Origin of the sequence: Nocardia sp. NPDC101769 (assembly GCF_044766925.1) — a bacterium.
In the GTDB taxonomy this organism is placed as follows: Bacteria; Actinomycetota; Actinomycetes; order Mycobacteriales; family Mycobacteriaceae; genus Nocardia.
This window is the reverse complement of the sequence record NZ_JBIWMX010000007.1, coordinates 226,495-281,331: the sequence shown is the minus strand read 5'-3', so window position 1 is coordinate 281,331 and position 54,837 is coordinate 226,495. Positions and strand designations below refer to the sequence as shown.

Sequence of the window (54,837 nt, the reverse complement as noted above, 5' to 3'; positions counted from 1 at the left end):
CTGATCAAGGCCAGGCCGGACCGGGAGGTCGCCTCGAGTCCGGGGTCGATCATCCCGGCCCCGACCCACGCGGTCGGCGCACCCACCGAATCCGGGCTGTTCCCGGGCGAACTCGCGCCCCCGCCGCCGGGCACAACCGCGTTCTCCTCCTGGTGGGACAACCACTGGCGCATGATGCTCCAGTGGGCCGCGCAGGCGATGCCGAAGGCGTAGCGGCTTCCCCCTACTCGACATTCTCGCCGGAATCCCGGCCCGAATCAGGGCCGGGATTCCGGGTTTTCGCGTTGAGGCCCGGTTGCCGGCGCTCGGGTCTGCCGGGATTCGCGGTCAGACCGACAGGTCGCGGCGCAGCTTGGCGACGTGCCCGGTGGCCTTCACGTTGTACTGCGCGACCTCGATCTTCCCGTTCTCGTCGACCAGGAAGGTGGAGCGGATGACGCCGGTGACCTTCTTGCCGTACATCATCTTCTCGCCGAACGCGCCGTAGGCGGACAGCACCTCCTTGTCCGGATCGGACAGCAGCGGGAAGGTGAGCTGCTCGGTGTCGCGGAACTTGGCGAGCTTGGCCGGCTTGTCGGGGGAGATGCCGACGACCTCGAGGCCGGCGCCTTCGAGATCGGCCAGGTTGTCGCGGAAGTCGCAGGCCTGCTTGGTGCAACCGGGCGTGCTCGCGGCCGGGTAGAAGTAGACGATCACCTTGCGCCCGCGGTAGTCCGACAGCGAGACGTCCTTGCCGTCGGCGTCGGGCAGGGTGAAGGCGGGCGCGGTGTCGCCGGGACTGAGTCGGTGATTCTCGGTCATGCCGCCACGCTAGTCGACGGGCTCGAGCCGGTGTTGGCGATACACTCCTGGGCAGGTCGGCTCGCATGCGCCTGCGTCGCGCGAGTGGCCCGGAGACGACAGTGCCGCCTTCCAGCGCGGCTTCCAGACAGGAGTGTGACGTGGCGAGAGATACCGAGGCGATCGAGCGGGAGATCGAGGCCGCACGCAACCGGCTCGCGAGCACCCTCGATGAACTCGCGGTCCGCACCGATCCGCAGCGGCTGGCCGACAATGCCAAGCGGTCGGTCATGGCGAAGCTGAACGAGCCCAAGATCAAGTACAGCCTCATGGGCGCCGGCGCCCTGCTCGCGACTCTGGTCGTGGTGAAGATCTTCCGCCGCTGAGCCGCGCCGACTCTCGAATGTGGCCCGGTCCCACAAGGCCGGGCCACATTTTTGTCGCGGAGCGGGCGTGGCAAAAACCCCGAGGCCCGGCCCTTCCGGACCGGGCCTCGGGGTTGCTCGAGACGGCTGAGCCGCGCAGCGATGAATCAGACGGTGGGGCAAGCCATTCCGGTGCCGTCCGGGTCCAGGTGCGGGCTGTAGCCGGGCTGGCCGCGGAACAGCGGCGCCACGCCGGCCGCGCGGGCCTGGTCGCAGTTCTCGTAGACGGGTCCGCCGGCCGAACCGGTTTGGGACAGGCCCGCCGAGCCGGTCGCGGCGGAGCCGGTGTCGATGGCGGAGGAACCGGTGCCGGAGGAACCGGTGGGGACGTCGGCGAGGGCGACGGTCTGGGCTGCGATGGTCGTCAGTCCCGCGACGCTGGCGGTGACGAGAAGCCGGCGAACGTTCATGTATTCCTCAATGTCGGCGCGATAGGGGGGTGGCAACTGGCCCGGTTCGGCGCGGATGTGCCACCGCCGCCGCGGGCGGTTGCGGCGCGGTGACCGGTCCGGGCTCGGCGTCGAGTTTTCTGGCGGAACGTTGCATTGTCAACCGGATGGGCTATTCATCCAGGTGAATTAGGGGATTTACCCCGAATGCCGGAACCTCTTCTGCCGGTGGGTGTCTCATTCGTCCCGGTCGGAAATGCGCTCGCGCATTGACGATTTCCGCCAGAACTACGCAAATTGGACGGTCAGTACTGTACGGCAGGACACTGCCCGATGACCGCGCGGATTCGCCGTGAAGTTCCTGAGTATCTTCTTGGTGTCCGTGTCAACTATTCGTCGATACTATGGATGCCATGACGCGCTGGCTGACCGATGCGGAACAGACGACCTGGCAGTTCTACATTCGCATGCGGCAACGCCTGGACGCCGCCCTCGCCGCCGGGCTGGCCCAGGACGGACTGTCGACCTCCGACTACGAGGTGCTGGTCGCGCTGTCCGCGGCCGGTGGGCAGCTGCGTGCCAAGGAACTCGGCGCGGAGATCTGCTGGGACAAGAGCCGCCTGTCCAAGCACCTGTCGCGGATGGCGACCCGCGGCCTGGTCGATCGCTGCCAGGCCGTCGACGACGCCCGCGGCCGGGAGGTGCGGCTGACCGATGCCGGGCGCCGGGCGCTGGAGGCCGCCGCCCCCAATCACGTCGAGCTGGTGCGGCGGCTGTTCATCGACGAGATGACCGCCGTGGAGGCGGCCGCGGTGCGCTCGCTGGCGGAACGGGTCGTCGCCGAGGTCGAGCGCACCGACGTGGAGGGAATCGCCTAACCCTCGGGCTGCTCGAACTGGGCGCGCTTCCAATCGCCGAACGGTTCGTCGCGCTCGCGCACGGCCTCGCGGAAACCGGCGGTGGCCGACCGCAATTGGAAGGCATAACCCTCGCGGGTGTGCCGCGAGATGCCGTCGAACACGGTGCTGACCATGCCGGAGTTCGCCACGCCCTGATTGAGTAGCGCGCTGTTGAGCGCCAGCTTCGCCATCACCAGCTGATTGATCGGCACCCGCGAAATGCGTTCCAGCAGTTCCTCGGTGCGTTCGTCGAGCTCGGCGGCCGGCGGGGCCTCGATGGCCAGGCCCCACTCCAGCGCCTGCTTGCCGCTGAGGCTGTCACCGGTGAACAGCAGTCGCTTGGCGCGCTGGTCGCCGACCCGGTGCGCCCACATGCCGGCGGCCGGAATGCCCCAGGTCCGGGTGGGTGGGTAGCCGAAGCGGGCGTCCTCGGCGCAGATGATCTGATCGGCGAACAGCGCGATATCGGTGCCGCCGGCGATGGCGAAGCCGTGCACCTTGGCGACGGTCGGCTTATTGGCGTGCAGCAGGCTGGCGAAGCCGCGGTTGAAGCGGGACATCATGGCATAGTCGACCATGGGATCCCAAGTGCCCCGGGGATCGTGATTGCGCGCCTGCACGACCGGATCGAGCACCGTGCCCTCGGTCGGCTGGGCACCCTCGGCCGGGGCACCGGTGCTGGCCTCGTGATTGTTCTCGGCGAAGATCGACAGGTCGTAGCCGCCGCAGAAGCCCTTGCCGCGCCCGCTCACCACGATGACGTGCACGCGCGGATCCAGGTCGGCCCGCTCGACGGCGGCGGCCAGCTCGATGGGGGTGTCGGCGGTGATGGCATTGCCGCGTTCGGGCCGGTTGAAGGTGATGCGGGCGATGCGGCCGGTCACCTCGTAGGTCAGCGTGCGGCCGGTGTATTCGTTCACCGGTTCGGGGCGGCCCGCGAACAGCGAGTCGTCACCGCCGGTCAGATCGTCGCGCCAGGCAGCCGGGCGGGTGCCGGAGTGGTTCTCGTAGTCGGGGGACACTCAAGCAGTGAACCTCGGTTCATTTCTTGCTGTCAAGGGCTTCCGCGTTCCTACTCCCAGGGTTTGACCGGCGGTTTCACCCAGAGGATCTTCTCGTCCAGTCGCTCCCGGCGGGCCTGCGGATGCCCGGGATTGCGCTCGGCCCAGGCATCCTTCTCGCCGAGCAGCCCGGCCACCACCTGCCAGGTCTCATCGGTGCTGGGCGGATTGGTGTCGGCCGCGCGCGCCAGCTTGCGCCGTTGCGCGGCAGGCAGTTCCAGCAGTTCGGGTCCGCTGATGCCGCGCGCCCAGAGATAGGCCGCCAGGCGCCGGGCCTTCTCCTCCCGACTGCGGCTGGCGTGATCGGAGTGTGCGTAGTCGGCCATGTCATCCTCGAACTCCGCGCAACCCCGCAGGTCGCGGGCCATGTCTCCTCGACCCTACCGGAGCGCCGGGGCCGGCTCGCCGGAGCGCTCCGCCGGGGCGGAGGGCGCACCCGCCGTGTCCTCGAATCTCCGCGAGTCGCAGAGCTTTTGCGGTTACCGTGGTCGCATGCCGGATGCCGTGCGTATCGATGGTCTGGTCATTGCCCGCGCCACCCCGGCGGAATGGGCCACCGTGGTGGAGTGGGCCGCCGCCGAGGGCTGGAACCCGGGGCAGCGTGATGTCAACGCCTTCTTCGCGCAGGATCCCGACGGGTTCCTGCTCGGACGGGTGAACGGGGAGCCCGCCACCGCGGTCTCGGTCGTCAACTACGGCGACGACTACGCGTTCCTGGGCTTCTATCTGGTGCGCCCGGACCTGCGCGGGCGCGGGTTCGGCCTGGCCACCTGGGAAGCCGGGCTGAAGCACGCGGGGGAGCGGGTCGTCGGGCTCGACGGAGTTCCCGCGCAGCAGGACAACTATCGGCGCAGCGGATTCGAACTCGCCTACAACAGTGCGCGATTCGTGGGCGTACCGCGCCTACCGCTGCCGGATGACACGGTCACCGCGCTCGCGCCGGCGGATTTCACGGCGCTGCAACCGTACGACTCGGCGTGCTATCCCGCGGATCGGCCGGTATTCCTCAGCGCCTGGCTCGCCGAGCCGGGGCATCGGACCTTTGCCCGCATTGTCGACGGCACGGTCACCGGCTTTGCCATCCTGCGTCCGGCCCGGGATTCGCTGCGCGTGGGCCCACTGTTCGCCGACACCCCCGGCGACGCGCATCAGCTGCTGGCCGCGCTCGCCGCCCACGCGGCGGGTATGCCGCTGGCGGTGGATGTCCCGCTCGACAACGAGCCCGCGGTGCGGTTGATGGAGGCGGCCGGGTTGACCCCGAGCTTCGAGACCGCGCGCATGTACACCGGGCCCGTCCGCGCGTATCACCGGGAGCTGGTCTACGGAGTGACCTCCCTCGAACTCGGCTGAGCGATAGTGGAATTCGTCACCAGGCCGACGGGCGCACCCGACCGGGTGTGACAACCCGCGCGAGGGCATTGCGCAGTTCGGCCGTCGCTGCGGGTCCCAGCGTCGCGGCCCATCGTTCGGTGAAGCGGGCGGCGGCGGCGTCGGCGGCACGGGTGCACGCCCATCCGCGCTCGGTGAGCGTCACGAGTTTGGCGCGCGCGTCGTGCGGATGCGGATTGCGTTGCGCGTAGCCCTTTTTGACGAGCTCCTCGACCAGCTGGCTGGCGGCCTGCTTGGTCACCCCCAGATGGTCGGCGATCTCGCCGACCGTCGCGCCGTTCGGCGCCATGCGCACGAAGGCGAAGCCGTGGGTGGGCCGGATGTCGGTGAATCCGGCCGCGACGCACCCGTCATTGATGGCGTCGGTGACCTCCGCGGCGGCCGCGAGCAGTAGCAGCGGCAGGTCCTGTGCGTATCCGGGCATGTCTGGAATCTTGGCACTTGACAAAGAAGTCAACAAGCTTGACTATATAGTCAAGTAGATTGACCAAAGGAGATGGCAATGCCCGTAATCCACGCCGCCGACGCCCAGTCCCACGAAATGCACGGCGCCCGCTTCACCCCGCTGGTCCGCCCCAGTACCGGTAGCAGTGAACTGTGCCTGTGGCGGTTGGAGATCGCGCCCGGCACCCAGGGTGTCCCGCACCGCGTGCACCGCGAGGAGGCGTTCGTCCTGCTCGCGGGCTCGATCACGCTGACCATCGATGGCGAGGCCGCGCGGCTGACGCCCGGTGACGCGGCGGTAGCGCCGGCCGGATCTGCCATCCGCCTGGACAATCCGGATGACCAGACTGCCGAGGTGCTCGTCAACGCGCCCGTTGGTTTCACCGGCGAGCTGCTCGACGGCACCGTCGTCAACCCGCCGTGGGTGAACTGATCACCCGCTGATTGGGACGTGGGTCTTCCCTCCCGTTTCTGTAACGTGTTCTAATTCGGGAGCTCATCAACCGGCAGGGGAGACACCATGGCTGCGTTCTTCACCCACGAGAACGGTCGCTTCACGGCGACTCGCATGGCGGTCAGCGCCTGGTCCTCGGGGCAACTCGCGGGCACAGCCGTCTGCGGCCTGCTGGCCCACGAACTCGAAACGCACCGCCCCGGACCCGATTTCGTGCCCGCGCGCTTCACGGTCGATCTGTTCAGTCCGGTCCTGAACGAGCCCATCGAACTGCGCAGCTCGATCGTCCGCGACGGCAATCGAATCCGCGTGGCCGACGCCGCCATCATCCAGCACGATCGTGTGCGTGCGCGCGCTACCGTGCAATTCCTGGTCGCCACCGTCGAGCCGCCAGGCCGGATCTGGCAGCCCGCCCGGGACCTCCCCGCCCCCGCGGCCCGGCTCGACGGCCCCGAGGGCAGCCCGCCGCTGTTCAAGTCCGGATCCTTCGACTGGACCCACGATTTCGCCTCCGGCGTCAATCCGCACCGGAAGGCGGCCTGGAACAACGTCCCGTCCCTCGTCGAGGGCGTGGCCATCACCCCGTTCGAACGGGCGGCCTTCGTGAGCGACTCCACCAACCTCGTCTGCAACTGGGGTACCGAGGGCGTCGGCTATATCAACACCGACGTCACCATGACGCTGTCCCGCCTTCCTGAGGGTGTGGAGCTGGGTCTGCAGGCGCGAGACCACGTCTCCTCGAACGGCATTGCCGTCTCCACGGCGACTCTGTACGACCGCAGTGGCGAGCTGGGCGTCTGCACCATCACCGCACTGTCCAATGCGCGCCGCCAGGTCGATATGGCCGCATTCGCCGAAGCTCAGGCTTTCCCGGCCTCCGCCAACTGACCGGCCCGGGTCGATGTGCGTTGGCGCACATCAGCGCCCGAAATGGGCCAACCGACTCCGGTCGCGGCGGTCGGCGGCATCGTGGGTGCGGGCGCCGGCGCGGCCGGAGCAAACCTGGTCTGATCGACTCGGCTCCAAAGGAATACGGCTCAGGCCCGGCAATCCGCCGGGCCCGAGCCGGTTTTCACGCGGTGCTCGGGGGCGGCTGCCGGTGATCGAGGCAGCTGCGGACGAAGTCCTGCACGACCGGATCGGCGTCCGCCCCGGGCCGCCAGGCGACACCGGCCCGGCTCGGGCTCACGCCGCTGACCGGGCGGTAGACGATGCCGGGACGCGTGTAGAAGCGCGCCGCGGATTCGGGCGCGAGGGCGATCCCGTCACCGTTGGCGATGCAGATCAGCCAATCGTCGGGGTGTTCGGTGACCGCGCCGATCCGCACCGGATGCCCTTCGCGCTCGTCGGCTGCCAGCCAATAGTCGTGCCACGCACCGGTTTCCGGCGGGGCCGCGACGAACGGCTCGTCCCACAGTTCACGGAACGGGATCACATCGCGGGTGGCGAGCGGGTGCGAGGCGGGTAGCGCGACCCAACGCGGCTCGGTCAGCAGCAACTCCACCCGGAACCGCTCCTGACCGGGAAAGGGCAACCGCAGCAACGCGACATCGACCTCCCCGGCGGCCAGCCCCGCAGTCGGGTTCGACCAGGCCGCCTGGCGCATCTCGATACGCCACTCGGGCCGGCGGCGGACGAAATCGGCGATGATGAGCTGGGTGGCCTCGTTGGCCCCGCCTGCGATGAACCCGACTCGCAGTACGCGCGCCGCCGCGCTCGCGGCGCGCATCGTCTCGGTGAGTGCCCGATCCCAGCTGGTCAGTACCTCCGGTGCCCATTGCGCGAGCGCCCGCCCCGGTTCCGTCAGTGCCATACCGGATTTCGACCGAGTGAACAGCCGCACCCCGAGCCGGTTCTCCAACTGCTTGATCTGTTTCGTCAGCGCCGGCTGCGACACGAACAACCCCTCCGCCGCGCGGGTCAGATTCCCTTCCCGCGCCACGGCCGCGAAATACCGCAGCAGCCGCGTCTCCACATCCATGCCTTCAGGTTATCGATGCAGGTATTGGACGTGGAAAGTCACGGTCGGCCAGCATCGTTGGGTGTTCATCGCCTACCTGTTCTGCACCCTCGTCGCGATCGCGCTCAATGGCGGCATGGCCGTCGCCGACTTCGCCCGAGCAAAGTTCGTCCTGGCCAACTCGGCCGAGGTGAACTTCCCCGCGTCCTGGATCCCTCTCGCCGGCGCCTCCAAAGCCGCCGGAGCCCTCGGCCTCCTCCTCGGCCTCCTGGGCGCCCGCGCTCTCGGCATCGCCGCTGCCCTCGGCCTGGTCCTCTACTTCATCGCCGCAATCGTCGTCCACATCCGCGCCCGGGTGTTCCACAACATCGCTTTCCCCGCAATGTACTTCGCCTTCGCCACAGCATCCCTGACCTTCGCCCTCGCCCGGTAACGCCATCCCCGATTCCAGCGTTGCACGCAGCCGGCTTCCGAGTCGGGTTCGAACGCCTGCGCGGCCGCGGCGGGCCGGTTCGCTCAGACGTCGGCGTGGTTTTCAGCGAGGCGGTTCGGTTCGTGCAGTAGTTCGCGGGTCAGGAGAGTGGCGCCCGCGACGGCGCCCGGCATGAGGAATACCGCGACCAGCGGCACCAGAAAGGCCGGCCCGATTGCAGTCGACCCGGTTGAGCGTTCATTCATCCGTCGGGATGCCGAGGCGGGCGAGTTCGGTCCGGACGGCGGCGATGATGTCGGGGAGGGCGGCGGCGACCGGGGTGGAGAGGCCGACGCCGAGGTCGAGGCGGTGAGCTTCGACCGCGATGACGACGAGTTCGGCGGGGACCCTGCCGAGTGCGCGGCCCAGAGGGAGGGCGTCGGGGATGCCCATGGCGTGGGAGCTGGCGGCGTGGGTGAGGCCGCGCAGGGCATCGACGGTGGTACGCCAGATGCGGCCGGGGGTGGAAGGTTCACAGAGGACGGCATCGACCACGATCGCGAGCTCCGCGTCGGCCCAGAGATCCACCAGACCCGTCGGCTCGCCGTCGCTCAATGTCACGAGAACGCCGGGCAGGCCCAGCTTTTCGAGTTCCCCGGCCACCGCGGGGCCGATGCCGTCATCGTGCCGGTACTCGTTGCCGACACCGATGACGACGGCCCGCGGCCCGCTCATCGGCGCACCACGTCGAGCTCGAGGAAGTGGGCCGAGCACGAGATGCACGGATCGTAGTTGCGGATGGTGCGTTCGCACAGGGTGGTCAGCGCCGCATCGTCCAGGTCGAGATGCTCGGACACCACGCGGCGTAGATCGTCCTCGATGGCAGCCTGGTTCTGGGAGGTCGGCGGAATGATGGTGGCCGCCCGGATCGAACCCGCGTCGTCGATTTCGTAGCGGTGATAGAGCAATCCGCGCGGGGCCTCGCTGATACCGTGGCCGACGCCCGGCTGTGGGGCGCAGGGCGCCGCGGGCTGCGCGGGCGGCTCGTAGTCGGCAATGAGACGCAGCGCCTCATCGATGGCATACACCACTTCGACGGCGCGAACCACGATGCTGCGGAACGGGTTACGGCACTCCGCGCCCAGCCCGGCGGTAGCGGCGACCTCGCGGGCGAGTGAGGAAAGACTCCGTGAGTTGAGGCTGTACCGGGCCAGGGGACCGGTCAGATAGCGTCGCCCGTCCAATCGCGCATGCAGGGCGGTGGAATGCGGAACCTGTTCCTCGACCACGTGCTCGCCGAATTCGCTTGCGGGGAAGTCGAGTCCGGTGCTGGTCGACACCGTGCCGTCCTCGATGGCGTAACGGCCCGGTGCGGTGGCCGCGAGCAGATCGTGGTCGAGCTCCAGCTCCGGGAAGTCGAATTGCGCCACCCGGCACGCTGTTTCGATCGCGTAGTCCTGGGCCCGGCGCAGCTGTTCGGCGACCGGTTCCAGATCGGCGTGGCGGGGCACCGAGTAGAAACCGCCGACCCGGACATTGATCGGGTGGATGGGACGGCCGCCGATCAGTTCGAGCAGCGCATTGCCCGCCTTCTTGATGGCCAGCCCGTGCTCGATCGATTCGCGATGGTCGGCGGCCAGGGCGATCGCGTCCGGGTAGCCGAGGAAGTCGGGCAGGTGCAGCAGGTGAATGTGAAGGGAATGACTCGAGATCCACTCGCCGCAATACAGCAGCCGGCGCAGCGCGGTCAGCTGCGGATCCAGTGCGATGCCGCATATCTGCTCGAGTGCGTTGCAGGCGCTGGTCTGATACGCCACCGGGCAGATGCCGCAGATCCGGGCAGTGATATCGGGCGGCTCGGTGTACGCCCGGCCGCGCAGAAAGGCCTCGAAGAAGCGCGGCGGTTCGTAGATATTGAGCTCTGCCCGCTCCACCCGGCCGTTCTCGACGACAACCCGCAGCGCGCCCTCGCCCTCCACGCGCGCCAGCGAGCTGACCCGCAATTGCCTACTGCGATGGCTCATCCTGGCTCCTGTCGGCGAAGGCCGGCGCGGCGACCGCGACTGTGCTGAACACTCGGTCGATATCGACGGTATCCATGCCGTTGATCCTCAGGGTCGGCGGCAGCGCACCGATATTGGGCCGTTCCATCGGGCCGAAGCAGCCGTAGCAGCCGCGATGATAGGACGGGCACAGGGCGAGGCGCTGCCCAGCGGGATAGTGCACCGCGCGCCCGGCCCGGGCCAGCGTTTCCAGCTTCGGGCGGTCGAGTGCTGCCAGCGAGGCGAACGTGGACAGCTCCTCAGCGGTGACCATCGTCGCCTCCTCGCGCAGTTCGACGAGCCGGCGTGTCGAGTTCGTCGAGGACGATCGCGTTGTCGCGCACCGTCGGGCCGATGACCCGATATCCGTTCTCCCGCAACACCACGACGAGCCGGTCGAGCCCGTCGCGGTCGATCGTCACGGTGTCGCCGAGGGGCAAGGGAGCCTCCGTTCCCGCGCGTCGTTCGATTCCGGTCCGGCCGGTGCGGCGCGGCCGTGACCAGCGCCGAAGGTCCTCGCTGCGGGGCCGGAGTGCCCGAGTCGGCGGGGCAGTGGCGAGATCGTTGCCGGTACCGCGCCGACCAGGACCTGGTCAGCCCCGGCTGTCCGCATCGGTGTGGGAGGCGGGTACATGCTGCATCGACGAGTACCGTGCCGCGGCGATCTCCTCCTGGGCGCGCAGTTCGGCGCTGGTCCGCACATATGCATCGGGGCCTGGGAAGGTCAAGGCCCGATGCCCGGTGTCGGCCCAGTGCACGAGGTACGGCGGTGCGCCGTCCGTGCCGTGCACCTCTTCGATGAGACCGCGACGGACCACGCCTCCGACCGCGCGTCCTTCGACGATCAGCCAGTCCCCTGGTTGTGCTCGCATCGAACGACCTCCTTACACGTCGGCCGGAAACTCGTGTCTCGAATCTCTATCGTGGTAAGGGCATGCGATCCCTGGGTAGGGCCGGAAGTCCCTGCACAGGACCTGTCCAACCGCATGATCACCACCACGCGACCACGAAATCGGCCAGTAGCGCACCCGTGCCCAACCGAAGCGATACCCGGCCTCCGGGTCGCTCACGGCTCCACCTCGCTGGCGCTCGGTTCCGCCGTGCGCGTCGGCGCGCTGTGTCGATGGTTCGCTCGCAAGCTCGCTCACGCCGATCCCTCCGGCTCGGCCGTAGTAGTGGGCAACCGGGTGGTGAACCAGTCCCGCGCGAGCTCCGCGGCCTTGCGCAGGGTGCCCGGTTCCTCGAACAGATGGGTCGCGCCGGGCACCTCGGCCAGCACGGTCTCACATGACATTGCCTTGGCCGCCTGGCGATTCAGATCCATGACCAGGTGGTCGTGACCGCCCACGATCAGCAGAGTCGGCGCCCGTACCGCCGACAGTGCGCGGCCGGTCAGATCGGGTCGCCCGCCGCGAGACACCACCGCCCGCACGTGCACGCTCGGATCGGCGGCGGCGCGCAGGGCAGCGGCGGCGCCGGTACTCGCCCCGAAATACCCGATCGGCAGCCCCTCCGCGTGTTCCTGTCCGCTCAACCAGTCGGTGACCGCCACCAGTCGCCCGGCCAGCAGGTCGATGTCGAACACATTGGCGCGGTTGACTTCCTCGGCCGTGGTGAGCAGGTCGAACAGCAGCGTGCCGAGTCGGGCCTGCTGCAGTACCTCGGCGACGTGGCGGTTGCGCGGGCTGTGGCGGCTGCTGCCGCTACCGTGCGCGAACACCACCACACCGATCGGATGCTCTGGAATGGTGAGATGCCCCGACAGCATGGCTTTCCCGGCCCGCACACACACCTCGTCGTCGCGCAGCGGCGGATCCGCGGCCGGTCCCGGCTGTGGCCGCGGATCCCGGGCGGCGGCGCGAGCCAGCAGCTCGATGACTTCGTGGTCGGTGGTCTGCTCGAAGTGGTGATACCACTGGCCGACCGCGTAGAAGAACGACGGTTGCTCGAGGCAGAGCACCTCGTCGGCTTCTCGCCGCAGCCTGAGTAGTGCATCCTGGGCCGCGACCGGCACCGCCACCACGACCCGCGCGGCGCCCTGCGCCCGGGCGACCTGGCAGGCGGCCCGGGCGGTCGCGCCGGTCGCGACGCCGTCGTCGACGATCACCGCGATGCGGCCTTGCAACGGGATGCGTGGGCGACCGGCCCGGAAGCGAGCGGCGCGACGGTTCAATTCCGCGCGTTCGCGCTGCTCCACCCGCGCCATCTCCGCACCGGACAGGTCCGCTCGCTCCACCACGATGTTGTTGATCACGCGCACGCCGTCTTCGCCGAGAGCACCGAAGGCGAGCTCGGGCTGATGCGGGACGCCCAGTTTGCGCACCACGATGACATCCAGCGGCGCTTGCAGCCGCCAGGCCACCTCGAACGCGACCGGGATGCCCCCGCGCGGCAGCCCCAGCACGACGACATCCGTATCAGGCTGCGTTCGCAGCCGTTCTGCGAGCCGACGGCCCGCCTCGGCACGATCCTCGAAGTACATCGAAACCTCCTTAAGGCAGGCACTTCCAGCCTCACAGCCACCGGCTGCCACCGGCAGATCCGGTTGTCGCCGGTCGGGAGAGTCGTTGGTCCCACGACGACCTCGGAGACATCGGGTTGCTGATAACCGGGGTGCGGTTCCGGCGAACCGTCCGTGCCGCCGTGCTGCGACTCTCCGGAGAGCCCGACGTCGAGCAAGCCGAGACCACCCTCAACCCCGCCCTGCTGTACCCGAGCCCCGAAAACGGTTGCCGCTCTACGCATCGGCACACGGTGCCGGACCGTCGCTCCCGCGGCGATACCGATCTGGTGCACGCAGGAATCGACGACCTCACTGATCCCGGCCTTGGCCCCGGTACAGCCGGCGACATCAAGTCGAGAGGATCCCCGTCGCAGCCGGGGTCAGGGATCCAGCAGGGTGTCTTTCGCGCGCTGGAATTCCAGGTCGGTGAGCAGACCCTCGCGGTGCATAGCGGCGAGGCGTTCGAGTTGGTCGAGCCTTTCGGCTTGCGAGCCCTCGCTGATCGTTGTGGTCCTGCGCACCGGGCGGTACCAGGGAACGGCCAGCTGGTTGCGGGTCGGGTCGGAACGGCGGTAGACGGCGCGGACCGGGAGATACAGCCATGACATACCTGCCCTGACCCGGCGGGTGTGGTCGAAGCCGTCGGAGTCGGTGAAGGTCATCAGTGCCGTGCCGTGGTTGTCCACGGTCTCGAACCGAGTCAGGCGGGCCGGGACCGACGGATGGCCGAGCAGGCGGGCCACCGTCCCGGTCATGGCCAGGTCGTAGAGCAGGCCCAGGGCGGCGACGCCGACACCGACCCAGCCGATGACCGTCCAGATGGTGATGGCCGTGGCGTCCCGCTCGAGCGGTATCGCGCCTTCGGCGATCGCCGCGTGCCAGCCGCTCACGAAGGCGAAGCCACACAGGGCGAGTGCGCTGCCGAATCCGGCCATGCGCAGGATCAGCCAGGAGGAACCGACGAGGGCCACATCGGCGGCAATGCCGCCGATGAGGTACCGGATCCGAAAGTCGTTGGTGCCACAGCCTTCGCTGTCGCAGTTCCAGGGGATGTCATGGGCTACATACATACTTTGCCGAAGCAGTAGCCATGTGACGGTACCGAGCAGGACGGAAAGGATGAGCAGGGCGACACCCGCGGGGCGCCGACCCGACCCGGCGGTGTCGGACACGCCTCGATTATCCGGTGGGATGGCCGTTTTCGCAGGACAGCCCCGGATATCGGAGGTCATGGACCCCGTTCCGAGCGCGGCTGTGGATGTAAGGAAGGGTCACGATGAATCGCGCTCCGCCGACGGTGTCGTGGCATCGTGCAACACGGTCAGGCCGGCCGTGAGCGCCGAACCGCCTGCGGTCCAGCTGATCCCCGCGGGTTGGGTGGTCAGCACCACGATCGTGAAGCGCAGCAGGTGGTCGGATCCGGTGCCGACGAGGCCGCTGGTGTTCATGGTCGTCGAGGTATCGAGCGCCATCCAGCCCTGCTTGATCGCCCGGGGTGCGCGGGGAAAAGCGTCTGGGATGCCGAAGTATTGGTCGGTGCCGTCGGCGGCGATACGGCTGGCGTTGCGCAATCCGTTCATGATGACCTCGCGGGCCGGTGCGGGGACCGCAGTGCTCAGGTAGCGGTAGACGCTGACGACGTCCCTTGGCGTGGTGAGGGTTTCGCCCCATTCGGAGGGGTCGTTCGGTGGCCGGGTACCGGTGAGCCCGATCAAATCGATCATCCGGCTCACAATCGCGGTGCCGCCGTTGTCGCACCACAGTTGATCGGCGATGTCGTCGTCGCTGGCGGACAGCATTCGGTCGAGCATGGTCGAGGTGGCCGAATCCGCTTGCCAGACTTGTCTGTGCAGTGCGTCGATTGCAATCAGCAGTTTGACCACCGACGCGGTGTAGAACTGCTGATCGGTGTCGAGTTCGGCGAGCGTGGCGCCGGTGGCGGTGTCGATGACGTCGATGCCGACCTCGGTGCCGGGGGAGGCGTCCTGGATCGCGGACCGCATCCGCTCGGCCAGTTCCGTCGGCGGTAGGGCGGGTCGGGCCGGGCTCACGGGCGCGGCCGACGCGTCGAGGGGGGCCGCTTGGATCACGGCGAAGGCGAGCAGGCCGGTTGCGGCGCCCAGCCGCCACGGTCGGAATGAGCTTTCGCGGCGCACGACCGCGCCGGCGGGGGTTTTCCGCATCGGTAAGACTTTCGAGATTCGAAATCGGGATTCTTGTGCCGCAGGGCAGCGCGCAGGGAAGAGTCGAATCGGACTCTGCTGGCCGGCCTACCCGTGGCTGGGTGCCGGATGGCGTTGCCCTGATTCGGAAGGACTTGGATACGGACCATCGGTGGAAGTCATGGCCGTCGTCCTCACCTCCTCGGGGCCTGGGCCTGGTATGGCTGCACGGGGCACACGAGGAGTTGTCGGCGGCCCGATGCCACCGACGCGCACCCCTCTCGTCAGAGCTTCGGCACTGCACGACGTATCCCTTTGGGCGGGAAGCCACCTGGGGTTACCCCTTAATCCGGGGAAACCTGTCCTGATCCTGGGCGTCTCTCGACGTCGTCGGATCAGTGGCCTGTGTTCATACAGGAGCCTCGCCTAGCGAGGTGCTGATTGCGGCCGTCAGCTTGTCATCACTCGATGGCCGGAGTCAACCGGGCCCGGTGTGACAACGGTTACCAGGGGCAAGTGTTCGAGGCTGCGGCTATAGTCGGTGCTGCACCTCGTTAGGTGAGGCTCCTTTTCGAACACAGGCCACTGATCTCACGACGTCGAGAGACGCCCAAGCTCAGGACAGATCTTCCCGGATTAAGGGCTGATCCCAAGTGGCTTCCCGCCGGATCTCCGGCAGGGATACGTCGTTCAGTGCCGAAGCTCAACGTGTGGGGTTGCGCGCGACATCTGAAGTCTTTCGCGCAGACACTCCTTCGTGCGTTCCCTGAGACCTGTTGAGTCCGTAGGTAGGTGTGACGAATGAAGAACCTGATGACATGCGTTCCGGTGGCCGGAGGCGGCACCGAGCGGACCGCGGTGGAGAATCTGCTGCTCACTCGTGGCGTACTGCTCGCGAACAATATTCGGTTCCTGCTGATCAGGACGGCGGACGGCGAGCCCGCGCTGGCACTGGGCGAGCAGTTCCGGGGACTGGTCGCCCCGTTGTTGCGGGCCGACGGGGGCCCGGGCTCCATTGATGTCGAATTCTGGGAGTTCGGCGACGAGGAGGTGCGCTGCCCTCGCCCGAATGCGTTGACCCGCACCAGCTTTCCGGCCGCAGACCTGGAACTTGCGCAGATCCAGCGGTACGGCAGCGACTGGGTGTCCCTGGAGGGGATGTTCGAACCGCATGCGGGCGACATCGGATTCCCCATCGACATCGTGTTCTCCTGGGTCGACGGCAATGACCCGGCACTGGCCGCGCGCCGCGCCGCCGCCGCGGTCGGCGTCAGCCTCGGCGAGGGCGACGCCGCTCCGGCGCGCACCCGCCAGATCGATGAGCTGCGTTTCGCGTTGCGGTCGGTGCACGAATACGCGCCGTGGGTGCACCGGATCTTCATCGCCACAGACTCGACTCCGCCCAACTGGCTCGCCGACGATCCGAAGGTGACGATTGTCCGTGCGGCGGAACACTTCTCGGACCCGAACAGTCTGCCGACCTTCAACTCGCACGCCATCGAGACGCAGCTGCAGCACATTCCCGGGCTGAGCGAGCATTTCATCTACGCCAACGACGACATGTTCTTCGGCCGTCCCGTCGCGCCGGAGATGTTCTTCACCTCCGGGGGCATCAGCCGGTTCATCGAATCCGATCTCCGGATCGGCACCGGACCGAATACCGAGCAGCGCAGCGGATTCGAGAACGGAGCGCGGGTGAACCGGGCGCTGCTGCGGCATCGATTCGGGCACGTGATCACCCGCCACCTGGAACACGCGCCCACACCGCTGCGCCGCAGCGTACTACTGGAAATGGAGCGGGAGTTCGCCGAGGACTTCGCCAGGACACAGGCCAGCCCTTTCCGCTCGGCCACCGACATCTCCGTGACCAACTCCCTCTACCACTACTACGCCCTGCTGACCGGCCGGGCGGTCCGGCACGAAACCGCTTGGGTGCGCTACGTCGACACCACGACCTTCGACGGTCTCGACCAGCTCGGAATCCTGTCGGTTCGCCGCGACGCCGACTTCTTCTGCCTCAACGACAGCAGCTTCCCCGAGGTCGAGGAATCTCACCGCGCGTCGCGAGTGCGGTGCTTCCTCGAGCACTACTTCCCCCGGCCCGCACCGTGGGAGCGCACCGCCGCCCTGATGCCCGAACGGGCCGAGTCGGACACCGTCGCCGCATAGCCGACACGGTGGGTTCTGGACCGGATTGCGCTGTGTCGCAACCGATCCGGGATTTCGTATGCCCAATTCGAGTTATCCAATTCTCATGAGGAGAGCTAGTTCCAATGGGGCAGTCGGCTGCGGTATCCCGCATCGTCGATCGACTACCGATCATTTCGATCGGCGGTACCGGGTCTTTCGGGGGTCGGCGGGTGTTGATCGTGGAAAGCAAGAACGCCGATCTGGCGGAACTGAGCCGGGCGCTGGCATGGAAGGGCAGCTCCCGGAGAGCCGAAACCGGTGCGCGGGCTGCGGATTCGCACGAACCCGCGGATGTTGTGCTGCTCGATATCGACCGGAGGGACAGGGGCGGGCTGAATGTGGTGCGCTCGATCCGGGAGCTCAGCACCGTTCCGATCGTCGTGGCTACGGCTCGGGAGTCCGAACTCGACCCCGTGCTCACGCTGGAGGCGGGCGCCGATGACTATGTGGTGAAGCCGTATCACATCGGTGAGCTGATGGCTCGGATCGAGGCGGCCATCCGGAGCAGCGAGCTGTCCGCGCGCTCGACCGGTGCCATCGAGTACGGCCCGCTGCACATCGATGACGCATCGAGGCAGGTCAGACTCTACGAGAGGCGAATCGAGCTGACCTTCAAGGAATTCGACCTGCTGTATCTGCTGGCCTCGAACGCGGGCGCGGTGGTGCCACGTGAGCGGATCATGCAGGAGATCTGGGACAACTCCTGGTCGCGTAGGACGGTCGACACCCATGTCTGCACCATTCGAAGCAAGCTGGGGTCCAGTGACTGGGTCCTCAATGTCCGGGGTGTCGGATATCGCATGGGCATTGCGTGAGGATCGCGCCCGGTCTCCGGGTCGAGCGGTCAACTCCATGCGACGCGCCAGCTGAGGGCAGCTGGCGCGCGGGCACCCTATTCCGGTGCAGCTGTGATCTTTTCGACCCATTTCACGTAGCCGTCGATCGCCCACTCGACGGGTGTTGCGATGATCTCCGGCCCACCGGCCCATGGGTGCAGCTCGAGGATTCGCCCAGCGAGCTTGTCCCTGACCGCTGCTGCCGTCTTCAGTGTCACTCGCCATTCCTGGCCCTCGCCGAGCTGGTCCAGATGCCAGAACACCGACATCGCTGGTCCGGTCACCTCAGCGCCGGCGGCGAGACGTTCGGCCACCACCGTGCGAGCGATATTCTGTGCGTCTTCCTCGGTTGGCGTCGTCGTGGTTACCGACCACACTCGTGCCTCTGTCATATCCGCAACCCTATTGGGGCATCGGAATTCGTGACGGATGTCCGGCACCGCGTGCGCGACTCGCGTACAGCGGATCCGAGCTGCCGTAGACGATCGTTCGACGTTGTTGGACTTGGTCACATTTACCCCCCGCAGGCACCGCGAAATCCCCCAGCCGGCACCCGACGGGCCAGCTGTAGGTGTGAGGGTCGACATAATGTGGTGGCGGGCGGGTGTGGGCGTCGTTATGGTGTTTGCTGCGACGCGGGGAAGCCCCTGGATCTATAGCTGGGGGCCGAGTTGAGTTCCTCCGCGTCGTCCAAACACCGTGTGGGCCTTCGACCACCTGGGTCGGGGGCTTGATTCATGTTCGGGCTCGGGCGATGAGCCCTGGACGACCTCGAGCGCACCGTTCGCGGCCGAGAACTAATGTCCCTGCACGACGACGTTTTCCGCCTGTGGTCCCTTCGCGCCCTGCACCACGTCGTACTCGACGCGGTCGTTCTCCTGCAGCGATTTATAGCCGGTGGACTGGATCGCGCTGAAGTGGACGAATACGTCCGGTCCACCCTCGTCCTGCGTGATGAACCCGAAGCCTTTGTCGGCGTTGAAAAACTTCACAGTGCCAGTTGCCATTGGTGCCGGTCCCTTCAGATCGGACGAGCGGACCGCTAGAGCCTACCGGCCAACGCGTCTCCGCGCTGGCGGGACACGGCGGACCAGGACCCTTCGGATCGTCGCAGACCGCCGTAGACGGGAACGTATCGCTGTCCGGTGTCGTCCTCCTGACCGCGTCGCCGGCCACCCTCCACGACCGCACCGGCCTCCCTGGGCGTCTGCACCATCACCGCCCTGGCCAACGCCCACCGCGTGGTCGGCCTGGGGGCCTTCGCCGAAAGGCACGCCTTCCGCGCCTCCACGAACTGAACCGGGGATAACGATTCGGTCGTTTGACCTATTGGTTGCCAGGTCATCTCGTACCGTCTGTGGCTATTCGCCCGAGCCCGACCGCGAGGACCTATATCGTGAATCTGAAGCACTGCCTGTCCACTGTTGCGATCGTCGCCGCCGGGACCCTCGTCAGCATCGCCCCCGCCACCGCCGACGCCGGCACGAAGTATGTGGCGCTGGGGGATTCGTATGCGGCGGGAGTCGGGATCTCCAACATCCTCGACAAGACCTGCTCACGCTCCGATCGCAACTACGCCCACCTGTTCGCGGCGGCACGCGGTTACAGCCTCACCGATGTCACGTGTGGCGGCGCGACGACCGACTCGGTGACCAGCACCCAGCTCTCCGCCGTCACCGCCGACACCAATCTGGTCACTCTGGGCGTCGGCGGCAATGACATCGGCTTCACCGACATCGTGAAGGACTGCGTGACGGCGGGAACCCTCGGCACGGGTTCCGGGACGGGCAGCGCCGTACTGCAGAATGTCGGAACGGGAATCGCCAGCGGTAGTGCCGAGGCGCTGCTGGGGTGCAAGAACAAGTACGACGCCTCGATGCCGACCCGGCTGTCGCAGGCCTCGGCCAAGGTCGCGAAACTGGTGTCCGATATCAAGACCCGAGCCCCGCAGGCGCGGGTCGTCCTGGTCGGTTACCCGCACATCCTGCCCGATAACGCGGCCCTGTGCGCCGGGCGGCAGCCGGTGCTGCCCGCCGATGTCGACTGGGCGCGTGACACCGTCGTCGGCGGATTGAACACCATGCTGCGTTCCCAGGCCGGCACCGAGTACTTCAGCACCTACGAGATCTACAACGGTCACGATGTCTGCGAGGCGATCCCGGACCGCTGGGTCAACGGCACCTCGGTCGACAATGGCGAAGGCGCGCAATTCCATCCGAATCAGTACGGGCACGCGGCCACCGCGCAGCAGATGGCAGCCACGCTCTGATGCCACACGCGTTCGGCCGGGTGTGATCAGCCCGGCCGTCACCGACCTGCCTTCGCCGGACTTCCCTCATCCTCGCCGTCGCCCGGTAGGGGATCCGTTGGTGTGCAACCCATTCCGCCGTTCGATCGGCATTCGGATGATCTCGGAGACCAATTGGCCCGCGGGGCCGGAGAGTTTGCGGGGTGGCCGCCAGGCGGCGCGCAGGGTGCGGGGGAGGTCGAGGCCCTCGACGGGGACGGCGACGAGTTCGCCACGGTCGAGTTGATCCGCGACCGCGAGGGTGCTGACCACGGCGGGGCCGACGCCGCTCGAGACGCTCGTGCGGATGGCGGCGGCGCTGCCCATTTCGAGAAGCGGTTCGGCGCGCGGGAATTCGGCGAGGGCGACATCGACGGTGCTGCGGGTGCCGGAACCGGGTTCGCGGACCAGCAGTGGAGTCGCGGCCAGTTCCGCGATGGTGAGCGCACGCCGGCGCCGGGTCCATGGATGGGTGGGGTGGACGACCACGATCAGGCGATCGTGGGCGACCGTCGCGCTGTGCAAACGGTCGGGAACCGACGGGCTCTCGACGAACCCGAGATCGCACTCCCCGGCCACCAGCCGGTCGAAAACCTGTCGCGAATTCCGCACCTGCAGTTGGACTTTGATGTCCGGGTGGGAACGATGGAAGTCGCCGAGCCAGGCCGGGAGCAGGCATTCGGCGACGGTCATGCTGGCGGTGATCCTGAGTTCGGCGTCGCGATCGGTGCGCAGCGCCGCGGCGGCGTCGAGCAGCCGATCCACGTCCGCCAGAACTTCCCGGGCCCAGTGCACGACTACTGTGCCGGCTGCTGTCAGCGTCGACCCGCGCGGGCTCCGCTCGATCAGGGCCAGCCCGACGCGCTGCTCCCACTGCCGCACCGCCCGGCTGGCGTTCGGCTGCGCCATCCCCACCGCCCGGGCCGCAGCGCCCAGGCTGCCGTGATCGTCGACGGCAACCAGTAATTCGAGCAGACCCAGGTCAGGGCGAGCATCAGCCATGTATGAATCATATGAGAATCCGTCATCCCATATCACCCTGATATGTGGTGATGCCAATGTGACGGCTTCCGGCCGACGCCGGCCACCGGCAATCTGGGAACCATGGCCCACCCGGACTCCCCGCCCTCTCCAGGGCCCGCGGACGGTTTCGCCGAGCCGCCTGCCACACAGTTCCCCGGTCGCGCCCGCACCGCGGCTGTCGCCGACATGCGAGAGTGCTGGCCCGGACTCGCATTGACGGCGGTGGTCGTGGTGCTGGTGATGCTGATCGGCCGGTGGCTACCGACCGTCAGTCCGTTGCTGATCGCGATCGTGATCGGTGCCGTGCTGGCGAATATCGTTGCGCTGCCGCAACTCTTGCAGCCCGGTCTGCAGTTCTCGGCCAAGCGGCTGCTGCGGGTCGGCGTCGCGCTGCTCGGTCTGCAGCTGACCTTCAGTGACATTCTCGGATTGGGACCGGCCGCCATCGTGGTGGTGATCGCGATCGTCGCGCTCGGTATCGGCGGCACCATGCTGATGGGCCGCATGTTGGGGCTCAGCTGGACCCAGCGGTTGCTGATCGCCTGCGGCTTCTCCATCTGTGGCGCTGCCGCGGCGGCCGCGGTCGACGGCGTGATCGACGCCGAGGACGAGGAGCTGGTGACCACGATCGCGCTGGTCGTGGTATTCGGCACCCTGCTGATCGGCGTAATCCCGATGGCGTCGAACATGTTCGGGCTGGATTCGCGTACCAGCGGCATGTGGGCCGGCGGCGCGGTCCACGAGGTGGCTCAGGTCGTCGCGACCGGCGGTGCGATCGGCGGCGCCGCGCTCACCGTCGCTGTCGTCGTCAAACTCGCTCGCGTGGTGCTGCTGGCCCCGGTGCTGGCGATCGTCGGCTGGCAGGCGCGCCGCCGGGACCCCGCCGGCGCCGGAACTCGCAACGCCCCACTGATCCCACTGTTCGTGATCGCATTCCTGGTCTGCGCGGCCATCCGCACCACCGGCCTCCTGCCCACCGCGATCCTCGCGCCCGCGAAACTCGTGCAGACCGGCCTGCTCACCGCCGCCATGTTCGCCCTCGGCACAGGCGTCCGCATCACCGCCCTCCGCCGCGTGGGCCCGCGCCCGCTGATCCTGGCCGCCCTGTCCACCGTGTGGGTAACCGGCGTCGCCCTGGCCGGTGCGATGTTGGCCGGCTGATCGGCCCGCCGTCGGATCGCCCGGCGGTGGATGCCGATGTTTCGGCCCGCTCATCGCACATTTCGTCACACAGCCGCTCCGTCACCGGGATCCGGAACGACGGGAGCCGGGTAGAGGTGGTGGATGGTGAGGGCGGCGGCGAGCAGCCGGGAATCGTTGGGGTCGCTGGGATCCAGGCCGGTCAGTTCGGCGACACGGCGGAGGCGGTAGCTGAAGGTGTTGGGGTGGACGTGAACCACCGCGGCGGCGGCCTTGCGGTCAGCGGAGCCGTGCCGGATGTGGGCGTCGAGGGTTTCGAAGAGGTGAGGGTGGCGCAGGATCGGGGCAATGCGTTCGGCCAGGCGGTCTCGGGCGGGGCCGGGGCGGGTGAGCTGATATTCGAGCAGTAGATCGTCGAGGCGATAGGCGCCGGTGGGGCGGCCGAGCAGGCGGGCGAGTTCGGCCAGATCGGTGGTCTGCCGCGCCGCACCGGGCAGGTCGGAACGGTCGATGCCCCGACATTCGGCGAGGAAGACGTCGACGCCGAACTGTTCGGCGAGGCTCGCCGCCAGGCGCTCGAAGGGACCGGTGCCGACGGGGACCGGACGAGATCTACTGGGCAGCAGGGCGATTCCGTTCGATCCGTCGAAGGTGTTGAGGACCGTCGTCCCGAGCAGCGCGTCGAGTGCCTGCTGGAACTGCCGGATTCGGCGGCGGGTGACCATGGTGTCGGCCACCATGACCAGCGGGTCGGGGCGCAGGTGGAAGGTGAGGACGTCGTAGCGGTCCGCCAGCGCCATGTCGGCCCGTGCCGCCAGTTCCTCGACCGGCGCGCCACGTAGCAGGGCCGAGCACAGGGCGCGGCGCGCCTCGCGTTCGACCGTGTAGATGGACTGCTCGACGTCGGAGTGCACCTCGGAGATGGTGATGGTGATGTGCATGAGCGCCTCGAGCACCCGCTGGCCGATCGCCAGGATATCGGGCAACTCGTGCGGCTCCGCGGTCGCGGCGACCTCGTCCCAGAGATAGCGGGCGCCGCCGAACAGGCCGGTCATGAGCTGGCGTACGGGGATTCGGTCCTCGGCGTGCCGCTCCACCACCGGGACGACGTACTCCGCGACCTCTTCGGCGGTGATTACGCGCCGCTCCTCGATGGCCCGGATGAACGCCACCGTCCCGGCCAGCAAGCTGGGCATGACATCGGCGAAGTGGTCCTCGGGCAGATTCTCGAGGCCGGGCACCGCGCCCAGTGCGGCTTCGAAGATACCGGCGGCAATCTCCGGGAGCCGCGGCAGCAGGCGGGCCAGGACGGGCGAGTCATCACCCAGTGGGGGAACGAGGGCGAGCATCTGCCGATTGTCACCAAGAACAGACTCGAGCACCAAGGCGTGTGTGCGAAATACCAATCGGCGCAGCATCATCCCTGGTCGCCATGACACCAAACGGTTGCTTGGCAAGGGGTGCAGTCACTTTCGCTCGATTTCAGGTCGAATTGTTTCGCGAAACCAAATTGCACCGCATTGATTGTCTCCGAATGCAAAGCAGTTCTTCATCTTTCGCATTCGAGCCAATTCGCGGTTAAGCTCCTGTAGTGTCCCTCTCGACTTCTCGAATGGTGTCAGTGGACGATCTACCGGGGCCCAAAGGATGGCCACTGGTCGGCAATCTCCCGCAATTGACACCCTCCCTGCTGCATCGCCAATTCGACTCCTGGAGCGACGAATACGGGGCCTTGTACCGGGTCAGCATGCCCGGTCGGCGGATCGTGGTGGTGAGCGATCCCGAACTGAATCGGGAGATCCTGCGGGACCGTCCCGGCGGCTTCCGGCGGCAGTCCGCCATCGAGTCGGTCATGGACGACATGGGCTCCAACGGCCTGTTCTCCCTGGAGGGCGAGGCATGGCGGCGGCGGCGCAAGCTGGCCATGCCCGCCTTCAACGCGACTCACCTGCGCGGCTTCCAACCCACGCTGGAGACCATTACCGAACGCCTGCGCCGACGCTGGGAACGCCGGTCCCCGGAGGACGTGCGCGCCGAATTGACCCGCTACACGGTCGATGTCACCGCCAAACTGACCTTCGACTACGACATCAACACCATCGAAGAATCCAGTGACGTCATTCAGCGCCATTTGGAGCTGATCTTCCCCATCCTGAATCGCCGGCTCGCCATGCCGTTCCCGTACTGGCGCTATGTGAAGCTGCCCGACGATCGGGCCCTCGAGCGCGCATTGGCGGCCCTGCGGCAGGATCTCACCGCCGTCATCGCCCGCGCCCGCGCGAATCTCCCCGAGCGGCCCACGAATTTCATCGAGGCGTTGCTGCTGGCGCAGGACGGCCGCGGCTCGTTCACCGATGACGAGCTGTTCGCGGAGGCGCTCACGATCCTCATCGCGGGCCAGGACACCACCAGCAATGCCATGGCCTGGCTGCTCTACCACCTGGCCGGGAAACCCGAAGTGCAGCAGCGGATTCGGGAGGAGATCGCCGAGATCCCGTCGGTGCTGGACCGGCAGCCCTACCTGGAGGCGGTCGCGGCCGAATCCATGCGGCTGCAGCCCACCACGCCCCTCATCGGCATGGAAGCGATCGTCGACCGGACCATCGCCGGGGTGCACATCCCGGCCGGAACCTGGGTCATCGTCAATGTCCAGCACGCCGGCCTGCAGGCGGAGAACTTCAGCGAGCCGCACACTTTCGATCCCGATCGCTGGCTGAACGAGGGCCCCGGCAACCACCGGCCTGACGCCTCCACCCCGTTCGGCTCCGGCCCCCGCTTCTGCCCGGGCCGCGGCCTGGCCATGCTGGAGGTCAAGAGCGTCACCGGCATGGTGTGCCGCAACTTCGACATCGCGCTGCCGGCGAATAGCGAACCACCAAGGGACCGTTTCCATTTCGCCGTCATCCCGACCGGAATGCGGCTGGATATCACGCCCCGGTCGGCCCACTGACCCCCGAGCTAGAAAGGATCGCGCATGGCGATCAAGCGGCTGTCGGCCACCGACGGCGTCTGGCTGTCTCTCGAATCACCCGATATGCCCATGCATGTCGCATTCCTGCTGGAGTTCACGGTCCCGGACGGGGATGCGGCCCGCTTCGTCCGGCGCTGGCGCGCACAGGTCGTCGCGCCGATCGCGATGCCGCAGCCGTGGAATCTGGTGCCGGTCGGCGGTCCGCTGACCCGCCTCGTGGCCCTCATGCGTGAAGCCGCCGAGGTCGACCCGGCCGACCACATCCGGACCTGGCAGCTGCACCGGCCCGGCGACCGCCGCGAACTCGTCGAGCTGGCCGCCCGCATCCACCGCGACCAACTCGATATGACTCGGCCGCCGTGGGAGATTCACCTGGTCGAGGGCCTGGCGCCGGACCGCTTCGCCCTCATTCTGAAGGTGCATCACAGCCTGTTCGACGGTGCGTCGCTGATGCGGTTGTTCACCGACACCTTCTCGACGGATCCGGCCGACCGGGACACACCGAACCTGTTCACCGTCGGCCGCGTGAATCCTGATGCACCGCAGCGTGTTCGGTCCGCGAATCGGTGGCGGGCCATGCTTGCGACGCTGCGCGGCGTGCTCGAACTGGTACGCGGCATCGGCGCGGCGGGTCGCGACGCCCTGCGCCGTGCCCGCGGCCGGATCCCGGCGCAGCGCGCCTACCAGCAGCCGGCGTCCATCTTCGACGGACCGATCACGGGCCGCCGGGACCTGTCCCTGCGCCGCTACGACCTGGACCGGTTCAAACGGCTGGCCAAGGCTGCCGACTGCACGGTCAACGACATCGTGCTGTATCTGGTCGGCACGGCGCTGCGCGACTACCTGACCGCACACGCCGAACTCCCCGCTCGCCCGCTCACCGCGGGTGTCCCGGTGGACCTGCGGGAAGGCGACGACGATCGGGTGGGTACCCGCGCGGGCATGATGTTCACCGCGCTGGGCACCGATATCGCCGACCCGGCCGAGCGCCTCGCTGCGGTCCGCGCGGCGATCCGCGCCGCGAAGCAGGAGATGGCGGGCCGCCCGGCCAATGCCGTCATCGGCTACGGCCTGGCCGTCACCCTGCCGTGGATCATGGGTCTGACCTGGGGTCGCGCCAACACCCCGGCCTCGCATCCGATGGGCATCTCCAATGTTCCCGGACCGCGAAATCCGCTGTACTGGAACGGCGCCCGGCTGGAGTCGCTGTACCCGATCTCACTGCTCATGCACGGCAACCCGTTCAACGTCACCTGTGTGGGTTACCTCGACGCGCTGCACTTCGGCGTGCTCGGCGCCGCCGACAAGCTGCCGGCGATGGAGTACCTGACAGACGGTCTGGACGCCGCCCTCGACGAGCTGACCGACCTGCTGTTGCCCGCCGAGGAACGAGCCTTGCCGTCGGCGGGGTGAGGCGAAAATACAACGCTCCCGGTCCATTCCGGACCGGGAGCGTTGTGATGTCCTGGTGAGCCGACCGGGACGGCAATGCGTCATCGGATGGGGAGCGGTATCAGGATGGGAGAGCGGACAATCCGCCGATCGATTTCACCCACTCCACATAGCCATCCAGCCCATCGCGCAGGGAAATCGTGGGGGCATAGCCGAAATCACGCCGCGCCGCGGTGGTGTCGTAGGTGTTCGACACCGTGAGCGCGGCGACCGTCCAGCTGGACAGCGGGGGAGCGATGCGCGACTGCAGTCCGGGGATCTTCCAGATGGTGTCGAAGACCGCGATGACGCCGTCCAGCACCGGTTTCGGAATGGTCCGGGTCGGTGGTGTCAGGTCGAAGGCGGTCGCCAGGTCGCGGGCGAAGCCCCACAGGTCGACGTCCTCGGCGTCGGCCAGGAAGTAGGGCTTCCCGGCCACCGCGTCGGACCGCGACGCCTGCACGCACGCGCGGGCGGCGTGCTCGCAGTGGGTGATCGACGCCAGCACCGGCTCGCCGCCCGACAGGTCGGGCAGGCGGCCGGAGCGAATCTTGTTCAGCAGCAGCGTCATCCATCCGCCCGAACGCGGCCCCCAGATCATCCGGGGACGCAGCGCGCAGGTGGTGAAGTCGGGTCCGTCGGCCGCGAGCACTTCGCGCTCGGCGATCGCCTTGGTTTCGACATAGTAGCTCTTGGGGTTGCGCACGTAGGGTTCGGATTCGTCGATGCCGAACCGGTCGCGATCGTATTCGGTGGCCACACTGGGGCTGCTGACGAAGACGAAACGTCCGGTGCCCGCGGCCCGCGCGGCATCCATCAGCCGCCGGGTGCCCTCGACATTGGCCTCCCAGAACTGGTCGCGGTGGCCGGTCTCGGCCACCCGGCCCGCACTGTGGTGCACCACGTCCACTCCCTTGCAGGCCGCGGCGAGCGACTCCGCGTCGCCGAGGTCGCCGTGCACGATCTCGACCTCGGGCAGCGAGCGCAGATAGCCGAGATCGCCGGTGGGGCGGGCGAGTACGCGCACCTCGTCGCCCGCCGCCAGGGCCTGGTCGACGATGTGGCTGCCGAGGAATCCGGTGCCGCCGGTGACGAGGACTTTCATCGCTGGTTTCCTTCACTGTCGTAGCCGAGGCGGGTGGCGGCCCAGCCGGACAGCGCCTCGCGGCCGATCTTGGCGTTGTGCCGGATGTCGACCGGGAAGCCGTCGTGCCGCAGGAAGGTGCGGATCGGCGCGGTAATCTCGCGGGATTCGGCCAGCAGCCGCAATTCCCGCTCGATGCGGGGGCTTTCGTCGGGATCGGCGCCCGCGCGCGGCTCGTAGCAGAGCACCGGCACCTGCGCGCCGGCCCGGCCGACGCCGACCAGCGCGCTGCGGTGGACATCCGGGTGGGTATTGAAGATCTGTTCACACTGCACGGTGAACAGGTCCCGGGCGGCGGTGCGCACCCGCTGGGAGATGCGGCCGCAGAACCACAGTCGGCCGTCGGTGTCCTGCCAGGCGAGGTCGCCGATGCGGTGCCAGCGGCGCAGCGTGCCGTCGGGGAGCCGTTCGTCGATCTTGGCTCGCGCGTCGGCGGCAGGGTTGCCGTGGTAGCGCTGACTGACCTGGGGTCCGGCAGCGACGATCTCGCCGATCTCGCCGGGTGCGACTTCCAGATCATCTGTCCAGCAAGGGATTTCGTCATCGGTGATGCGAATGATCCGTACTCGGGTGTCGCTATCGGACTCCGGCAGTACCCGTCCCACACAGGTGCCCGCTCCGTCCTGGGTCCGCTCCCGCAGCGCTTCGAGCTCCGACCACTCCAGGGTGGTCAGCGGAAGCGCCTCGGTCGCACCGTAGGTGGTGAAGACCCGGGCCCGCGCGCCGAGCGCGTTCCGCACCGCGGCCAGCGCCGCTAGATTCGCGGGCGCACCCATCGAAATGACCGTGGTGAGGCTGGGCAGTTCGATTCCGGTACGCCCCAGGTAGTCACCGAGGGGGCCCAGCAGGGCGGGCGAGGCGGTCAGGTCGGTGATCCCGAAGCTGCGGGCCACCTCCACGAGCAGCGCGGGATCGGCCTGCGACACTTTCACCGGATCCACCGGCCCGAGCACCACGTGCGCGCCCTGCAGTAGATCGAACAGACCGAACAGCGGCACCGTCGCCAGCGAGACGAAACCGTCCGCGCGATCGTGCAGATCGGTGACGACCCGCAGGGACGCGGCGAAGCCCGCACGGGTGAATTCCACTCCCTTGGCGGGGCCCGTGCTACCGGTGGTGAACGCGATCATCAGCAGATCCTCGGGCGCATGGGCCACCGCGACGGGCTCGCCCACACTGCCGTGGTCGCCCAGCTGCGCGAGTGTGTAACCGCCCCAATAGGAGCGAGCGCCCGTCGTGACGTGCACGCGCACCGTGCGGAAGGTGCGGCGCGCGACGATCCGGATCAGGTGAGCCTCCGGAACGCCGATGAACGCCTGCGCGCCGACGCTGCGGAAACAGTGCAGCATGCGATTCACGCCCATGCCCGGGTCCACCACCACCGGCACCGCGCCCACCCGGAACAGCGCGAAGATCACCGCGAACAGATCCGGGTCCGGCCGGACCATCACAATCGTCTTGACACCCTTGGTGATTCCGATCTCGGTAAAGGCGCGCGCGTAAGCGTCGATCCGCTCACCGAGTTCACCGAAGGTCAACGCGTCGAAGGCCGCGACGCCGCCCGCCCGGCCCGGCAGCCGGGTCTGATAGCTGACCGCGGGCAGCCCGGCGTACTTCTCGATCTGGCGCGCCAGCACCAGATCCGGATCGTCGAGTACCGCGTTCACGCGGCCCCTTCCACCCGGTAGCGCACGCACCCCGCCATCGGACCCGAACCTGCCGCCAGGAACACCAGTTCCGCGCCCGGCGTCAGTGCACCCTGCTCTCGAAGTTGGTGGTAGGCAATGGCCAGGCCCGAGCTGCCGGCGTCGCGGTCGCCGGTCATCGCCTGGTAGCCGCGGGCGAATCCGAATTCCGCCGCGAGCCCGCTCGCCAACCCGGGCACCGGGTTGTTGGTGACCAGAACGGTATTGCCCGTGACGATTTCGGGCTGCTCGGCCAGATAGCCACGCAGCGTATCGGCGGCCGTCGCGGTGATCACGGTGTCGTAGTCCGGTGCGACCTCGACCGTAATCGTCTGCTGCCCAGCATTTCCCATGGCTTTCAGATCCAGATATCCGGCGATGCCGGGATTCGTGCCCGCCGCCCTGCCACGCACCGGGGAAATGCGTAGCGGGCCGAAACCCGTCTCCCGATCCACGCCCTTGCTCAGCAGCCAGGCCGAGCCGACGGTCGCGTATCGGAAGTCATTCGACTGGTGGGCAATTCCGCCAGGATGCGCATCACTGCCGACCACCAGCACTCGTTGTGCGGTGCCGTTGGCCAGCAGCGCGGTCGCCGCGTGCACGGCGTTCAGCACCCCGCACGCGCCATTGCGCAGGTCGAAGGAGAAGGTGGAGCGGCCCGAGCCCGCCTCGTAGTCCAGATGCATCGCCAGCCCGAGCTGGATGAGTGCGGAGTTCGCGGGCTCGACCACATTGCCGTCCCGGTAGACGCCGACATTCACCAGCACGTCGATATCGCCGGGTGCGATGCCGGCCCGCTCCAGGCATTCCCGGCCCGCGGCCACGGCGTGGTCGATGGATCCCGCGGTGGCCGGGGCGGCGCTGATCGCGGATTGCTCGATGACAACAGACATGCTCATCCCACCAGAGAATCGAGTGTGGCCGACATGACGCCGAAGATCATTCCGGAGGCGGTCGGCACCACGCAGATCTTGGAACCCTTCGGTATTTCGCCCCGCGAAATGTAGTCGTATATCGCGAGGAAATGCGTGCTGGCACCAGTATTCGCGTATTTGTGCACGGTCGCCAGCCGCGGCGGCATCTCCGCCTCGTGGATCTTGCCGCCGGATTCGGCGAGCTTCTCGGTGAAGGCCACGCCGAGCTGATGGAAGACGATGAAATCGAACTTCTCGTCGGCGAAGGTGGTGCCGCGCTTGATGAGCCGATCGCGGTGCAGTTTCGCCCAGGTTTCCCGTCGCGGAGCCGCCTGCATGGTCATATTGTCGGTCAGCATGATCATGTTCTCGGAGGCGTCGCTGGGTTTGGCGATACACAGCGGCGAGAACTCGGCGCAGGTGATCATGTCCACGTAGTGGATGCGGTCGTGCTCGTCCTCGGCCCGGTCCACGATCACCGCGACGGCGGCGTCGGCCAGGGTGAGCGCCGGGAACTGCAGATCGCGCGCGTCCTTCGCCTCGGCGAGCGCGCCCTCGGTGACCGGGGAGATGATCTCCGCGGTCACCACCATGCCGGTGCGCACCAGACCGGCGCGAATCATGTTCTCCAGCAGGTAGATAGCCGTCATGGTGCCACCGCAGGCATTGACGACGTCGTAGCCCATGGCATGGTCCGCGCCGATCCGGCGGGCGATCTCGTGGGCGGCGGCGGGTTCGAACACCATGTGAAACCCGTCGTGCACGGTGGTACCGGCGCTGATGATCACATCGATGTCGGCGGCCTGGTATCGCGAGCGCGCCAGGCAGTCCTGCGCGGCGCGGGCGCCGAGGGAGAGACTGTCCTCGCCGGCCGACCGGTCGACCATGCGCCGGGTCCGGATTCCGGTGATCCGTTCGACTTCGAATTGCCCGCCGCTCGACATGCGGGCCAGTACTTCATCCGTGGTGTATTCGCGCTGGGGCAGAGCGGCTCCCAGCGCGCCGAGGCGCGCGGCACTCACAATCGTGACTCCCGAGAGTAATGGGATGGAGGGAACCGGCGAATGGGCCGTCCCGGTGAATCGAACGAGGCGAACATTGACTCGGTTCGGATTCCACGGACGCTAGAGACGACCGCCATACGGTGTCAAGGCAACTCGGTCCCGAGAGCGACAGATGTCACCCGCAGGCCGCGTCATATCGAATGCCACTACACCCGAGAAACCAATCGCGACAACACATTTTGGCTCCGGAGACAAAGACGAAAGTCCGGTTGCGACCGCACGGAATTACTGGTTACTCTGACCGAAACCGGCACCCCTCCGGCAATCGATAATCGGGCCATCGCCCGCAATTACCTTGATTCCGCGCGTCGTCGCGCGATCCGGCACGCCAGATTTGGAGCACCTTCGCGATGACATCCACCGCCACCGTTACGCCGATCGCGCACCGCGCGGCGCCCACCGCGCCCGGCGCGCTCCCGCTGCTCGGGCACTGGCCGCGGTTCGGCCGCCGGCCATACCGATTCCTGTCCACGCTGTCGGCTGTGGGACCGGTTGTGCGCGTGCGGATTCCCGGTTACGACACCTACGTCGTCACCGATCCCGAGCTGGTCCGCGAGGCGTTCGTGGCGCTCTCCGACCAGGGGCTGATGATCGAACGTGCGGAGGCGCTGCTGGGCGAGGGCGTGACCGTGCTCCAGGGGCAGCGGCATCGGCGTGAACGGCGCATGATCGCACCGGCCTTCGCGAAGGCCCGGATCGCGCGCTACGCGGCGGTCATGACGCGGCTCGGAGCGGAGCGCGCCGCGTCCTGGCGCAATGGCGATTTCCTCGCGGTCAATGAGCAGATGCACGATCTGGCGCTGCGCACCGTGGCCGGATCGCTGTTCACCGGCGAACTCGGTTCCGAGACAGCCGAACACATTCACCGCCTGCTGCCGCCGGTCATGACCCTGCTCTCCCGGCGCGTCACCCGGCCCGCCTGGATCGACCGGCTGCCGCTGCCGGGCAATCGCCGGTTCGACCGGCTGGTGGTGGAGATGAAGGCGGCCACCGGCACCATCATCGCCGCGTATCGCGCCGAACTGGCGGCGGATCCCGACCTCGATCACGGCGATCTGCTCGACACGTTGCTCAAGGCCCGCGACGAATCCGGGGGTGCGCTCACCGACTCTCAAGTGCACGACGAGCTGATCAACTTCCTGGTCGGCGGCACCGAGGCCATCGGGGCGACGCTGGCCTGGGTGTTCCATGAGCTCGGGCAGAATCCCGAGGTGGAGGCTGCGTTGCACGCCGAGGTGGATGCCGTGTTGCGCGCGGATGGAGGCACCGACGTGAGGGCTGCGGAGTTCGGCGACCTGGCCGAGCTCGAGGTCACCAAGCGCATTGTGCTCGAGACGCTGCGCAAGTATTCGCCGTGGCTCACGGTCCGGCACGTGCCCACCCGCTATACCCTCGGCGATGTCGAAATACCGGGCGGCAGCATGCTTTTCGTCTGTCCAGTGGCAGTGCACCGAGATCCCGCCGTGTACCCCGATCCGCAGCGCTTCGACCCGGATCGCTGGCTGCCGGAGCGGATGGCGGACCTGTCGAAGGGCGCGCACATCCCGTTCGGCATGGGTGCCCGGCAATGCCCGGGAAATGTGTTCGCGCTCACCGAGATCGCCCTGCAGGTGGCCACCATCTGCGCCCGCTGGCGACTGCGGCCCGTGCCGGGTATTCCGGTGCGGGAGACCGTGATCGGTGCGCTGGTACATCCGGAGAAGCTGCTCATGCGGGCGGAGGCGCGCTGACCGTGGTGGAATTCGCGCTGCGCAGGCATCGTGCGGTACTGATCGTCGCCGCCGTGCTGGCGGTGCTCGCCGGGCTGGCGGGCACCACGCTGTTCGACAAGCTGCAGGGCGGCGGATACTTCGACCCGAGTGCGGAATCCAGCGCCGCCGCCGATGTGCTGCGCGACCACTTCGGACAGGGTGCGCCGAACCTGGTCTTGCTGGTGGACACCGGGCGGACCGTCGACGACAACGACTCCGGGCGCGCCGCGACGGCCCTCGTGCGGCGGCTGGAGGCCGAATCCGATGTCTCCGGGGTGATGTCCTACTGGACCTCGGGACACCTGCCCGCGCTGCGCGACAAGAGCGGCCGACAGGGCCTCATCGTCGCCACGATCATGGGCGACGAGATGCGTATCGACCACCGGATCGCCGATCTGGCACCGGAATTCGCCGGGACGCACGACGGGATCGAGGTCCGGGTCGGCGGGTACGCGATGATGATGCATGAAACCGTGCGGCAGGGGCAGCGAGACGTGGCCGCGGGGGAGGGCGTGGCGTTTCCGCTGACCCTGATCGCGCTGCTCGTGGTCTTCGGGACCGTGGTGGGTGCGGCGCTGCCGCTCATCACCGGAACCGTCACGACCTTGCTTACCGTGGGTGTGCTGTGGCTGGTGGCCGAGTTCACCGAATTATCGTCCACTGCAACCAATGTCGCCTCACTGCTAGGCCTCGGTCTGGCGATCGACTACAGCCTGCTGATCGTCAATCGGTATCGCGAGGAGCTCGCCACGGCGGCCGATCCGCGCGCGGCGCTGGTCACGACCATGGGCTCGGCGGGGCGGACCGTGGCCTTCTCGGCGCTGACCGTGGCCGTCGCGCTGTCGTCCATGCTGATCTTCCCGCTCCTGGCGGTGCGGTCGATCGGGTACGCCGGGATTGCCGTGGCGCTCACCGCCGCCGTGGTCTCGCTGACCGTCTTGCCCGCGATTCTGCTGGTGGCGGGCGATCGGATCGACAGGTTCCGGATCGGTCGGAAGCGGTTGTCCGGCAGCGACTCCCGGGAGCTGGACCAGGGCTTCTGGCATCGGCTCGCGACAATGGTCATGCGGCGGCCGATTCCGGTCACCACCGTCACGGTGCTGTTGCTGCTGGCGCTCGGGCTGCCGTTCCTGCGATTCCACCCCGGCTTTCCGGACTATCGGTCCATGCCCGCCGGTTCGTCCGCGCGGCAGGTGGCCGAGACGGTACAGCGCGATTTCGATGCCGCCGAGCTCAGCGGATTGTTCGTGGTGCTGCCGGACAGTAAGACCGGGCTCCCCGATTACGCGGCGGCGCTGTCGTCGCTCGAGAATGTCGCGCGCGTGGATACCGCGACGGGAAGCTACATCAGGGGCACGCTCGCGATACCCGCCACCGAGGTCCATCACCGGTTCGAAACCGACAATGCCGCTTACCTTTCCGTGGTGCCAACTGCCGCGGACCCCGGGACCGCGGACGCCGTCATCCGCGCCGTACGTGCCACCCCGGCACCGTCGCGGGCGCTGGTCGGCGGAGTGGACGCGGCCAATATGGACGCCATCCACGCCCTGACCGCGCGATCGCCCTTCGCCCTGGGCTATGTACTGATCGCCATGGCGCTGCTGCTGTTCCTGCTGACCGGCAGCGTGCTCGTACCGGTGCTGGCGCTGATCCTGAGTGCGCTGAGCCTGACCGCCACCTTCGGCGCACTGGTGTGGATCTTCCAGGAGGGCAGGCTGTCCGTGCTGCTCGGGTTCACCCCCACTGGCGACCTGTCGGCGGTGGTGCCGGTCATGCTGTTCGCCGTCGCCTTCGGGCTGGCCATGGACTATCAGGTCTTCCTGCTGGCCCGTATCCGCGAGGAGTACGAGAACACCGGGGACGCAACGGCATCGGTCGCGATCGGACTGGAGCGGATCGGCCGCATCGTCACCGCGGCCGCCGTCCTCATCTCCATCGTGTTCCTGGGCTTCCTCGCGTCCGACATCACCTTCATGAAGGCATTCGGCATCGGCCTGCCGTTGGCTGTGCTGGCCGACGCCACCGTGGTGCGCGGATTCCTGCTCCCGGCGACACTGCGACTGGGCGGGCGGTGGACCTGGTGGGCTCCGCAACCACTGCGCCGCTTGCATGCCCGATTCGGGCTGCGCGAAAGCAGCGCTGCACCCGCCGAAGTCGCGGCCGTCTCCCCCTGACGATTCGCCGCCCATCACTACTTCTCATTCACGAACCGAGGTGTCCACATGTCCGAATCCCCCTCCGGCCCCGACCGTTACTACGTTGCCATCATCGGCACCGGATTCAGCGGTCTGGGTGTGGCGATCAATCTCCGCCGCCTCGGCATGGACGACTTCGTCATGCTCGAGCGGGCCGACGCCATCGGCGGCACCTGGCGGGACAATGTCTATCCCGGATGCGCGGTCGATGTGCCCTCAGTGCTGTATTCGTATTCGTTCGCACCGAATACGGAGTGGACGCGCCTCTACGCGCCTCAGCCCGAGCTGCGCGCATACACCGAGGCGGTAGTGGATCGCTTCGACCTGCGACGGCACGTTCAGCTGAACAGCGAAGTGGCCGATGCAGATTTCGACGAAGACGCCGCGGAATGGGTGATCCGGCTGAGCGACGGCCGGACGGTGCGGGCGCGTGCCGTCGTCATGGGGTATTTCTCACTGCACACCGCCGCCATCCCCGACATCCCCGGCCGCACCGAATTCACCGGCCCGCAAATGCATTCGAGCACATGGGATCGGGACTTCGAGCCGGCCGGCAAGCGCGTCGCCGTGGTCGGTGCGGGCGCGAGCGCCGTGCAGATCGTGCCCGCCCTGGCGCGCACCGCCGGAGGGGTTGTGTCCTTCCAGCGCACCGCCGCCTGGGTGCTGCCCCGCGGCGATCGCCCCATCCCGCCGGCGGTCCGGACCCTGTTCCGCCACATCCCACCGTTGCGACTCGCCGCCCGCGGCTTCGTCTTCGCCTTCCTGGAGGCGCTGCACTTCGCCGAGTTCCATCCCCGCCTGGTGCGACTCTACGAGCGAATCTGCCTGGCCGCCTTGCGGCATCAGGTTCCCGATCCCGAGATTCGCCGAAAGCTGGTCCCCGACTACCGTTTCGGCTGCAAGCGCCCGATGGTGTCCGACGAGTACTACGCCGCCTTCGCCCGGCCCACCGTCGACCTCGTCACCGAAAAGATCATCGAGATCACCCCCACCGGCCTGCGCACCGCCGACGGCGCCCACCACGAAGTAGACGCCATCGTGTGGGCCACCGGCTTCCACGTCCAGGACTCCATCGCCCGCTTCCCCGACTTCCGCACCGAAACCACGTCCACTCGAAAGAAATTCACCGCGGACGGCTTCACGGCCTACCGCGGCATAGCCTTCGCCGGCCTTCCCAACCTCTTCGCCGTCACGGGCCCCAACACCGCCCTGCCGCACACCTCCCAATTCCTGGCCATCGAACCTACCGCCCGCCTCATAGCGCGCATCATCAGCCACATGCACACCCACGCCGTTCCCCGCTACACCCCTGCGCAATCCGCCGAACGCGCCTGGGTGTCCCGAGCCCGCACTCTCCTCAGTACCCGAATCTGGTCCACCGGCGGTTGCACCAGCTACTTCGTAGACCCCGAAGGCACCAACACCCTCACCTACCCGGGCGGCACCTGGACCCTCCGCCGCGACCGCCGTCACCTCCGCCTCGAGGACTGGCAGCATGTCCGACCGTGACCACGCTCACCCTGGTGAGGGGCGTGCGGAGCTGGTCGAGATCCATCCCGGCACGCCACCGGGCGAGATGTGTGCCTCGGCGGCCCGGTGACCGGTGGACGTGGGAGCGGCCATTCGTTGCGGCGCGGGTGTGGACAAGCTGGTAGGAGTGCTCGGTGATACTGCGCCGCAACAACTCTCACGCACCCGATTCCATTTCGCAGCGACGGCCAGCCCATCCTCCAGAGATGCCGGCTCCGGCTCCGAGGTTGCTGAGGCGACGGCCCGCCCGTCGAGTATCGGGTGGTCGAACGGCCGACCAACGACCTCCTGTCAATCGTGAAATATGGACTGCCTGATGGTTGTTCGCATATTGATCGAGTAGCGCCCCGGTCGGCCCGCGCAACGGGCACGGCGGTAGCGTCCACACTCGGTGCCGGTCGCGTTCAGGTCGGCCACCAGCCCGTTCGTTCGTGAGGAGATTCGTATGGGGTCAACGATTTTCGCGGTGTTGCTACCGCTCGCACTGGCCCTGGTGATGTTCGGGCTCGGATTGACTTTGACTGTCGGCGATTTCGCACGGGTGCTGCGATATCCGAAGGCCGCGGTGGTCGCGTTGCTCTGCCAGACGGTGTTGCTACCCGTGGTGTGTTTCGGGCTGATCCATCTGTTCCGGCTCGAAGGGGCGCTCGCGGTGGGCATGTTGCTGCTCGCTGCATCACCCGGGGGCCCGTCGGCCAACCTGTTCAGTCATATCGCGGGCGGTAGTGTCGCGCTGAACATCACCCTCACCGCGATCAATTCGGTGCTGGCCGTGTTCACGATGCCGCTGATCGTCGCGCTGGCGTTCAGCCGGTTCATGGACGGTGACGGTTCGTTCGGGCTGCGGCCGGACAAGTTCGCGCAGGTGTTCGCGATCGTGCTGGTCCCCGTCGTGGTCGGCATGCTCGTGCATCACCGGTTCACCGCGTGGTCCGAGCGGATGCGCGGCAGTGTCAAGATCCTCTCGATCGTCGTGCTCGCGCTGGTCGTGCTCGCAGCGGTGGCGAAGAATTTCGACACGCTCACCGAGCACATCGGCAAGCTCGCCTCACTGAGCCTCGTGTTCGCCGTGATCAGTTTGGGCGTGGGCTATGTCGTGCCGCGGTTGTTCCGGGTGGACGCCGATCAGGCGATCGCCTCGGCGATGGAGATCGGTATCCACAACGGAGCGATCGCCATCGCCGTCGCCGGATCGGTGCTGCACAACGACACGATCGCTGTCCCGGGCGCGGTGTACGGCGTGCTGATGAACGTTCCGGCCGCGATCGCGGCGTACCTGCTAGCCAAATACGTTCGCACGGAACGCCCCGCCTCGGTCCCGGGTGTGGCCGTTCACGACCAGGCATGAGGGTCACCACTCGCTCCGAGTAGTGGTCGATGAAACTGGCCGCGGACGACCGCGACGGGGATGACGACGCCCAGGACGGATCGTTGCACCAGATATCGAGGTCGGCAAAGATTCAGCACGCCAAGCGATTCCGTTGACTCCTCCACCTGGTGGGGCGAACTGGACTTCACCGAGGCAGGACGGAACCTCGGCTGACAGCTCCGGACGACTGGCTGTATCTCGCACTATCGCCGCCGAACAGGGCCTGAACGCGAATTCCGGTGCAAAATTGCGGGATTCCGCCAATTGATTCCGCTACCGATACTGTGCTGCCAATACGCGCCCTTGCCGCGAGGCGCGCGATCTGCCGGGATCGATCATCTCGGGTCCGTGGAACGACCGCCGAGCGCTCGAACCGGCCAGCGCGTGCACAGGGGTCGATGGGTGTGTCGTCAGCGCCGTCAGCGAAGGTCGGTGTGCATCAGGCGGTCCGGTTCGGCAGGTGCGGCGATCGGTAAGCGCCGCCGCCGGTTGTACACGACGCTGCTCGCGAACGCGGCGAGGATGATGACGACGCCGATCATGCCGGTGGCGAGCTGGTCGACATGGTGGCCGGTGGAGTACAGCAGCACGAGGGCCAGCGCGCCGATGGCCCAGTGGGCGCCGTGTTCGAGGTAAACGTATTGGGCCAGGGTCCCTTTGCGGACCAGGTAGACGGTGATCGAGCGGACGAACATGGCGCCGACGAGGCCCAGGCCGAGCGCGATGATGATCGGATCGGACGTGATGGCGAACGAGCCGATCACCCCGTCGAAGGAGAAGGACGCGTCCAGCACCTCCACATAGAGCAGGAGGAAGAACGCCGCTCGACCGACGGCGACCGTTGCCCGCGAGGGCCCGTTCGTTTCCTCCGACGAGAAATGCTCACCGAGACCGTCGACGACGAAATAGGTGACCATGCCGAAGGCGCCCGCCACCATGACGACATCGGCCTTGTCATCGGGCGCGATGACACCCGCGGTCACGACGAGGACCAACAGCGCGACCACGACGGTGAACATATTGAAGCCGCCGAGCCGGGCCAACGGTCGCTCCAGTCGTGACAGCCAGGTGATTTCGCGCGGGGTGCAGACGAAGTTGAGGAACAGCAGCAGCAGGAACATCCCACCGAAGGTGGCGATCTTGGGATTGGCGTCGATCAGCAAGGTCTCGTAGCTCGGTCGTCCGTCGGGGTAATGTGACGCACCGCCCGCGGGCGGGTTCAGTGCCAGATCGAGTGCCTTGATCGGATCGAGGTGCGCCCCGATCGCGACGACCATGAGCGGAAACAACAGCCGCATCCCGAAGACCGCGATCAGCACGCCGACGGTGAGGAACAGCCGCTGCCACAGCGGACTCATCCGTTGCAGCACACCGGCATTGACGACGGCGTTGTCGAACGACAGCGACACCTCGAGCACACCGAGGATCGCCGCGAGGGCCACGGCGTGCGGCCCGCCGTACAAGAGAGCCGCCACCAACGCGACTGCCGCGACACCGAAGGACAGGCCGAATACCCGCATGAACATGACGACCCTTTCGCCAAACCTGCCCCCGGCACCAGCGGAAGCCCGTCCGGGATGCCGGCCACCGCCGCCAACCCCGTCTCGATTGTGACAGCCCGCCATGCCCGGCCGGTACCTTCCGCGGACATCCGCTGCGCGAACGATCTTCGGCCGCTGATGTGAATCGGGTCGGAGCCGCCTGCTCGGATCGCTGCCCCGACATCATGAGCATCATCGGAAGTATCGAGTGAAAACGAAAGGGCGCGTAATGATTCGAAAGACGGTGTTGGTCATCACGGCGGGGATCCTGATCGGTGCCCCGGCAATGGGAACTGCCGGGGCCGCTCAGCCCGAGACCGCCACGCAGGCTGCCCCTGGCGCACACGACATCGCTTTCAGCACCGGATCGGGAGCGGCGGATGTCGTGCTCAACGGGCTGATCGCGGTGATCTTCGGACCCGATGATCCGACCAAATGCAAGTTCCCCTACTGCTTCTGAGCGAGAACGGGATCGCCGCGTTCACGACAGGTCTAGCGAGCCCGCCCCGGCGCCGTCGTGACCAACGGTGCCGGGGCCGCCTTCTTTCGATCAATCGATCTCGGGTGCGGCTTGATCCGGGGAGCGGCCGGGCAGGAACAGGAGAGTGAGGACGGCTCCGGCGACGAGGATGCCGGCTTCGGATACCCCGCGATCGCGATCCGGCCATCATCAAATCGATCTCGCCCGTGCGTATCAGCTCCAAGGGAATCGGGCCATGGTGATGGATTCGTTGATGGCAGGCCGCTTGCTGGCACCGTCAATGGTCCGCTATCACCCGATGGTGCACGAGACCATCCGTGTCCTTGCGCGCGAGGATGCTCGCCGGCCGGACAGCATTCGAGGGTTCGCGGGGTGGTGCGGCGTCACCTTGTAGCCGCCGGCTCGTAAGCTACAGCTGAAGCTGGAGTGCCAACAATAAAAGCCCCTCCTGGACCAGCCTCTTTGCTGGTGGGAGGGGCTTTTGTGTTGTGCGCCATCAGGGACTCGAACCCCGAACCCGCTGATTAAGAGTCAGCTGCTCTGCCAATTGAGCTAATGGCGCGTGTCACTCCGCGGGGGGCTTGGCTTTCGCTTGGGCCGCTCTGCGGTGCGAGAAGAACATTAACAGGGTGGAGTGCGGAAAGTGAAATCGCGTGTCTGAGCTGCGGGTTTGTGGGGGGTTGGGGAGTTGTTAACGCGGCGGGGGTGATCACGGATGTTTCGGGGGAAGCCCTGTGGGCGGGACGTTTGGTTGCCGGGGTGGTTGTGACTGGCAGGGCGGGGGTCTCGGTCGGATGGGGCGGGCGCGGTGGTCGAACAAGCGTGCTGCGCGCCGAGACGTGAAGCGGGGTTGTGATGAGTGAAGGTCGGGGCCTGCGGCGATACGGGCGGCTGCCGGTTGTCGGGGTCGTGGTGTCCGTGCTGGCGTTGGCGCTGGTCGGGTGCTCGTCGGGGGACAAGGGTCAATCCTCGACGATGGCAATCGATTCCAATCCGATCGGCGAGCTCATGAAGCCGAAGCTGATCTCACCGGTGAAGGACGGCGACAAAGGGGTGTCGCCGGGGGAGTTGACCTTGAAGGTGGAGGACGGCCGGCTCACGACCGTGGCGCTCACCAATCCGGACGGCAAGCCGGTGTCGGGTGAGCTGGCGGTGGACGGTCGTTCGTGGCGGCTGACCGAGCAGTTGGGGTTCGGGCGCACCTACAAGTTGAGCGTCGACGCGATCGGCCTTGGCGGCGCGACCAATTCGACTATGAGTTTCACCACTATCACGCCCAATAACCGCACCCACCCGTACCTGCTGCCGGCGGAGGACGACGTGGTCGGTATCGGCCAGCCGGTGGCCGTGCAGTTCGACGAGAACATTCCGGATCGCAAGGCCGCCCAGGCGGCGATCAAGATCACAACCACGCCCGCGGTGGAGGGCGCCTTCTACTGGGTCAACAATCGCGAGGTGCGCTGGCGGCCGCAGAACTTCTGGGCCCCGGGCACCAAGGTCGACATCGCGGTGAACGCCTACGGCCGGGATCTCGGGAACGGCCTGGTCGGCGACAGTGACATCCACTCCAGCTTCACCATCGGCGACGCCACCGTCTTCACCGCCGACGACGACACCAAGATGGTGACCGTCGAACGCAACGGCGAGGTGATCAGGACCATGCCGACCTCGATGGGCAAGGACTCCACGCCCACCGACAACGGCGTCTACATCGTCGGCGACAAGTTCGACAGGATCATCATGGACTCCTCCACCTACGGCGTCCCGGTGAACTCGCCGGGCGGCTATCGCACCCCCATCGACTGGGCGACGCGGATCTCCTACTCCGGCATCTTCTTCCACTCGGCCCCGTGGTCGGTGGGCGCGCAGGGCTCGGTCAACACCAGCCACGGCTGCCTGAATCTGAGCCCGGCCGACGCCAAGTGGGTATACGACAACGTCAAGCGCGGCGACATCACCATCGTCAAGAACACCGTCGGCGGCACGCTGTCGGGTCTGGACGGGCTGGGCGACTGGAACATTCCGTGGGAGCAGTGGAAGGCCGGCAACGCCGACGACAACCGCTGAGCCCCGACGACAACCGCTGATCGCGGGCGCGCCGAAGGGGCATCAGCGTGTTCGCTGATGCCCCTTGGGACGCGCTCGATCTCGGGGGAGCGGGGGTCAGCCGATGGTGCCCGGCCCGATGCCTCCGCCGCCATTGAGGTTTCCGCAGCCCAGCCCCGCGTAGCCGGCGAGTGCCGCGGCACTGCCGGCGACAGTGCAGCCGCCCTTCGAGGAACCCGTGGTCGCCGAACCGGTCGCGCCGCCGAGCTTGATGGCGGAGGATCCGAAGTTCACATCGGACTCGATCGGATTGTCGGCGGCTGACGGGTCGGCCGTCGTGCCCGGGGTGGTGGTGCCGGGCGTGGTGGTGCCCGGGGTGGTCGTCGTGGTGCCGGGCGTGGTCGTCGTGGTCTGCGAAGCGTCGGTGAGGACGATTTCCGCGGACGCGACGGGCGCGGCGGCGATGACAGCCGCAACGGCTAGCAAAGTGGTTACGGCACAACGATTCACGTGCAATGTCCTTCGGATCGAGCATGGGTCGGGGGCCCCGACGTCCCCGGTGTCCAGAGCAGTCTACGAAGATCGCGTGGCCTGCGCCGCAAAATGCGACACACTGGTGTTTCTGTCACACTCCGAGACACGTTCGGTCAAGCTCCGACACATGCGACCGCCCGCACCGGAGCGCCGTCCGAGCCGGGCAGACTAAGTGGAAACATCGACACCTCGACCCGCTCCCCGGCCTGCTGTGCCATGAGCACCTCGCCCAATCCGGTCAGATTCTCGGCGATGACGGCGTGCGCCCCGCACAGAATCCGGTGCACCGGGATCTCCTCGGTGGGTGTCGGGTCGACACTGAGCGCGTCGATCCCGACCGTCCGTACGCCCGCCGCGACCAGATACTCGGCCGCCTCCACGGTCAGATGCGGATGGTTCAGGTACGCGTGGGTGCCCCAGTGCCGCGACCAGCCGGTGGCGATGAGCACGATCTGCCCCGCCGTCACCCGGTCCGCGAAGTACTCGCGCCCGATCGACCCGCCCGCCCCGGCCGCCCGCGCGTCGATGACCACGCCCGGACCGGTGAACCGGTCCAGCGGCAGCTCGTCGAGCGTCGGCAGCATGTCGTCGATATGTCGCGGCGCGTCTACGTGCGTGCCCGTCTGCGACCCGAGATCCAGGTGCAATACGTTCACCCCGTCGGCGGTCACGGTGAGCGCGGGCCGGATGGTGACCTCCGGATCGCCGGGGTACACCTGCATACCGGACCGAATCGGTACCGAAAGATCGATGATGCGCACTTTCCGCCTGCCTCCCTGTGGATTTCGCGCGATGATGACGGTCAGCAAGATCGAATACAGTCGCCGATGAGGAATTCGAGAATCGCTATGTCTGCCATACATATTGCCGTGTTGAACCGCAGTACCGTACTGACCGACGCTCAGGTTTCTGCCGTGGTCCCGGCGCTGCAGACGCAGGTGCACCGGGACTGGGCCCCGGTGTGGGGGAGCGACGCCGATCTGAGTTTCGTGGCGACCGACGCGCAGCCGCCGGCCGGAGCGTGGTGGCTGGTGATGTCCGACGACTCCGATCAGGCCGGGGCGCTCGGCTATCACGATCTCACGAACGAGGGTCTGCCGATGGGAAAGGTGTTCGCGCGCAGCGATATCAATGCCGGCCTGCAGTGGTCGGTCACGGCAAGCCACGAGCTGCTGGAGATGCTCGGCGACCCCGATATCAACCTGGCCGCCTACGTGTTCTCCAGCGCCACCGCCGGACGCATCTACGCCTACGAGGTCGCCGACGCCTGTGAGGCGGACCAGCACGGGTACGCGATCGATGGAATCCAGGTGTCGGACTTCGTGTTTCCCGCCTGGTTCGAGAACTTCCGCACGGCGGGCAGCACCCAGTTCGACTACGGCAATCACATCACCGCGCCGTTCCAGTTGCTGCCCGGCGGATACATCGGCGTGTTCGACATCAACGGCGGCAGCGGCTGGCATCAGCTGACCGCGGAGAGCATGCCCGCGCAGTACGCCATGCGTGCCCGGGTCGGCAGCCGCCGCGAGCGCCGCCGCACGCCCCGCGACCAGTGGCTGCTCAGCGAAGTGTGATGAGATCCACCATGTTCCGGAGGCTCGGGCATCCCGGCCGCGGCTGGCAGCTCCCGCGACCCGTCAGCGAGCCCGGGCGTCGAGCAGCCAGCAGGCGGCGGTGAAGCGGGCCTCGTCGCCGTGCACGAAGGGTTCGAAGGCGGCCCGCACGGTCTCGATGACCCGCTGCCGGGTGGGTTCGTCCACCTCGAGCAGGGCCAGGCCGACCGGTCCCAGCCGCGAGAGGTAGCCGACGAGCGCCGGTTCGGGCATGGCGCAGTCGACATCGAGCGGGCGGATATCGATATCGGCCCAGCCGCTCGCCGCCAGCATCCTGGCCACGGGATCGTGGTCGGCGAGGGCGAATTGGCCTGGTGAACCGGGGATTCGGGGTTCGAGATTCGACAGCAGCGGCGCCGCGGCGCGTTCGGCCGCGGTGAAGAACGGATTCTCCTCCGGATCGCGCCAGACGATGCAGCCGAGCCGGCCGCCGGGCCGGGTGGCTCGGCGCAGGTTGGTGAAGGCGGCGACCGGGTCGGCGAAGAACATCACCCCGAACCGGGAGGTGATGAGGTCGTAGGCGGCGGATTCGAAGGGCTGGGTCTGGGCATCGGCGCGAATGAAGTCGACGGGCAGGCCCGCTCGCTCGGCGTTCGCGCGGGCGGCGGTGATCATCGGTTCGGCGATGTCGACGCCGGTGCAGTGCGCGCCGGTTTCCCGCGCGAGGGCGAGGGTGGTGCCGCCGGTGCCGCAGCCGACGTCGAGGACGTCCCGGGCGTCGGTGTCGCGCGCCAGCGCCACCAGGATGTCCTGGAGTGGTCGCATCACCTGGGCGATGAGGTCCTGAGTGTCGACCCAGGCATTGCCGGAAGGGCCGTTCCAGCGGGCGGATTGGTCATTGTCGAGCGGTGTCGTCATGGTCGCTGTCCTTCGTCGGTGGACGGGCCGGAGAGCTACACTGTGCCAATTCAAGTCGGCTCGAGGTCAAGGCCCGAGGTGATCCCGTGAGCAGTCTGGATATCGCTGAGGTCGTCCGCCGATCGGGCGTCCCGGCCTCGACATTGCGCTACTACGAGGAGCGGGGCCTGATCGCCTCGATCGGCCGGCACGGGCTCCGCCGCCAATTCGACGAATCCGTACTGGAACAACTGGCACTGATCGCACTCGGCCGCACCGCCGGTTTCTCCCTCGATGACATTGTCGTCGCCTTCGGTCCCCAGGGCGACCTGCGCGTGGACCGTGCCGCGCTCATCGGCAAGGCCGACGAATTGGACCGCACCATCGCACAATTGACCGCCGTGCGTGACGGCCTGCGGCACGCGGCCGCCTGCCCGGCTCCGAGTCACGCGGAGTGCCCGACCTTCCGACGCCTGCTGGGCGAGGTCATGGCGGGCCGGATCGCCACCATCGACGCACTGACCCCGTGACAACCACTGCGCCACACCGTATCTGAGCGATCCCTCGGCACGGCGGGGCGTCACTCCGTCTGGTAGCCAGGATGCACGCCCGGGGTCAGTCCATGGTCGGCGGCTATGCGAACCAGCAGCCCGGACAGCTGCGCGTGTTCCTCCGAAGTCAGTGACCGGCACATGTGTTCCTCGGCTCTGAACCGTGTCCCAACTGAACCGCGTCATCAACCGAGCGGCACGCCTATCGAGCGGCGGTGGCCCACCCCGGGTCACCGCCGCTCGGCGCTTCCGGAGGCCGGTAACTTTCGGCGGGCGCGGCTCGTCATATGGGTATGAGCACCGAAGAACGGCCGGAGGACGCTTTCGCCGGAGCCTGGCGGCGGCATCGCGCCTACGTGGTGGACCTGGCCTTCCGGCTACTGGGCGATATCGGGGCGGCCGAGGACGCCGCGCAGGAGGCATTCACCCGGCTGGCCCGCATGCGACCCGGCGAGGTGAGCGACGAGCGCGCCTGGCTCACCGTGGTCACCAGCCGCCTGTGTCTCGACGAATTGCGCAGTGCGCGAGCGCGTCGCGAGCAGGCCGGGGATCCGGGGCAGCTGGAGGCCCAGACACCGGTCGCGCACGCCGTGCCCCTCGACCCGGTCGACCGCATCACCCTCGACGAGGAGGTGCAGCTGGCGCTGTACCGCATGCTGCAACGTCTCGCGCCCGCCGAGCGGGTGGTGCTGATCCTGCACGATGTGTTCGCGGTGCCGTTCGAACTGGTCGCGGACACCGTCGGGCGTCCGGTCGGCACCTGCCGGCAACTGGCGCGCCGGGCACGGATCAAGATGTCGGAGGCGCGGCGGCCCGACGGCCCGGTGGCGCCGGCCGAGCATCGCGCGGTGGTGGAGCGGTTCATCGCCGCCTGTGCCGGTGGGGATCTGGACGAACTGCTGGCGGTGCTGGATCCGGAGGTGTGGGGCATCGCGTCGTTCCGGCCGGACTCGCCGATCGTGGCGCGGCCGAGCCACGGGCCGGAGATGGTGGCCGCCAATATGATCGCGTTCTGGGGGCCGGGGATCACGCTGGTCACCCACTCGGCTTTCGGGCGTCCCGCCCTGCTGGCCTATCGGGATCGGGAGCTGTTCGGTGTGCTGGTGCTGACCATCGCGGGCGATCGGATCGTGAGCGTCGAGGCCACCGTGGACGTGTGAGGTAACTTTCCCGGCGGCCGTCCCGTCTTGAATGCATGACTCACAACAGGATTCATGCCCGCCGCGGAAAACTCGCGGTAGCGGCGCTGCTCGGGATGATGCTGTTCTGGAGCGCGCCGGCCGCCCACGCGGATCGGGCGGACGGCGCGGACCGGTATCTCGGCGTCTGGAACTACGATCAGCCCGACCGCGCGGATGGCACCGATATCGCCACGGTCGGCCAGCTCGGCATCAACCCGCTGACTTTTCCTCAGGTCGGGACCGTGGAGTTCGCCCGGGGCACGGACGGCGACATCACCGGCCACACCGATCAGGGCTGTACCTGGCATTTCCGGGTGAACGGTGACGCCCTGGATCTGACCAGCACCGATCAGTACTGCTTCAACAACGTGATCGGCTCCGGCTACAACATCTACTACTGGCACGTCACCGTCCGCGATGGCCACGAGCAGGAGGTGGTCCGCGCCAACAGCTATCTCCCGTACGGCACTTTCGATTTCGAGCTCGCCAACGGCAAGCGGACCCGCGCCGACGCCGCCGACCCGGGCGACGCGGCCCGCTTGTTCACCGGCTCCTGGGCGTACGACCCCACCAATCTCGCTTACCTGAACAACCTCACCTCGCCGGGGTACCAGCCCAAAATCGGTGTGGTGCACATCGATTCGAGTGCCGGACAGCTGATCGCCCATACCGGAGACGGCTGCTCCTGGACCCTGGACGGCCACGGCAATACCGCCGAACTCGCACCCGCGGGTCAGACCTGCCAAACGCCCGGCGGCACCGTCATCATGTCGTTCTGGTCGATGGCCAGCGACGGCACTCACCTGATCTCCGTCATGCACAGCACCGACCCGGAGAACGGCGAGTACTTCGTCGGCAGCGGCAGCTCGACGCGACAGCCCTGACCCGCCCGACTCCGTCCGGCCCGCGGGCTAGCGGACGGCGGCGACGGCTTCCTTGGCAAGGGCGGCGACCAGCGGATTGTCCGCTGCGGCAGCCTGATCCGGCTTGGTGGTCAGCACCAGGATCACCAGTGGCGCGGCGCCGCCCGCGGGCCAGGTGACCGCGATGTCGTTGGCGGTGCCGTAGTCGCCGCTGCCGGTCTTGTCGGCGGTCTTCCAGTCTGCCGGGAGCGCGGCGCGAATGCGGGCATCGCCGGTGGTGTTGGCGAGCAGCCACGCGGTCAGCTGCGTCCGTTCGGGTTCGGCCAGAGCGTCGCCGAGTACCAGTTTGCGGTAGTCGTCGGCCAGGGCGGCCGGGGTGCTGGTGTCGCGTTCGTCGCCGGGGATATTGGTGTTGAGCTCGGTTTCCCAGCGATCCATGCGGGTGGTCTGGTCGCCGATCGAGCGCAGGAAGGCGGTGACGGCCGGCGGCCCGCCGAGCAGTTCGAGGATCTGATTGCCCGCGGTGTTGTCACTGTGGGTGATGGCGGCCTGGCAGAGTTCGGCCACGGTCATGCCGGTATCGACGCGGGTGCTGGTGATCGGCGAGTTCGCCACCAGCTTGTCGGGGGTGAAATGGATGACCTGGTCGAAGAATCCGCTGCTGAGCGGATGCGCGTGCAGCAGTGCGCCGCAGGCGAGCGGTTTGAAGGTGGAGTCGAAGGCGAACCGTTCGTCCTGCCGATAGCCGATGGTCTTGCCGGTGCCGGTATCGATGGCGACCACGCCCGCCCGGGCCCCGTACTGCTGTTCGAGCGCGCGCAGCGCCGCGGTATCGGTGACCGCGCCGGCGGTGGTGGCCGATCCGCTCACCGCCGCTTCGGTTTTCGAGTCGCTGCCGCAGCCCCCGGCCAGCGGGGCGAGGAGCAGGAGGGAAACCAGTGCACCGTATTTCAGGGTCGACAAAGCAAGCCTCTCAATAGTTTTCGAGTGCTGAAGGGGGTATTCGGCTCGCGCCGTGTGAGATTGGAAGTAGAGGAAATCAGTGCTGAGTGCGCAGCATGCGGCCTGCGGCCTGCACGGCCGGCTCGGAACTGCCCGCGTCGCTGATGAAGACGGCGAAAGCCAAATCGCCGTCGATGCCGACGAACCAGCCGTGCGCGTGCTTGTCGTCGATGTATTCGGCGGTGCCGGTCTTGCCGAGCAGGCCGGGGATATCGCGCAGTTCGGTGGCGGTGCCGCCCGTGATCGTCTCGCGCATCATGGATTTCACCTGATCGGCGATGCCCGGCGGCAGCGCGGGCGGCTGCCGGTCGGGCTTGCCGGGCTGCCCCTGGACGACGGCCGGCGGCTGGACGGTGCCCTGTGCGAGCGCGGCCGCCAGCAGCGCCATCCCGAACGGTGACGCGGTCACCGTGCCCTGCCCGATGCCCTCCTCCACCCGCAGCGCGGGCGTGTCGGCGGTGGGCACCTTGCCGGTGACGGTGGTCAGTCCGGGCGTCACATAGTCGATGCCGAGCCCGAGCTGGGCGGCGGCATTGGTCAGCCCGTCCGCCGCGAGCTGGACCGCCAGCCGCCCCATGGTGGTGTTGCAGGACTTGGCGAAGGCGGTGTGCAGCGGCACCTGGCCGAGGTCGAAGTTGTTGTCATTGGGGATCTCCCGGCCCTCGATGTTCTCCTTGCCGGGGCAGGCGACCATGGAGTCGGGAGTGACCTGGCCGGCCTGCAGGGCGGCCGAGACGGTCACCGTCTTGAAGGTCGAGCCCGGCGGGTACAGCCCGGTCAGCCCGATCGGACCCTGCGCGTCACCGGCCGCGTTCTGTGCCATGGCCAGCACGTTTCCGGTCGACGGCTGCACGGCGACGATGGCGGCCGGCGTGGTGATCGGGGCCAGTGCGGCCGCGGCGGCCCGCTGCAAACCGATATCGAGGGTGGTGTGAATATCGGTGACCGGCTTGGGATCCGGGCCGCCCACACGCTGGGTGCCGTCGCTGCGCTGGGCGCGAACGGCCCAGCCGGCGTCGGCGTCGGCCTGCTGCTGCCACAGGTCGGAGAGGCCCGAGAAGGTCGGGGAGGACAGGGCCTTGTCGACGGTCAGCAGCCGGGTCTGCTGGGCGGTGGTCACATTCGCGAGGTTCGTGAGGGCGGCTTGGACCGTGGCGTAATCGGATTCGCGCAGGGTGACCGCCGTGATCGGTTTGCCCTGGGCCGCGGCCATGTCCGATTGCAGGCTCGCGGCCGTGACATCCGGTGCGACCGGTTTCAGAGCCGCGGCGACGGCCGCCGTGTCGGCGCCGGGCGCGACGTTGACCAGGGTCACCACCTGCTGGGTGAGCAGATCACCGCCCGCGCTGTCGAGGACCTTGGCAGGGTCGGGGTAGACGAGGCTGTAAGACAGCGGGCCGACATCGAGGCCGGGCGCGACGGTGGCGGGATCCCACTGGATCTTCCAGTCGCCGCCGGACTGTGTGGCCCGACCCGAGGTGGTGTACGACCACTCGTTCTTGCCGTCCTTGCCCAGCTTCCAGGTGGCGGCCAGCGTGAACGTGCCGCCGTTGCCGGTCTTCTCGATGTTGCTCGCCTCGAAATGCACCTGCTTGCCCAGGCCGTCGTAGAGCGGGCCGAGTGCGGCGGAGGCTTTGGCCGGGTCGCTGGTGGCGTTGGCGGCCGCCGGTACGTCGTCGCGGTTGAGGGCGTCCGTGAAACCGTCGACCGTCTTGGACAGTCCGGACGTGGCATCCGATCCGGAGCATGCCGTCGCCGTGACCAGCACGGCCGCGGCGCAGACACCGGTGAGGGCCTTCCTGCTGAACTCTGCCATGACAGCCACCCCAGCACGGATCACCGGTGGCTGTCCAAGACCAACACGGATGAGAACCGATATAGCGATCGGTATCGTTGCAGCGTGCACGGTGTCGTGGGGCGGCGTCACGGGCGGTTGACGGGCCGATCGGGGCACCGGGGATGCTGGGGGAGTGGACGAGATCTTCCGGACGGCCGGTGTCGAGGGCCGGGTGCATGCCCGCTGTTTCGACTGTGATGGCGAATTCGGCTGGGCCGCCGACGAACCGGTGGTGCTGTCCTCGGTGGTGAAGGTGCCGCTGGTGCTGGAGTTCGCGCGGCAGGTGGCGGCGGGGCAGCTCGATCCGGCCGACCGGGTGCGGGCCACAGCGGCGGACCGGCTGGGCGGGGTCGGCACCGCGGGCTGCCATGACGATGTCGAATTCAGCCTGCGCGACGCCGCCTATTTCGCGCTCACCGTGAGCGACAATACCGCCGCCGACCTGCTGTTCGATCGGGTCGGCGTGGACAATGTGCGGTCGCTGGCGCGGGAGCTCGGGCTCACCGGCACCCGGATCATGGGCTCGCTGCGCGACATCCTCTACAGCATGGCCGAGGACATCGGTGCGCGTGACCTGCACGAATTCGCCCGGCGCTATCCGGAATCCAGTGCGGCGGAGGTGCTCGGGTCGCGGGCGGTGGATCCGCTGCGCACCACGGCCGGGACCGCGCGCGATATGACCCGGCTGCTGTGGCTCATCGGCGAGGATCGCGCGGGTTCGCCCGAGGCGTGCCGGTTCGTGCGGGATCTCATGCGGCAGCAGGTGTACGGGCACCGGCTGCCGTCGGCGTTCCCGCCGGGCACGGACATCTGGTCCAAGACCGGGACGCTGCCCGGGATCCGCAATGAGATCGGGGTGGTCGGGTATCCGGATGGAAGCCGGTACGCGGTCGCGGTTTTCACCGCGTCACACAGCCTGGCCGGGCGGCAGCCCGCGGTGGATCGGGCCATCGGCGCGGCGGCGCGGCTGGCCGTCGAGCGCATCGATCACGGCCTGCCCGCGACCACATCCCACGGCCGGCGCTGTGGAGCATCCTGAATCGGGGCCGGACGGGACGCGCCGTCACCCTGCACCACGGTGACGATGAGGTCGGCGAGTTCCCGGACCAGCGGGTGCGGGGCGGCAGCGGGCCAGGTCAGGGCGAGCCGCCAGCTCAGCGTGCCCTCGGGCAGCGGCCGCCACACCACGCGCGGCTCCTTCTGCGCCACCAGACCCTGGTCGAAGGCGACGCCGCGGCCGGAAAGCACCATACCGAGCACGAATTCGGGATTGCGGGCGTGCTGCACCGAGGTGGGGCGAAAGCCGCGCTCCCAGCAGGTGCGCAGGGTGGCGTCGTAGAGGCCGGGCGCGGCGGCGCGCGGGAAGATCACCAGTCCGTGCCCGGCCAGATCGGCCAGGGTGAGCGCGGCCCGCGCGGCCAGCGGGGAATCGCGGGGCAGCACCACGCCCAGCGGGGTCTCCACCGCCGGGCCCGATTCCAGGCCGACCACATCCACCGGGTACTGCAGCAGCCCGGCGTCCAGTTGCCGATCCGCCAGCAGTCGCACCTGTTCGGCGGTGGTCAGCTCCTGGAGGTCCACCCGCACCTGGCGGCTCTCGAACGCGGTGAGGATGGCGGCCAGCACGCGTCCCGCCAGTTCGGGCGGCACGCCCACCCGCAGTGCGTCGATCTCACCCCGATGCGCCTTGCCGACCAGCGATCTCGCCCGCTCCCAGCGCGCGACCAGGTCCCGGGCCTCCACCAGCAGGATCTGCCCCGCCTCGGTGAGCTCCACCCGCCGGCTGTCGCGTTCCAGGAGGCGGGCCCCGATATCGCTCTCCAGCTTGCGGATTCGCTGGCTCAGCGCCGGCTGGGCGATCCGCAGCCGCTCGGCCGCCCGGCCGAAGTGCAACTCCTCGGCCACGGCGATGAAGTAGCGCAACTGACGCAGCGGATCCATCCAACCGACGATATCGGTTTCCTTATCGCCGGGTCAGGCCCGGGCACGAACCTCGAGAATCTGCAGGCACCGCCCGATCGGCCCGCGCTCGTCGTGCAGCACGGTCGAGCACATCCCAACCCCGTCCGGCCCGATCGAGGTCTGCACCTCGAGCCCGATCCACTCGCCCTCCGGCAGCCGGAACAGGTCGATCGTCAGGTCGGTGTTCAGGAACGTCCACTGATACGGATCCAGCTGCGCCCCAATCCCATTGGCCACATCCGCCACCGAGAACACCCGCACCAGCGGTGAAATCTCCTCCCCTTCGACCACCTCCACCAGGGGCCGCACCCACACCCGCCGGGTGATGTCGTCACTCTCCACCGCCCGGATGTCCACCGACTTCACATACCCGACATCCCACCCGTCCGGCACGCCCCACCCGATCTCGGACGCCTCCGGCACCGCCGGCAGCGGCGCGTCGGCCGTATGCACCACCGACGAACTGTCCGACGTGGCAATCCGCCACGCCGAAGCCTTCGCCACCGCCCGCCGACTCCCATCCGCCTGCGTCGCAACCAACTCCGCCCCCACCAGTTCGACCCGCTTCCCCGGCCGCTCCACCCACGCCCGCACTTCGACGTCCCCCACCGGCACCGGCCCCAAAATCTCCATCGTCAACCGGGCCACCCGCGCCCCCTCCCGAGGCGCACACCGCTCCACCGCCCGAGCCAGCAACGCCGAAGGCGGCGCCCCATGCTGCATGGAAGCCGCCCACACACTCACCGTCGACCCGGTAGCCCCATACCGCTCGAACCCCTCGCCCCCCACCCCCTGCGCGACGTAATACGCCTTGGTCCCGGCCTCCGCCAAGGCCGCCTGCTCCACCGCTGTCACGTCATGCATCTGGGTCACCCAGCCAACGTATCAGCCCACGTCGCAACCACTAGACGCTGTACGACAAATGCCCTATTCGACCGCCGATTCCGGGCGCTCACCGCAGGCCAGGATGTCGCGATGAATCCGGTCGACGATCGCCTCGGGACCCCAGCTCGCGTCGATGCGGATCTCATCGGCGAAGGACAGTGGCTGCCAGCCGTGGTACCACTCGGCCATCTGCTCCGGCGAGAAGTCCGCCGCCCGGGAGCTGCCGATGTGCCGGGTGACGGTCTCTTCGAAGGTTAGGTCGAAGCAGTAGTGCAGAGCGTGGTCCGCCGCGGCGGTTAGGCGCTCGAGCATCGAGCCGTACCGCCCGGCGTTCAGGATTCCCTCCACGATCACCACCAATCCCCGCGCCAGGCCGAATATCGCAATGTGTTCCAGCAGTTCGATATTGGCGGCCCCGGCCGTATCCGGTTCCCGTAGCATCTGCCGGCGCACCACGTCCTGCGGCACGACGAGGCACGCGCCCCGCGCGAAGCGCTGCTGCACCGCGAGGGCGGCGGTCGACTTCCCCGAGGCCGAGTTGCCGCGGACAACGACCAGCACGCTCATGCCGCCGCAGGGTACCCGGGGAGAGGAACCCGTGAATATCGTTCGAACCCAGCGCAACCGGGTGGGGCTCCGAATCAGGCTCAGAGCTTGTATCCGATGGCGCGGAGCAGTCGGTGCCGGTCGGCCCGGTCGGTCTCGGTTTCGATTCCGAGGGGCGGTGCACCGTCGATTACGCCGATGACGCCGCGTCCGAGCGCGGTTTCGGCGATGAGGACCTCGACGGGGTTGGCGGTGGCGCAGAAGATGGTGCAGAGCTCGGGGATGTGGCGGATCGCGTTGAGGACGTTGACGGGGTAGCCGTCGCGGAGGAAGACGATGAAGGAGTGGCCGGCGGCGAGGGCTGTTGCGTTCTTGGTGGCGAGGTCGACGAGGTCGTTGTCGTTTCCGGACCAGCGGATCAGGCGGGGGCCGGAGGCTTCGCAGAAGGCCAGCCCGAAGCGGAGTTGCGGGCCGGTGCCGACGAGGGCTTCGTGCATGTCCTCGACGG

General features: G+C 67.8%; 56 protein-coding genes, 1 tRNA gene, 1 pseudogene and 2 riboswitches (2 of these 60 cut by a window edge). Of the genes and pseudogenes, 24 read left to right on the top strand and 34 right to left on the bottom strand.

What is annotated here, in order from left to right; all coding sequences use genetic code 11:
- Positions 1-213, top strand: the end of a protein-coding gene (locus ACIRRA_RS15105) for a hypothetical protein (RefSeq protein WP_402767615.1). Its footprint begins 1,089 nt before the window's first position; the window shows 213 of its 1,302 coding nt (coding positions 1,090-1,302); its start codon lies off the left edge, out of view; its stop codon occupies positions 211-213.
- Positions 214-327: 114 nt separating this feature from the next.
- Here the strand turns inward: ACIRRA_RS15105 and bcp are convergent, their stop codons facing one another.
- On the bottom strand, positions 328-801 hold the full coding sequence (gene bcp, locus ACIRRA_RS15100; protein WP_357010875.1) for a thioredoxin-dependent thiol peroxidase: 474 nt from the start codon (positions 799-801) through the stop codon (positions 328-330).
- A gap of 140 nt (positions 802-941) precedes the next feature.
- Between bcp and ACIRRA_RS15095 the strand changes: the two genes are divergently transcribed.
- Positions 942-1,166 carry a DUF3618 domain-containing protein gene (locus ACIRRA_RS15095; RefSeq protein ID WP_402767613.1) on the top strand — a complete coding sequence of 75 codons (225 nt, stop codon included), beginning with the start codon at positions 942-944 and terminating at the stop codon, positions 1,164-1,166.
- A 146-nt stretch (positions 1,167-1,312) separates the two neighbouring features.
- On the opposite strand, the gene ACIRRA_RS15090 is transcribed toward ACIRRA_RS15095, so the two are convergent.
- Positions 1,313-1,615, bottom strand: coding sequence for an excalibur calcium-binding domain-containing protein (locus ACIRRA_RS15090; protein WP_364621204.1), 303 nt, complete (start codon positions 1,613-1,615; stop codon positions 1,313-1,315).
- Between the two features lie 392 nt (positions 1,616-2,007).
- On the opposite strand from ACIRRA_RS15090, the gene ACIRRA_RS15085 reads away from it, so the two are divergent.
- Entirely contained in the window at positions 2,008-2,472 is a 465-nt protein-coding gene (locus tag ACIRRA_RS15085) for a MarR family winged helix-turn-helix transcriptional regulator (protein WP_402767612.1), read from the top strand.
- On the opposite strand, the gene ACIRRA_RS15080 is transcribed toward ACIRRA_RS15085, so the two are convergent.
- Together ACIRRA_RS15080 and ACIRRA_RS15075 are read right to left on the bottom strand one after the other, a co-directional pair.
- Positions 2,469-3,515 (bottom strand): crotonase/enoyl-CoA hydratase family protein, encoded by a 1,047-nt coding sequence (locus ACIRRA_RS15080; protein ID WP_402767610.1) that lies wholly within the window; start codon positions 3,513-3,515, stop codon positions 2,469-2,471. The two genes, ACIRRA_RS15085 and ACIRRA_RS15080, sit on opposite strands and share 4 nt — an antisense overlap.
- A gap of 50 nt (positions 3,516-3,565) precedes the next feature.
- Positions 3,566-3,922 (bottom strand): hypothetical protein, encoded by a 357-nt coding sequence (locus tag ACIRRA_RS15075; RefSeq protein WP_402767608.1) that lies wholly within the window; start codon positions 3,920-3,922, stop codon positions 3,566-3,568.
- Between the two features lie 124 nt (positions 3,923-4,046).
- On the opposite strand from ACIRRA_RS15075, the gene ACIRRA_RS15070 reads away from it, so the two are divergent.
- Positions 4,047-4,904: a GNAT family N-acetyltransferase gene (locus tag ACIRRA_RS15070; RefSeq protein WP_402767606.1), complete on the top strand. Its 858-nt coding sequence runs from the start codon at positions 4,047-4,049 to the stop codon at positions 4,902-4,904.
- Between the two features lie 16 nt (positions 4,905-4,920).
- Here the strand turns inward: ACIRRA_RS15070 and ACIRRA_RS15065 are convergent, their stop codons facing one another.
- Positions 4,921-5,367, bottom strand: coding sequence for a MarR family winged helix-turn-helix transcriptional regulator (locus ACIRRA_RS15065; RefSeq protein ID WP_402767605.1), 447 nt, complete (start codon positions 5,365-5,367; stop codon positions 4,921-4,923).
- A 78-nt stretch (positions 5,368-5,445) separates the two neighbouring features.
- Between ACIRRA_RS15065 and ACIRRA_RS15060 the strand changes: the two genes are divergently transcribed.
- Together ACIRRA_RS15060 and ACIRRA_RS15055 are read left to right on the top strand one after the other, a co-directional pair.
- The gene (locus ACIRRA_RS15060; protein ID WP_402767604.1) at positions 5,446-5,820 is read left to right on the top strand and encodes a cupin domain-containing protein; all 375 of its coding nucleotides are present in this window, start codon (positions 5,446-5,448) and stop codon (positions 5,818-5,820) included.
- Between the two features lie 87 nt (positions 5,821-5,907).
- The gene (locus ACIRRA_RS15055; protein WP_402767602.1) at positions 5,908-6,729 is read left to right on the top strand and encodes a thioesterase family protein; all 822 of its coding nucleotides are present in this window, start codon (positions 5,908-5,910) and stop codon (positions 6,727-6,729) included.
- A gap of 184 nt (positions 6,730-6,913) precedes the next feature.
- On the opposite strand, the gene ACIRRA_RS15050 is transcribed toward ACIRRA_RS15055, so the two are convergent.
- A complete protein-coding gene (locus tag ACIRRA_RS15050) occupies positions 6,914-7,822 on the bottom strand; it encodes a LysR family transcriptional regulator (protein ID WP_402767600.1) in 909 nt (302 codons plus the stop codon).
- A 61-nt stretch (positions 7,823-7,883) separates the two neighbouring features.
- Here ACIRRA_RS15050 and ACIRRA_RS15045 point away from each other — a divergent pair, with 61 nt between their 5' ends.
- Positions 7,884-8,234, top strand: coding sequence for a DoxX family protein (locus ACIRRA_RS15045; RefSeq protein ID WP_402767598.1), 351 nt, complete (start codon positions 7,884-7,886; stop codon positions 8,232-8,234).
- Positions 8,235-8,317: 83 nt separating this feature from the next.
- Here ACIRRA_RS15045 and ACIRRA_RS15040 read toward each other — a convergent pair whose 3' ends face one another.
- From ACIRRA_RS15040 to ACIRRA_RS15000, 9 genes and pseudogenes are all read right to left on the bottom strand, one after another.
- Positions 8,318-8,479 (bottom strand): hypothetical protein, encoded by a 162-nt coding sequence (locus ACIRRA_RS15040; protein ID WP_402767596.1) that lies wholly within the window; start codon positions 8,477-8,479, stop codon positions 8,318-8,320.
- Complete coding sequence (locus ACIRRA_RS15035) at positions 8,472-8,948, bottom strand: hydrogenase maturation protease (RefSeq protein ID WP_402767594.1); 477 nt, start codon at positions 8,946-8,948, stop codon at positions 8,472-8,474. Before ACIRRA_RS15035 ends, ACIRRA_RS15040 begins: the two co-directional genes overlap by 8 nt.
- Complete coding sequence (locus ACIRRA_RS15030; RefSeq protein ID WP_402767592.1) at positions 8,945-10,237, bottom strand: Ni/Fe hydrogenase subunit alpha; 1,293 nt, start codon at positions 10,235-10,237, stop codon at positions 8,945-8,947. The genes ACIRRA_RS15035 and ACIRRA_RS15030 overlap by 4 nt, the downstream gene beginning before the upstream one ends.
- Positions 10,221-10,529, bottom strand: coding sequence for a hypothetical protein (locus tag ACIRRA_RS15025; RefSeq protein ID WP_402767591.1), 309 nt, complete (start codon positions 10,527-10,529; stop codon positions 10,221-10,223). The genes ACIRRA_RS15030 and ACIRRA_RS15025 overlap by 17 nt, the downstream gene beginning before the upstream one ends.
- 31 nt (positions 10,530-10,560) lie before the next feature.
- Positions 10,561-10,695 (bottom strand): annotated as a pseudogene (locus tag ACIRRA_RS15020) (4Fe-4S ferredoxin); the annotation flags it as partial.
- A gap of 153 nt (positions 10,696-10,848) precedes the next feature.
- The gene (locus tag ACIRRA_RS15015) at positions 10,849-11,127 is read right to left on the bottom strand and encodes a DUF1918 domain-containing protein (RefSeq protein WP_402767589.1); all 279 of its coding nucleotides are present in this window, start codon (positions 11,125-11,127) and stop codon (positions 10,849-10,851) included.
- A gap of 272 nt (positions 11,128-11,399) precedes the next feature.
- Positions 11,400-12,737, bottom strand: a complete 1,338-nt coding sequence (locus ACIRRA_RS15010) for a phosphoribosyltransferase family protein (RefSeq protein ID WP_402767587.1) — start codon at positions 12,735-12,737, stop codon at positions 11,400-11,402.
- Positions 12,738-13,138: 401 nt separating this feature from the next.
- Positions 13,139-13,930, bottom strand: a complete 792-nt coding sequence (locus ACIRRA_RS15005) for an SHOCT domain-containing protein (protein WP_402767585.1) — start codon at positions 13,928-13,930, stop codon at positions 13,139-13,141.
- Positions 13,931-14,029: 99 nt separating this feature from the next.
- On the bottom strand, positions 14,030-14,941 hold the full coding sequence (locus tag ACIRRA_RS15000) for a hypothetical protein (RefSeq protein ID WP_402767583.1): 912 nt from the start codon (positions 14,939-14,941) through the stop codon (positions 14,030-14,032).
- Positions 14,942-15,189: 248 nt separating this feature from the next.
- Positions 15,190-15,361: riboswitch (M-box (ykoK) riboswitch) on the bottom strand.
- A 102-nt stretch (positions 15,362-15,463) separates the two neighbouring features.
- Positions 15,464-15,642: riboswitch (M-box (ykoK) riboswitch) on the top strand.
- A gap of 79 nt (positions 15,643-15,721) precedes the next feature.
- On the opposite strand from ACIRRA_RS15000, the gene ACIRRA_RS14995 reads away from it, so the two are divergent.
- Entirely contained in the window at positions 15,722-17,089 is a 1,368-nt protein-coding gene (locus tag ACIRRA_RS14995; RefSeq protein ID WP_402767581.1) for a stealth conserved region 3 domain-containing protein, read from the top strand.
- 200 nt (positions 17,090-17,289) lie between these two features.
- On the top strand, positions 17,290-17,925 hold the full coding sequence (locus ACIRRA_RS14990; RefSeq protein WP_402767579.1) for a response regulator transcription factor: 636 nt from the start codon (positions 17,290-17,292) through the stop codon (positions 17,923-17,925).
- A 77-nt stretch (positions 17,926-18,002) separates the two neighbouring features.
- Here ACIRRA_RS14990 and cutA read toward each other — a convergent pair whose 3' ends face one another.
- Together cutA and ACIRRA_RS14980 are read right to left on the bottom strand one after the other, a co-directional pair.
- Positions 18,003-18,458 (bottom strand): divalent-cation tolerance protein CutA, encoded by a 456-nt coding sequence (cutA, locus tag ACIRRA_RS14985; protein WP_402767577.1) that lies wholly within the window; start codon positions 18,456-18,458, stop codon positions 18,003-18,005.
- 285 nt (positions 18,459-18,743) lie between these two features.
- Complete coding sequence (locus ACIRRA_RS14980; protein WP_402767575.1) at positions 18,744-18,953, bottom strand: cold-shock protein; 210 nt, start codon at positions 18,951-18,953, stop codon at positions 18,744-18,746.
- A gap of 389 nt (positions 18,954-19,342) precedes the next feature.
- Here ACIRRA_RS14980 and ACIRRA_RS14975 point away from each other — a divergent pair, with 389 nt between their 5' ends.
- Positions 19,343-20,215, top strand: coding sequence for an SGNH/GDSL hydrolase family protein (locus tag ACIRRA_RS14975; protein WP_402767574.1), 873 nt, complete (start codon positions 19,343-19,345; stop codon positions 20,213-20,215).
- A 66-nt stretch (positions 20,216-20,281) separates the two neighbouring features.
- Here the strand turns inward: ACIRRA_RS14975 and ACIRRA_RS14970 are convergent, their stop codons facing one another.
- Positions 20,282-21,235 carry a LysR family transcriptional regulator gene (locus ACIRRA_RS14970; RefSeq protein WP_402767573.1) on the bottom strand — a complete coding sequence of 318 codons (954 nt, stop codon included), beginning with the start codon at positions 21,233-21,235 and terminating at the stop codon, positions 20,282-20,284.
- A 207-nt stretch (positions 21,236-21,442) separates the two neighbouring features.
- On the opposite strand from ACIRRA_RS14970, the gene ACIRRA_RS14965 reads away from it, so the two are divergent.
- Entirely contained in the window at positions 21,443-22,417 is a 975-nt protein-coding gene (locus ACIRRA_RS14965; protein WP_402767647.1) for a YeiH family protein, read from the top strand.
- A gap of 65 nt (positions 22,418-22,482) precedes the next feature.
- Here ACIRRA_RS14965 and ACIRRA_RS14960 read toward each other — a convergent pair whose 3' ends face one another.
- On the bottom strand, positions 22,483-23,745 hold the full coding sequence (locus ACIRRA_RS14960) for a PucR family transcriptional regulator (protein WP_402767571.1): 1,263 nt from the start codon (positions 23,743-23,745) through the stop codon (positions 22,483-22,485).
- A 263-nt stretch (positions 23,746-24,008) separates the two neighbouring features.
- Here ACIRRA_RS14960 and ACIRRA_RS14955 point away from each other — a divergent pair, with 263 nt between their 5' ends.
- Both ACIRRA_RS14955 and ACIRRA_RS14950 read left to right on the top strand, forming a co-directional pair.
- A complete protein-coding gene (locus ACIRRA_RS14955) occupies positions 24,009-25,346 on the top strand; it encodes a cytochrome P450 (protein ID WP_402767570.1) in 1,338 nt (445 codons plus the stop codon).
- 24 nt (positions 25,347-25,370) lie between these two features.
- The gene (locus ACIRRA_RS14950) at positions 25,371-26,780 is read left to right on the top strand and encodes a wax ester/triacylglycerol synthase family O-acyltransferase (protein WP_402767568.1); all 1,410 of its coding nucleotides are present in this window, start codon (positions 25,371-25,373) and stop codon (positions 26,778-26,780) included.
- 100 nt (positions 26,781-26,880) lie between these two features.
- Here ACIRRA_RS14950 and ACIRRA_RS14945 read toward each other — a convergent pair whose 3' ends face one another.
- From ACIRRA_RS14945 to ACIRRA_RS14930, 4 genes are read right to left on the bottom strand one after another with little or no spacing between them, the layout of a single operon-like run.
- On the bottom strand, positions 26,881-27,903 hold the full coding sequence (locus ACIRRA_RS14945) for an NAD-dependent epimerase/dehydratase family protein (RefSeq protein WP_402767566.1): 1,023 nt from the start codon (positions 27,901-27,903) through the stop codon (positions 26,881-26,883).
- Complete coding sequence (locus ACIRRA_RS14940; protein WP_402767564.1) at positions 27,900-29,609, bottom strand: fatty acid CoA ligase family protein; 1,710 nt, start codon at positions 29,607-29,609, stop codon at positions 27,900-27,902. Before ACIRRA_RS14940 ends, ACIRRA_RS14945 begins: the two co-directional genes overlap by 4 nt.
- Entirely contained in the window at positions 29,606-30,526 is a 921-nt protein-coding gene (locus ACIRRA_RS14935; RefSeq protein ID WP_402767562.1) for a hypothetical protein, read from the bottom strand. Before ACIRRA_RS14935 ends, ACIRRA_RS14940 begins: the two co-directional genes overlap by 4 nt.
- Positions 30,523-31,563, bottom strand: coding sequence for a 3-oxoacyl-[acyl-carrier-protein] synthase III C-terminal domain-containing protein (locus ACIRRA_RS14930; protein ID WP_357011780.1), 1,041 nt, complete (start codon positions 31,561-31,563; stop codon positions 30,523-30,525). Before ACIRRA_RS14930 ends, ACIRRA_RS14935 begins: the two co-directional genes overlap by 4 nt.
- Positions 31,564-31,955: 392 nt before the next feature.
- Here ACIRRA_RS14930 and ACIRRA_RS14925 point away from each other — a divergent pair, with 392 nt between their 5' ends.
- The 4 genes from ACIRRA_RS14925 to ACIRRA_RS14910 all read left to right on the top strand — a co-directional run bounded on the left by ACIRRA_RS14925 (position 31,956) and on the right by ACIRRA_RS14910 (position 38,429).
- Positions 31,956-33,335, top strand: a complete 1,380-nt coding sequence (locus tag ACIRRA_RS14925; RefSeq protein WP_402767560.1) for a cytochrome P450 — start codon at positions 31,956-31,958, stop codon at positions 33,333-33,335.
- Positions 33,336-33,337: 2 nt separating this feature from the next.
- Positions 33,338-35,530 carry an MMPL family transporter gene (locus ACIRRA_RS14920; RefSeq protein ID WP_402767558.1) on the top strand — a complete coding sequence of 731 codons (2,193 nt, stop codon included), beginning with the start codon at positions 33,338-33,340 and terminating at the stop codon, positions 35,528-35,530.
- Between the two features lie 48 nt (positions 35,531-35,578).
- Positions 35,579-37,060 carry a flavin-containing monooxygenase gene (locus ACIRRA_RS14915; protein ID WP_402767556.1) on the top strand — a complete coding sequence of 494 codons (1,482 nt, stop codon included), beginning with the start codon at positions 35,579-35,581 and terminating at the stop codon, positions 37,058-37,060.
- A 466-nt stretch (positions 37,061-37,526) separates the two neighbouring features.
- Positions 37,527-38,429, top strand: coding sequence for a bile acid:sodium symporter family protein (locus tag ACIRRA_RS14910; protein ID WP_402767554.1), 903 nt, complete (start codon positions 37,527-37,529; stop codon positions 38,427-38,429).
- A 440-nt stretch (positions 38,430-38,869) separates the two neighbouring features.
- Here the strand turns inward: ACIRRA_RS14910 and ACIRRA_RS14905 are convergent, their stop codons facing one another.
- Positions 38,870-39,976: a DUF475 domain-containing protein gene (locus tag ACIRRA_RS14905; RefSeq protein WP_402767552.1), complete on the bottom strand. Its 1,107-nt coding sequence runs from the start codon at positions 39,974-39,976 to the stop codon at positions 38,870-38,872.
- A gap of 244 nt (positions 39,977-40,220) precedes the next feature.
- On the opposite strand from ACIRRA_RS14905, the gene ACIRRA_RS14900 reads away from it, so the two are divergent.
- A complete protein-coding gene (locus ACIRRA_RS14900) occupies positions 40,221-40,451 on the top strand; it encodes a hypothetical protein (protein ID WP_402767551.1) in 231 nt (76 codons plus the stop codon).
- Between the two features lie 510 nt (positions 40,452-40,961).
- Here the strand turns inward: ACIRRA_RS14900 and ACIRRA_RS14895 are convergent.
- Positions 40,962-41,034, bottom strand: a tRNA-Lys gene (locus ACIRRA_RS14895).
- Positions 41,035-41,327: 293 nt separating this feature from the next.
- On the opposite strand from ACIRRA_RS14895, the gene ACIRRA_RS14890 reads away from it, so the two are divergent.
- Entirely contained in the window at positions 41,328-42,539 is a 1,212-nt protein-coding gene (locus ACIRRA_RS14890; RefSeq protein ID WP_402767549.1) for an Ig-like domain-containing protein, read from the top strand.
- 96 nt (positions 42,540-42,635) lie between these two features.
- On the opposite strand, the gene ACIRRA_RS14885 is transcribed toward ACIRRA_RS14890, so the two are convergent.
- A complete protein-coding gene (locus ACIRRA_RS14885; RefSeq protein ID WP_402767548.1) occupies positions 42,636-43,004 on the bottom strand; it encodes a hypothetical protein in 369 nt (122 codons plus the stop codon).
- 161 nt (positions 43,005-43,165) lie between these two features.
- Positions 43,166-43,813: a cyclase family protein gene (locus tag ACIRRA_RS14880; RefSeq protein ID WP_402767546.1), complete on the bottom strand. Its 648-nt coding sequence runs from the start codon at positions 43,811-43,813 to the stop codon at positions 43,166-43,168.
- A gap of 111 nt (positions 43,814-43,924) precedes the next feature.
- Between ACIRRA_RS14880 and ACIRRA_RS14875 the strand changes: the two genes are divergently transcribed.
- Positions 43,925-44,626, top strand: a complete 702-nt coding sequence (locus ACIRRA_RS14875; RefSeq protein ID WP_402767544.1) for a hypothetical protein — start codon at positions 43,925-43,927, stop codon at positions 44,624-44,626.
- A gap of 63 nt (positions 44,627-44,689) precedes the next feature.
- Here the strand turns inward: ACIRRA_RS14875 and ACIRRA_RS14870 are convergent, their stop codons facing one another.
- Positions 44,690-45,523 carry a class I SAM-dependent methyltransferase gene (locus ACIRRA_RS14870; RefSeq protein ID WP_402767542.1) on the bottom strand — a complete coding sequence of 278 codons (834 nt, stop codon included), beginning with the start codon at positions 45,521-45,523 and terminating at the stop codon, positions 44,690-44,692.
- An 86-nt stretch (positions 45,524-45,609) separates the two neighbouring features.
- Between ACIRRA_RS14870 and ACIRRA_RS14865 the strand changes: the two genes are divergently transcribed.
- The 3 genes from ACIRRA_RS14865 to ACIRRA_RS14855 all read left to right on the top strand — a co-directional run bounded on the left by ACIRRA_RS14865 (position 45,610) and on the right by ACIRRA_RS14855 (position 48,118).
- Positions 45,610-46,032 carry a helix-turn-helix domain-containing protein gene (locus ACIRRA_RS14865; RefSeq protein WP_402767540.1) on the top strand — a complete coding sequence of 141 codons (423 nt, stop codon included), beginning with the start codon at positions 45,610-45,612 and terminating at the stop codon, positions 46,030-46,032.
- A gap of 314 nt (positions 46,033-46,346) precedes the next feature.
- The gene (sigI, locus tag ACIRRA_RS14860; protein ID WP_402767538.1) at positions 46,347-47,213 is read left to right on the top strand and encodes an RNA polymerase sigma factor SigI; all 867 of its coding nucleotides are present in this window, start codon (positions 46,347-46,349) and stop codon (positions 47,211-47,213) included.
- A 35-nt stretch (positions 47,214-47,248) separates the two neighbouring features.
- Positions 47,249-48,118, top strand: a complete 870-nt coding sequence (locus tag ACIRRA_RS14855) for a hypothetical protein (RefSeq protein WP_402767537.1) — start codon at positions 47,249-47,251, stop codon at positions 48,116-48,118.
- Positions 48,119-48,145: 27 nt separating this feature from the next.
- Here ACIRRA_RS14855 and bla read toward each other — a convergent pair whose 3' ends face one another.
- Together bla and ACIRRA_RS14845 are read right to left on the bottom strand one after the other, a co-directional pair.
- A complete protein-coding gene (gene bla, locus ACIRRA_RS14850; protein WP_402767645.1) occupies positions 48,146-49,009 on the bottom strand; it encodes a class A beta-lactamase in 864 nt (287 codons plus the stop codon).
- A 127-nt stretch (positions 49,010-49,136) separates the two neighbouring features.
- On the bottom strand, positions 49,137-50,915 hold the full coding sequence (locus ACIRRA_RS14845; RefSeq protein WP_402767535.1) for a penicillin-binding transpeptidase domain-containing protein: 1,779 nt from the start codon (positions 50,913-50,915) through the stop codon (positions 49,137-49,139).
- A 154-nt stretch (positions 50,916-51,069) separates the two neighbouring features.
- Between ACIRRA_RS14845 and ACIRRA_RS14840 the strand changes: the two genes are divergently transcribed.
- Positions 51,070-51,975, top strand: coding sequence for a serine hydrolase (locus ACIRRA_RS14840; protein ID WP_402767533.1), 906 nt, complete (start codon positions 51,070-51,072; stop codon positions 51,973-51,975).
- Here the strand turns inward: ACIRRA_RS14840 and ACIRRA_RS14835 are convergent.
- The 4 genes from ACIRRA_RS14835 to ACIRRA_RS14820 form a co-directional block, all read right to left on the bottom strand.
- A complete protein-coding gene (locus ACIRRA_RS14835; protein ID WP_402767531.1) occupies positions 51,924-52,877 on the bottom strand; it encodes a LysR family transcriptional regulator in 954 nt (317 codons plus the stop codon). The genes ACIRRA_RS14840 and ACIRRA_RS14835 overlap by 52 nt on opposite strands.
- Positions 52,878-52,910: 33 nt before the next feature.
- A complete protein-coding gene (locus ACIRRA_RS14830; RefSeq protein WP_402767643.1) occupies positions 52,911-53,762 on the bottom strand; it encodes a thioesterase family protein in 852 nt (283 codons plus the stop codon).
- Positions 53,763-53,825: 63 nt separating this feature from the next.
- Positions 53,826-54,350, bottom strand: a complete 525-nt coding sequence (locus ACIRRA_RS14825) for a hypothetical protein (protein WP_402767529.1) — start codon at positions 54,348-54,350, stop codon at positions 53,826-53,828.
- 80 nt (positions 54,351-54,430) lie between these two features.
- Positions 54,431-54,837: the 3' portion of an adenosine-specific kinase gene (locus ACIRRA_RS14820; RefSeq protein WP_402767527.1), read on the bottom strand. Its footprint extends 76 nt past the window's final position; the window shows 407 of its 483 coding nt (coding positions 77-483); its start codon lies beyond the right edge, outside the window; the stop codon is at positions 54,431-54,433.

What these genes read in the sequence shown, in the direction of transcription:
- ACIRRA_RS15050 (WP_402767600.1), bottom strand. Translation starts at nt 7,822, where the DNA reads ATGGATGTGGAGACGCGGCTGCTGCGGTATTTCGCGGCCGTGGCGCGG.
- ACIRRA_RS14905 (WP_402767552.1), bottom strand. Translation starts at nt 39,976, where the DNA reads ATGTTCATGCGGGTATTCGGCCTGTCCTTCGGTGTCGCGGCAGTCGCG.
- ACIRRA_RS14995 (WP_402767581.1), top strand. Translation starts at nt 15,722, where the DNA reads ATGAAGAACCTGATGACATGCGTTCCGGTGGCCGGAGGCGGCACCGAG.
- ACIRRA_RS15015 (WP_402767589.1), bottom strand. Translation starts at nt 11,127, where the DNA reads ATGCGAGCACAACCAGGGGACTGGCTGATCGTCGAAGGACGCGCGGTC.
- ACIRRA_RS15070 (WP_402767606.1), top strand. Translation starts at nt 4,047, where the DNA reads ATGCCGGATGCCGTGCGTATCGATGGTCTGGTCATTGCCCGCGCCACC.
- ACIRRA_RS14935 (WP_402767562.1), bottom strand. Translation starts at nt 30,526, where the DNA reads ATGAGCATGTCTGTTGTCATCGAGCAATCCGCGATCAGCGCCGCCCCG.
- ACIRRA_RS15025 (WP_402767591.1), bottom strand. Translation starts at nt 10,529, where the DNA reads ATGGTCACCGCTGAGGAGCTGTCCACGTTCGCCTCGCTGGCAGCACTC.
- ACIRRA_RS14845 (WP_402767535.1), bottom strand. Translation starts at nt 50,915, where the DNA reads ATGGCAGAGTTCAGCAGGAAGGCCCTCACCGGTGTCTGCGCCGCGGCC.
- ACIRRA_RS14950 (WP_402767568.1), top strand. Translation starts at nt 25,371, where the DNA reads ATGGCGATCAAGCGGCTGTCGGCCACCGACGGCGTCTGGCTGTCTCTC.
- ACIRRA_RS14910 (WP_402767554.1), top strand. Translation starts at nt 37,527, where the DNA reads ATGGGGTCAACGATTTTCGCGGTGTTGCTACCGCTCGCACTGGCCCTG.
- ACIRRA_RS15065 (WP_402767605.1), bottom strand. Translation starts at nt 5,367, where the DNA reads ATGCCCGGATACGCACAGGACCTGCCGCTGCTACTGCTCGCGGCCGCC.
- ACIRRA_RS15085 (WP_402767612.1), top strand. Translation starts at nt 2,008, where the DNA reads ATGACGCGCTGGCTGACCGATGCGGAACAGACGACCTGGCAGTTCTAC.
- bcp (WP_357010875.1), bottom strand. Translation starts at nt 801, where the DNA reads ATGACCGAGAATCACCGACTCAGTCCCGGCGACACCGCGCCCGCCTTC.
- ACIRRA_RS14965 (WP_402767647.1), top strand. Translation starts at nt 21,443, where the DNA reads ATGCGAGAGTGCTGGCCCGGACTCGCATTGACGGCGGTGGTCGTGGTG.
- ACIRRA_RS14915 (WP_402767556.1), top strand. Translation starts at nt 35,579, where the DNA reads ATGTCCGAATCCCCCTCCGGCCCCGACCGTTACTACGTTGCCATCATC.
- ACIRRA_RS15010 (WP_402767587.1), bottom strand. Translation starts at nt 12,737, where the DNA reads ATGTACTTCGAGGATCGTGCCGAGGCGGGCCGTCGGCTCGCAGAACGG.
- ACIRRA_RS15055 (WP_402767602.1), top strand. Translation starts at nt 5,908, where the DNA reads ATGGCTGCGTTCTTCACCCACGAGAACGGTCGCTTCACGGCGACTCGC.
- ACIRRA_RS14870 (WP_402767542.1), bottom strand. Translation starts at nt 45,523, where the DNA reads ATGACGACACCGCTCGACAATGACCAATCCGCCCGCTGGAACGGCCCT.
- ACIRRA_RS15040 (WP_402767596.1), bottom strand. Translation starts at nt 8,479, where the DNA reads ATGAATGAACGCTCAACCGGGTCGACTGCAATCGGGCCGGCCTTTCTG.
- ACIRRA_RS14825 (WP_402767529.1), bottom strand. Translation starts at nt 54,350, where the DNA reads ATGAGCGTGCTGGTCGTTGTCCGCGGCAACTCGGCCTCGGGGAAGTCG.
- sigI (WP_402767538.1), top strand. Translation starts at nt 46,347, where the DNA reads ATGAGCACCGAAGAACGGCCGGAGGACGCTTTCGCCGGAGCCTGGCGG.
- ACIRRA_RS15030 (WP_402767592.1), bottom strand. Translation starts at nt 10,237, where the DNA reads ATGAGCCATCGCAGTAGGCAATTGCGGGTCAGCTCGCTGGCGCGCGTG.
- ACIRRA_RS15060 (WP_402767604.1), top strand. Translation starts at nt 5,446, where the DNA reads ATGCCCGTAATCCACGCCGCCGACGCCCAGTCCCACGAAATGCACGGC.
- ACIRRA_RS14890 (WP_402767549.1), top strand. Translation starts at nt 41,328, where the DNA reads ATGAGTGAAGGTCGGGGCCTGCGGCGATACGGGCGGCTGCCGGTTGTC.
- ACIRRA_RS14835 (WP_402767531.1), bottom strand. Translation starts at nt 52,877, where the DNA reads ATGGATCCGCTGCGTCAGTTGCGCTACTTCATCGCCGTGGCCGAGGAG.
- ACIRRA_RS14945 (WP_402767566.1), bottom strand. Translation starts at nt 27,903, where the DNA reads ATGAAAGTCCTCGTCACCGGCGGCACCGGATTCCTCGGCAGCCACATC.
- ACIRRA_RS14970 (WP_402767573.1), bottom strand. Translation starts at nt 21,235, where the DNA reads ATGGCTGATGCTCGCCCTGACCTGGGTCTGCTCGAATTACTGGTTGCC.
- ACIRRA_RS14955 (WP_402767570.1), top strand. Translation starts at nt 24,009, where the DNA reads ATGGTGTCAGTGGACGATCTACCGGGGCCCAAAGGATGGCCACTGGTC.
- ACIRRA_RS15035 (WP_402767594.1), bottom strand. Translation starts at nt 8,948, where the DNA reads ATGAGCGGGCCGCGGGCCGTCGTCATCGGTGTCGGCAACGAGTACCGG.
- ACIRRA_RS15075 (WP_402767608.1), bottom strand. Translation starts at nt 3,922, where the DNA reads ATGGCCCGCGACCTGCGGGGTTGCGCGGAGTTCGAGGATGACATGGCC.
- ACIRRA_RS14980 (WP_402767575.1), bottom strand. Translation starts at nt 18,953, where the DNA reads ATGGCAACTGGCACTGTGAAGTTTTTCAACGCCGACAAAGGCTTCGGG.
- ACIRRA_RS14830 (WP_402767643.1), bottom strand. Translation starts at nt 53,762, where the DNA reads ATGCATGACGTGACAGCGGTGGAGCAGGCGGCCTTGGCGGAGGCCGGG.
- ACIRRA_RS15090 (WP_364621204.1), bottom strand. Translation starts at nt 1,615, where the DNA reads ATGAACGTTCGCCGGCTTCTCGTCACCGCCAGCGTCGCGGGACTGACG.
- ACIRRA_RS15000 (WP_402767583.1), bottom strand. Translation starts at nt 14,941, where the DNA reads ATGCGGAAAACCCCCGCCGGCGCGGTCGTGCGCCGCGAAAGCTCATTC.
- ACIRRA_RS14925 (WP_402767560.1), top strand. Translation starts at nt 31,956, where the DNA reads ATGACATCCACCGCCACCGTTACGCCGATCGCGCACCGCGCGGCGCCC.
- ACIRRA_RS14900 (WP_402767551.1), top strand. Translation starts at nt 40,221, where the DNA reads ATGATTCGAAAGACGGTGTTGGTCATCACGGCGGGGATCCTGATCGGT.
- ACIRRA_RS14960 (WP_402767571.1), bottom strand. Translation starts at nt 23,745, where the DNA reads ATGCTCGCCCTCGTTCCCCCACTGGGTGATGACTCGCCCGTCCTGGCC.
- ACIRRA_RS14855 (WP_402767537.1), top strand. Translation starts at nt 47,249, where the DNA reads ATGACTCACAACAGGATTCATGCCCGCCGCGGAAAACTCGCGGTAGCG.